Source organism: Escherichia sp. WS1118, from assembly GCF_046487695.1.
Taxonomy (GTDB): Bacteria; Pseudomonadota; Gammaproteobacteria; order Enterobacterales; family Enterobacteriaceae; genus Escherichia; species Escherichia coli.
In genome coordinates this window covers 1-41,564 of sequence record NZ_JBJQIZ010000023.1, presented here as the reverse complement: position 1 = coordinate 41,564, position 41,564 = coordinate 1, and the positions used below count along the sequence as shown (strand labels likewise).

General features: G+C 49.3%; 60 protein-coding genes and 1 pseudogene. 43 read left to right on the top strand and 18 right to left on the bottom strand.

What is annotated here, in order from left to right:
- The 4 genes and pseudogenes from tuf to bfr form a co-directional block, all read left to right on the top strand.
- Positions 1 to 256: pseudogene (gene tuf, locus ACJHYO_RS23385) on the top strand (elongation factor Tu); the annotation flags it as partial.
- Positions 257 to 547: 291 nt separating this feature from the next.
- Positions 548 to 3,250 carry a bifunctional chitinase/lysozyme gene (gene chiA / locus ACJHYO_RS23380; RefSeq protein ID WP_094258993.1) on the top strand — a complete coding sequence of 901 codons (2,703 nt, stop codon included), beginning with the start codon at positions 548 to 550 and terminating at the stop codon, positions 3,248 to 3,250.
- A gap of 168 nt (positions 3,251 to 3,418) precedes the next feature.
- A complete protein-coding gene (gene bfd, locus ACJHYO_RS23375; protein WP_000289085.1) occupies positions 3,419 to 3,613 on the top strand; it encodes a bacterioferritin-associated ferredoxin in 195 nt (64 codons plus the stop codon).
- Positions 3,614 to 3,684: 71 nt separating this feature from the next.
- A complete protein-coding gene (gene bfr / locus ACJHYO_RS23370) occupies positions 3,685 to 4,161 on the top strand; it encodes a bacterioferritin (RefSeq protein ID WP_000675504.1) in 477 nt (158 codons plus the stop codon).
- 28 nt (positions 4,162 to 4,189) lie between these two features.
- Here the strand turns inward: bfr and gspO are convergent, their stop codons facing one another.
- From gspO to gspC, 12 genes are read right to left on the bottom strand one after another with little or no spacing between them, the layout of a single operon-like run.
- Positions 4,190 to 4,867, bottom strand: a complete 678-nt coding sequence (gspO, locus tag ACJHYO_RS23365) for a prepilin peptidase GspO (RefSeq protein ID WP_085455576.1) — start codon at positions 4,865 to 4,867, stop codon at positions 4,190 to 4,192.
- Positions 4,867 to 5,328: a type II secretion system protein GspM gene (gene gspM, locus ACJHYO_RS23360; RefSeq protein ID WP_001298207.1), complete on the bottom strand. Its 462-nt coding sequence runs from the start codon at positions 5,326 to 5,328 to the stop codon at positions 4,867 to 4,869. The genes gspO and gspM overlap by 1 nt, the downstream gene beginning before the upstream one ends.
- Entirely contained in the window at positions 5,325 to 6,488 is a 1,164-nt protein-coding gene (gene gspL, locus ACJHYO_RS23355; RefSeq protein WP_001335091.1) for a type II secretion system protein GspL, read from the bottom strand. Before gspL ends, gspM begins: the two co-directional genes overlap by 4 nt.
- 14 nt (positions 6,489 to 6,502) lie before the next feature.
- Positions 6,503 to 7,486 (bottom strand): type II secretion system minor pseudopilin GspK, encoded by a 984-nt coding sequence (gspK, locus tag ACJHYO_RS23350; protein ID WP_021581100.1) that lies wholly within the window; start codon positions 7,484 to 7,486, stop codon positions 6,503 to 6,505.
- Complete coding sequence (gspJ, locus tag ACJHYO_RS23345) at positions 7,479 to 8,066, bottom strand: type II secretion system minor pseudopilin GspJ (RefSeq protein ID WP_000610632.1); 588 nt, start codon at positions 8,064 to 8,066, stop codon at positions 7,479 to 7,481. Before gspJ ends, gspK begins: the two co-directional genes overlap by 8 nt.
- Positions 8,059 to 8,436 (bottom strand): type II secretion system minor pseudopilin GspI, encoded by a 378-nt coding sequence (gene gspI, locus ACJHYO_RS23340; protein ID WP_001041748.1) that lies wholly within the window; start codon positions 8,434 to 8,436, stop codon positions 8,059 to 8,061. The genes gspJ and gspI overlap by 8 nt, the downstream gene beginning before the upstream one ends.
- Positions 8,433 to 8,942, bottom strand: a complete 510-nt coding sequence (gene gspH / locus ACJHYO_RS23335; protein WP_001076035.1) for a type II secretion system minor pseudopilin GspH — start codon at positions 8,940 to 8,942, stop codon at positions 8,433 to 8,435. Before gspH ends, gspI begins: the two co-directional genes overlap by 4 nt.
- 7 nt (positions 8,943 to 8,949) lie before the next feature.
- The gene (gene gspG / locus ACJHYO_RS23330; RefSeq protein ID WP_001202877.1) at positions 8,950 to 9,387 is read right to left on the bottom strand and encodes a type II secretion system major pseudopilin GspG; all 438 of its coding nucleotides are present in this window, start codon (positions 9,385 to 9,387) and stop codon (positions 8,950 to 8,952) included.
- A 9-nt stretch (positions 9,388 to 9,396) separates the two neighbouring features.
- Positions 9,397 to 10,593 carry a type II secretion system inner membrane protein GspF gene (gene gspF / locus ACJHYO_RS23325; RefSeq protein WP_410232580.1) on the bottom strand — a complete coding sequence of 399 codons (1,197 nt, stop codon included), beginning with the start codon at positions 10,591 to 10,593 and terminating at the stop codon, positions 9,397 to 9,399.
- The gene (gene gspE, locus ACJHYO_RS23320) at positions 10,590 to 12,071 is read right to left on the bottom strand and encodes a type II secretion system ATPase GspE (protein WP_001219895.1); all 1,482 of its coding nucleotides are present in this window, start codon (positions 12,069 to 12,071) and stop codon (positions 10,590 to 10,592) included. Before gspE ends, gspF begins: the two co-directional genes overlap by 4 nt.
- Before the next feature lie 9 nt (positions 12,072 to 12,080).
- Positions 12,081 to 14,033, bottom strand: coding sequence for a type II secretion system secretin GspD (gene gspD, locus ACJHYO_RS23315; RefSeq protein ID WP_001520228.1), 1,953 nt, complete (start codon positions 14,031 to 14,033; stop codon positions 12,081 to 12,083).
- Entirely contained in the window at positions 14,017 to 14,832 is an 816-nt protein-coding gene (gene gspC / locus ACJHYO_RS23310; RefSeq protein ID WP_001142674.1) for a type II secretion system protein GspC, read from the bottom strand. Before gspC ends, gspD begins: the two co-directional genes overlap by 17 nt.
- Before the next feature lie 179 nt (positions 14,833 to 15,011).
- Between gspC and gspA the strand changes: the two genes are divergently transcribed.
- From gspA to arfA, 33 genes are all read left to right on the top strand, one after another.
- Positions 15,012 to 16,481, top strand: coding sequence for a type II secretion system protein GspA (gene gspA, locus ACJHYO_RS23305; protein ID WP_085455574.1), 1,470 nt, complete (start codon positions 15,012 to 15,014; stop codon positions 16,479 to 16,481).
- Position 16,482: 1 nt separating this feature from the next.
- On the top strand, positions 16,483 to 16,902 hold the full coding sequence (gene gspB / locus ACJHYO_RS23300) for a putative general secretion pathway protein GspB (protein ID WP_000461443.1): 420 nt from the start codon (positions 16,483 to 16,485) through the stop codon (positions 16,900 to 16,902).
- Positions 16,903 to 17,139: 237 nt separating this feature from the next.
- On the top strand, positions 17,140 to 17,451 hold the full coding sequence (rpsJ, locus tag ACJHYO_RS23295; protein ID WP_001181004.1) for a 30S ribosomal protein S10: 312 nt from the start codon (positions 17,140 to 17,142) through the stop codon (positions 17,449 to 17,451).
- A gap of 32 nt (positions 17,452 to 17,483) precedes the next feature.
- A complete protein-coding gene (rplC, locus tag ACJHYO_RS23290; RefSeq protein ID WP_000579833.1) occupies positions 17,484 to 18,113 on the top strand; it encodes a 50S ribosomal protein L3 in 630 nt (209 codons plus the stop codon).
- A gap of 10 nt (positions 18,114 to 18,123) precedes the next feature.
- Complete coding sequence (gene rplD / locus ACJHYO_RS23285) at positions 18,124 to 18,729, top strand: 50S ribosomal protein L4 (RefSeq protein WP_000424395.1); 606 nt, start codon at positions 18,124 to 18,126, stop codon at positions 18,727 to 18,729.
- On the top strand, positions 18,726 to 19,028 hold the full coding sequence (gene rplW / locus ACJHYO_RS23280) for a 50S ribosomal protein L23 (protein WP_000617544.1): 303 nt from the start codon (positions 18,726 to 18,728) through the stop codon (positions 19,026 to 19,028). Before rplD ends, rplW begins: the two co-directional genes overlap by 4 nt.
- A gap of 17 nt (positions 19,029 to 19,045) precedes the next feature.
- Positions 19,046 to 19,867, top strand: a complete 822-nt coding sequence (gene rplB / locus ACJHYO_RS23275; protein WP_000301864.1) for a 50S ribosomal protein L2 — start codon at positions 19,046 to 19,048, stop codon at positions 19,865 to 19,867.
- A gap of 16 nt (positions 19,868 to 19,883) precedes the next feature.
- On the top strand, positions 19,884 to 20,162 hold the full coding sequence (gene rpsS, locus ACJHYO_RS23270) for a 30S ribosomal protein S19 (protein ID WP_001138117.1): 279 nt from the start codon (positions 19,884 to 19,886) through the stop codon (positions 20,160 to 20,162).
- A gap of 14 nt (positions 20,163 to 20,176) precedes the next feature.
- Positions 20,177 to 20,509, top strand: a complete 333-nt coding sequence (rplV, locus tag ACJHYO_RS23265) for a 50S ribosomal protein L22 (RefSeq protein ID WP_000447529.1) — start codon at positions 20,177 to 20,179, stop codon at positions 20,507 to 20,509.
- A gap of 17 nt (positions 20,510 to 20,526) precedes the next feature.
- Positions 20,527 to 21,228, top strand: coding sequence for a 30S ribosomal protein S3 (gene rpsC, locus ACJHYO_RS23260; protein ID WP_000529945.1), 702 nt, complete (start codon positions 20,527 to 20,529; stop codon positions 21,226 to 21,228).
- A 12-nt stretch (positions 21,229 to 21,240) separates the two neighbouring features.
- Positions 21,241 to 21,651 (top strand): 50S ribosomal protein L16, encoded by a 411-nt coding sequence (rplP, locus tag ACJHYO_RS23255; RefSeq protein WP_000941212.1) that lies wholly within the window; start codon positions 21,241 to 21,243, stop codon positions 21,649 to 21,651.
- The gene (gene rpmC / locus ACJHYO_RS23250) at positions 21,651 to 21,842 is read left to right on the top strand and encodes a 50S ribosomal protein L29 (protein ID WP_000644741.1); all 192 of its coding nucleotides are present in this window, start codon (positions 21,651 to 21,653) and stop codon (positions 21,840 to 21,842) included. Before rplP ends, rpmC begins: the two co-directional genes overlap by 1 nt.
- Positions 21,842 to 22,096 (top strand): 30S ribosomal protein S17, encoded by a 255-nt coding sequence (gene rpsQ, locus ACJHYO_RS23245; RefSeq protein ID WP_000130100.1) that lies wholly within the window; start codon positions 21,842 to 21,844, stop codon positions 22,094 to 22,096. The genes rpmC and rpsQ overlap by 1 nt, the downstream gene beginning before the upstream one ends.
- A gap of 164 nt (positions 22,097 to 22,260) precedes the next feature.
- Positions 22,261 to 22,632: a 50S ribosomal protein L14 gene (gene rplN / locus ACJHYO_RS23240; RefSeq protein ID WP_000613955.1), complete on the top strand. Its 372-nt coding sequence runs from the start codon at positions 22,261 to 22,263 to the stop codon at positions 22,630 to 22,632.
- A gap of 10 nt (positions 22,633 to 22,642) precedes the next feature.
- The gene (gene rplX, locus ACJHYO_RS23235) at positions 22,643 to 22,957 is read left to right on the top strand and encodes a 50S ribosomal protein L24 (protein WP_000729186.1); all 315 of its coding nucleotides are present in this window, start codon (positions 22,643 to 22,645) and stop codon (positions 22,955 to 22,957) included.
- A 14-nt stretch (positions 22,958 to 22,971) separates the two neighbouring features.
- A complete protein-coding gene (gene rplE / locus ACJHYO_RS23230) occupies positions 22,972 to 23,511 on the top strand; it encodes a 50S ribosomal protein L5 (RefSeq protein ID WP_001096200.1) in 540 nt (179 codons plus the stop codon).
- Positions 23,512 to 23,525: 14 nt separating this feature from the next.
- Positions 23,526 to 23,831: a 30S ribosomal protein S14 gene (rpsN, locus tag ACJHYO_RS23225; protein WP_001118930.1), complete on the top strand. Its 306-nt coding sequence runs from the start codon at positions 23,526 to 23,528 to the stop codon at positions 23,829 to 23,831.
- A gap of 33 nt (positions 23,832 to 23,864) precedes the next feature.
- Entirely contained in the window at positions 23,865 to 24,257 is a 393-nt protein-coding gene (gene rpsH / locus ACJHYO_RS23220) for a 30S ribosomal protein S8 (RefSeq protein ID WP_000062611.1), read from the top strand.
- Between the two features lie 12 nt (positions 24,258 to 24,269).
- Positions 24,270 to 24,803: a 50S ribosomal protein L6 gene (gene rplF, locus ACJHYO_RS23215; protein ID WP_000091945.1), complete on the top strand. Its 534-nt coding sequence runs from the start codon at positions 24,270 to 24,272 to the stop codon at positions 24,801 to 24,803.
- A 9-nt stretch (positions 24,804 to 24,812) separates the two neighbouring features.
- Positions 24,813 to 25,166 carry a 50S ribosomal protein L18 gene (rplR, locus tag ACJHYO_RS23210; protein WP_000358960.1) on the top strand — a complete coding sequence of 118 codons (354 nt, stop codon included), beginning with the start codon at positions 24,813 to 24,815 and terminating at the stop codon, positions 25,164 to 25,166.
- A gap of 14 nt (positions 25,167 to 25,180) precedes the next feature.
- A complete protein-coding gene (rpsE, locus tag ACJHYO_RS23205; RefSeq protein WP_000940121.1) occupies positions 25,181 to 25,684 on the top strand; it encodes a 30S ribosomal protein S5 in 504 nt (167 codons plus the stop codon).
- Between the two features lie 3 nt (positions 25,685 to 25,687).
- The gene (gene rpmD / locus ACJHYO_RS23200; protein ID WP_001140433.1) at positions 25,688 to 25,867 is read left to right on the top strand and encodes a 50S ribosomal protein L30; all 180 of its coding nucleotides are present in this window, start codon (positions 25,688 to 25,690) and stop codon (positions 25,865 to 25,867) included.
- A 3-nt stretch (positions 25,868 to 25,870) separates the two neighbouring features.
- Positions 25,871 to 26,305 (top strand): 50S ribosomal protein L15, encoded by a 435-nt coding sequence (gene rplO, locus ACJHYO_RS23195; RefSeq protein WP_001238917.1) that lies wholly within the window; start codon positions 25,871 to 25,873, stop codon positions 26,303 to 26,305.
- A gap of 7 nt (positions 26,306 to 26,312) precedes the next feature.
- Complete coding sequence (gene secY / locus ACJHYO_RS23190) at positions 26,313 to 27,644, top strand: preprotein translocase subunit SecY (RefSeq protein WP_001118861.1); 1,332 nt, start codon at positions 26,313 to 26,315, stop codon at positions 27,642 to 27,644.
- Between the two features lie 31 nt (positions 27,645 to 27,675).
- The gene (gene rpmJ / locus ACJHYO_RS23185; protein ID WP_000868187.1) at positions 27,676 to 27,792 is read left to right on the top strand and encodes a 50S ribosomal protein L36; all 117 of its coding nucleotides are present in this window, start codon (positions 27,676 to 27,678) and stop codon (positions 27,790 to 27,792) included.
- Between the two features lie 146 nt (positions 27,793 to 27,938).
- Positions 27,939 to 28,295 carry a 30S ribosomal protein S13 gene (gene rpsM / locus ACJHYO_RS23180; RefSeq protein ID WP_000090775.1) on the top strand — a complete coding sequence of 119 codons (357 nt, stop codon included), beginning with the start codon at positions 27,939 to 27,941 and terminating at the stop codon, positions 28,293 to 28,295.
- 16 nt (positions 28,296 to 28,311) lie between these two features.
- Positions 28,312 to 28,701 carry a 30S ribosomal protein S11 gene (gene rpsK, locus ACJHYO_RS23175; protein ID WP_001029684.1) on the top strand — a complete coding sequence of 130 codons (390 nt, stop codon included), beginning with the start codon at positions 28,312 to 28,314 and terminating at the stop codon, positions 28,699 to 28,701.
- A gap of 33 nt (positions 28,702 to 28,734) precedes the next feature.
- Positions 28,735 to 29,355 carry a 30S ribosomal protein S4 gene (gene rpsD, locus ACJHYO_RS23170; RefSeq protein ID WP_000135224.1) on the top strand — a complete coding sequence of 207 codons (621 nt, stop codon included), beginning with the start codon at positions 28,735 to 28,737 and terminating at the stop codon, positions 29,353 to 29,355.
- Between the two features lie 25 nt (positions 29,356 to 29,380).
- On the top strand, positions 29,381 to 30,370 hold the full coding sequence (locus ACJHYO_RS23165; protein ID WP_001162094.1) for a DNA-directed RNA polymerase subunit alpha: 990 nt from the start codon (positions 29,381 to 29,383) through the stop codon (positions 30,368 to 30,370).
- A 40-nt stretch (positions 30,371 to 30,410) separates the two neighbouring features.
- The gene (gene rplQ, locus ACJHYO_RS23160; protein ID WP_001216368.1) at positions 30,411 to 30,794 is read left to right on the top strand and encodes a 50S ribosomal protein L17; all 384 of its coding nucleotides are present in this window, start codon (positions 30,411 to 30,413) and stop codon (positions 30,792 to 30,794) included.
- A gap of 106 nt (positions 30,795 to 30,900) precedes the next feature.
- Positions 30,901 to 31,269: a DUF1992 domain-containing protein gene (locus ACJHYO_RS23155; RefSeq protein ID WP_000266504.1), complete on the top strand. Its 369-nt coding sequence runs from the start codon at positions 30,901 to 30,903 to the stop codon at positions 31,267 to 31,269.
- A 10-nt stretch (positions 31,270 to 31,279) separates the two neighbouring features.
- Complete coding sequence (gene zntR / locus ACJHYO_RS23150) at positions 31,280 to 31,705, top strand: Zn(2+)-responsive transcriptional regulator (RefSeq protein WP_000285610.1); 426 nt, start codon at positions 31,280 to 31,282, stop codon at positions 31,703 to 31,705.
- Between the two features lie 55 nt (positions 31,706 to 31,760).
- The gene (arfA, locus tag ACJHYO_RS23145; RefSeq protein WP_000092695.1) at positions 31,761 to 31,979 is read left to right on the top strand and encodes an alternative ribosome-rescue factor ArfA; all 219 of its coding nucleotides are present in this window, start codon (positions 31,761 to 31,763) and stop codon (positions 31,977 to 31,979) included.
- Here arfA and mscL read toward each other — a convergent pair.
- The 5 genes from mscL to def all read right to left on the bottom strand — a co-directional run bounded on the left by mscL (position 31,976) and on the right by def (position 36,729).
- On the bottom strand, positions 31,976 to 32,389 hold the full coding sequence (gene mscL / locus ACJHYO_RS23140; RefSeq protein WP_000022450.1) for a large-conductance mechanosensitive channel protein MscL: 414 nt from the start codon (positions 32,387 to 32,389) through the stop codon (positions 31,976 to 31,978). The two genes, arfA and mscL, sit on opposite strands and share 4 nt — an antisense overlap.
- Positions 32,390 to 32,518: 129 nt before the next feature.
- Entirely contained in the window at positions 32,519 to 33,895 is a 1,377-nt protein-coding gene (trkA, locus tag ACJHYO_RS23135) for a Trk system potassium transporter TrkA (RefSeq protein ID WP_000691382.1), read from the bottom strand.
- 21 nt (positions 33,896 to 33,916) lie between these two features.
- Complete coding sequence (gene rsmB / locus ACJHYO_RS23130) at positions 33,917 to 35,206, bottom strand: 16S rRNA (cytosine(967)-C(5))-methyltransferase RsmB (protein ID WP_000744767.1); 1,290 nt, start codon at positions 35,204 to 35,206, stop codon at positions 33,917 to 33,919.
- Between the two features lie 51 nt (positions 35,207 to 35,257).
- Positions 35,258 to 36,205 (bottom strand): methionyl-tRNA formyltransferase, encoded by a 948-nt coding sequence (fmt, locus tag ACJHYO_RS23125; RefSeq protein WP_000004421.1) that lies wholly within the window; start codon positions 36,203 to 36,205, stop codon positions 35,258 to 35,260.
- A gap of 14 nt (positions 36,206 to 36,219) precedes the next feature.
- Positions 36,220 to 36,729: a peptide deformylase gene (def, locus tag ACJHYO_RS23120; RefSeq protein ID WP_000114984.1), complete on the bottom strand. Its 510-nt coding sequence runs from the start codon at positions 36,727 to 36,729 to the stop codon at positions 36,220 to 36,222.
- A 129-nt stretch (positions 36,730 to 36,858) separates the two neighbouring features.
- Here def and dprA point away from each other — a divergent pair, with 129 nt between their 5' ends.
- The 6 genes from dprA to ACJHYO_RS23090 are packed head-to-tail and all read left to right on the top strand — an operon-like array spanning position 36,859 to position 40,653.
- Positions 36,859 to 37,983, top strand: a complete 1,125-nt coding sequence (gene dprA, locus ACJHYO_RS23115; protein ID WP_000228517.1) for a DNA-protecting protein DprA — start codon at positions 36,859 to 36,861, stop codon at positions 37,981 to 37,983.
- The gene (gene smg / locus ACJHYO_RS23110; protein WP_000460672.1) at positions 37,955 to 38,428 is read left to right on the top strand and encodes a DUF494 family protein Smg; all 474 of its coding nucleotides are present in this window, start codon (positions 37,955 to 37,957) and stop codon (positions 38,426 to 38,428) included. Before dprA ends, smg begins: the two co-directional genes overlap by 29 nt.
- Positions 38,429 to 38,456: 28 nt before the next feature.
- The gene (locus ACJHYO_RS23105; RefSeq protein ID WP_001312137.1) at positions 38,457 to 38,999 is read left to right on the top strand and encodes a type I DNA topoisomerase; all 543 of its coding nucleotides are present in this window, start codon (positions 38,457 to 38,459) and stop codon (positions 38,997 to 38,999) included.
- A 4-nt stretch (positions 39,000 to 39,003) separates the two neighbouring features.
- Entirely contained in the window at positions 39,004 to 39,576 is a 573-nt protein-coding gene (gene tsaC, locus ACJHYO_RS23100) for an L-threonylcarbamoyladenylate synthase type 1 TsaC (RefSeq protein ID WP_001296460.1), read from the top strand.
- Between the two features lie 4 nt (positions 39,577 to 39,580).
- Complete coding sequence (aroE, locus tag ACJHYO_RS23095; protein ID WP_001683342.1) at positions 39,581 to 40,399, top strand: shikimate dehydrogenase; 819 nt, start codon at positions 39,581 to 39,583, stop codon at positions 40,397 to 40,399.
- Entirely contained in the window at positions 40,396 to 40,653 is a 258-nt protein-coding gene (locus tag ACJHYO_RS23090; protein WP_001070563.1) for a DUF1488 domain-containing protein, read from the top strand. Before aroE ends, ACJHYO_RS23090 begins: the two co-directional genes overlap by 4 nt.
- Here the strand turns inward: ACJHYO_RS23090 and ACJHYO_RS23085 are convergent.
- Positions 40,629 to 41,183 (bottom strand): gamma carbonic anhydrase family protein, encoded by a 555-nt coding sequence (locus ACJHYO_RS23085; RefSeq protein WP_001286206.1) that lies wholly within the window; start codon positions 41,181 to 41,183, stop codon positions 40,629 to 40,631. The genes ACJHYO_RS23090 and ACJHYO_RS23085 overlap by 25 nt on opposite strands.
- Between the last annotated feature and the right edge of the window lie 381 nt (positions 41,184 to 41,564).

Genomic DNA, 41,564 nt, shown 5'->3' with positions numbered 1-41,564 from the left:
CATTCTGTCCAAAGATGAAGGCGGTCGTCATACTCCGTTCTTCAAAGGCTACCGTCCGCAGTTCTACTTCCGTACTACTGACGTGACTGGTACCATCGAACTGCCGGAAGGCGTAGAGATGGTAATGCCGGGCGACAATATCAAAATGGTTGTTACCCTGATCCACCCGATCGCGATGGACGACGGTCTGCGTTTCGCAATCCGTGAAGGCGGCCGTACCGTTGGCGCGGGCGTTGTTGCTAAAGTTCTGGGCTAATTACACGTTAATTAGTTTTGAATTGAAAAGGGCGCTTCGGCGCCCTTTTTGCATTTGTTGACTGCATATCTTATTCGTACTGTCAGAACGAATAAATTATTCATATTTAAAATATCAATTCAATTTAATATTTTAAATATGAATGTTTCTGTTTTTAAAATGCTTCATTTGTCAGGCTTTTTTCTTATTTTTCATGCCGCACTTTAATTCATATTGAAGGGTTCTCGTAAAACGTAAATAATTCCTGCGTAGGACTTTTGTTTTGCAGTTTTTACGTTACAAGGGATTATAATGAAATTAAATATATTTACTAAATCTATGATTGGTATGGGGCTGGTGTGTTCCGCTCTGCCAGCATTGGCAATGGAAGCATGGAATAACCAACAAGGTGGTAATAAATATCAGGTTATTTTCGATGGCAAAATTTATGAAAATGCCTGGTGGGTTTCTTCTACAAATTGCCCGGGAAAAGCGAAAGCAAATGATGCAACTAACCCGTGGCGTTTAAAGCGTACCGCAACAGCTGCTGAAATTAGTCAGTTTGGCAATACACTTTCCTGCGAAAAGAGCGGAAGCTCATCTTCTTCAACTTCAAATACGCCAGCATCTAATACGCCTGCTAATGGCGGTTCGGCTACACCAGCACAGGGCACTGTTCCGTCTAATTCATCTGTAGTTGCCTGGAATAAACAGCAGGGCGGTCAAACCTGGTATGTCGTCTTTAATGGTGCGATATATAAAAATGCCTGGTGGGTAGCCTCTTCTAACTGCCCGGGTGATGCGAAAGGCAATGATGCCAGCAACCCATGGCGTTATGTTCGTGCCGCTACGGCAACGGAAATCTCAGAAACCAGTAATCCACAGTCTTGTACTTCAGCACCACAGCCTGCACCGGATGTGAAACCGGCACCGGACGTTAAACCGGCTCCTGATGTTCAGCCAGCCCCAGCTGATAAGTCAAACGACAACTATGCTGTCGTAGCCTGGAAAGGTCAGGAAGGTTCTTCTACATGGTACGTTATCTACAACGGCAGCATTTATAAGAACGCCTGGTGGGTAGGCGCGGCAAATTGCCCAGGCGATGCGAAAGAAAACGATGCCAGCAACCCATGGCGTTATGTTCGCGCGGCAACGGCAACAGAAATCACTCAGTATGGTAACCCAGGCTCCTGTTCCGTTAAGCCGGATAATAATGGCGGTGCTGTGACTCCGGTTGATCCAACTCCGGAAACACCGGAAACTCCAGTTACTCCAACTCCGGATAACAACGAGCCATCAACACCAGCGGATAGCAGTAACGATTACTCACTGCAGGCGTGGAGTGGCCAGGAAGGCAGCGAAATTTACCATGTTATCTTCAATGGTAATGTTTATCAGAATGCCTGGTGGGTTGGTTCTGAAGATTGCCCGCGTGGCACCAGTGTAGAAAACTCCAATAACCCATGGCGCCTCGTGCGTACAGCTACCGCTGCGGAAATGAGTCAGTACGGTAACCCGACTACCTGTGAAATTGATAATGGCGGCGTCATTATTGCGGATGGTTTCCAGGCCAGCAAAGCGTACAGCGCGAACAGCATCGTAGATTATAACGATGCACATTATAAAACCTCTGTCGATCAAGACGCATGGGGCTTTGTCCCCGGCGGCGATAACCCGTGGAAGAAATACGAACCGGCGAAAGCATGGTCCGCTTCCACCGTGTACGTGAAAGGTGATCGCGTTGTTGTTGATGGGCAGGCTTATGAAGCGCTGTTCTGGACGCAAAGTGACAACCCTGCTCTGGTTGCGAACCAAAACGCCACCGGTAGCAATAGTCGCCCGTGGAAGCCGTTAGGTAAGACTCAGAGCTATAGCAACGAAGAGCTGAATAATGCGCCGCAGTTTAATCCAGAAACGCTTTATGCCAGTGATACGCTGATTCGCTTTAACGGTGAGAACTACATTTCTCAGAGTAAAGTGCAGAAAGTTTCTCCTTCTGACAGCAACCCGTGGCGTGTTTTTGTTGACTGGACCGGAACCAAAGAGCGCGTAGGTACGCCGAAGAAAGCGTGGCCGAAACACGTTTATGCACCGTATGTCGACTTTACGCTGAATACGATCCCGGATTTGGCTGCGCTGGCTAAGAATCATAACGTCAACCACTTCACGCTGGCGTTTGTGGTGAGTAAAGATGCGAACACCTGTCTACCGACATGGGGTACCGCTTACGGTATGCAGAATTACGCTCAGTACAGCAAAATCAAAGCGCTGCGTGAGGCTGGCGGTGATGTGATGCTGTCTATCGGTGGTGCTAATAATGCCCCGCTGGCAGCTTCCTGTAAGAACGTTGACGATCTAATGCAGCATTATTATGACATCGTTGATAACCTGAACCTCAGAGTCCTGGACTTCGATATCGAAGGCACCTGGGTTGCGGATCAGGCATCTATTGAACGTCGTAACCTTGCTGTGAAGAAAGTGCAGGATAAATGGAAGTCAGAGGGCAAAGATATTGCTATCTGGTACACCTTGCCAATTCTGCCGACTGGCCTGACGCCGGAAGGGATGAATGTCCTGAGCGATGCCAAAGCGAAAGGTGTTGAGCTGGCGGGTGTGAACGTGATGACAATGGACTACGGTAACGCGATTTGTCAGTCTGCAAATACCGAAGGCCAGAACATTCACGGTAAGTGTGCAACGTCTGCGATTGCCAACCTGCATTCACAATTGAAAGGCCTCCATCCCAACAAGAGCGATGCAGAAATTGACGCTATGATGGGTACCACGCCGATGGTTGGCGTGAACGACGTTCAGGGCGAGGTGTTCTATCTCTCTGATGCTCGTCTGGTCATGCAGGATGCGCAGAAGCGTAATCTCGGTATGGTTGGTATCTGGTCAATCGCGCGCGACCTGCCAGGCGGCACTAACCTGTCTCCGGAATTCCACGGCCTGACTAAAGAACAGGCACCGAAGTACGCATTTAGCGAAATCTTCGCGCCGTTTACTAAGCAATAAATGTGTTGGCGATACCTTCCGGTATCGCCGCATTTTTTGTCAATGGGCTACTTTTGGTAGCCCATTATTTTTATTCATATTTCTATTCTTTGCTTAAAAAAGAGTCTTTCCGTAATTGAAATAAGAACTATTTTCATTTATTTTTGAAGAAAGTATACGGGAGTCTCTATGTACGTTTGTCTTTGTAATGGTATCAGCGATAAAAAAATTCGTCAGGCTGTGCGCCAGTTTTCCCCCCACTCGTTCCAGCAATTAAAAAAATTCATTCCGGTCGGCAATCAGTGCGGTAAATGTGTCCGGGCCGCGCGTGAAGTGATGGAGGATGAATTAATGCAACTGCCGGAGTTTAAGGAGTCCGCATAAACGGAGTGTGTTTTTTGACTTACTCGTAAGCCGTTCTACGCTTCAAAGAGTGGAAGCGAAGGAGTCAAAAAATGAAAGGTGATACTAAAGTTATAAATTATCTCAACAAACTGTTGGGAAATGAGCTTGTCGCAATCAATCAGTACTTTCTTCATGCCCGGATGTTTAAAAACTGGGGTCTCAAACGTCTCAATGATGTGGAGTATCATGAATCCATTGATGAGATGAAACACGCCGATCGTTATATTGAGCGCATTCTTTTTCTGGAAGGTCTTCCAAACTTACAGGACCTGGGCAAACTGAACATTGGTGAAGATGTTGAGGAAATGCTGCGTTCTGATCTGGCACTTGAGCTGGATGGCGCGAAGAATTTGCGTGAGGCAATTGGTTATGCCGATAGCGTTCATGATTACGTCAGCCGCGATATGATGATAGAAATTTTGCGCGATGAAGAAGGCCATATCGACTGGCTGGAAACGGAACTTGATCTGATTCAGAAGATGGGACTGCAAAATTATCTGCAAGCACAGATTCGCGAAGAAGGTTGAGCCGTGTCGGGAGGGAGAACCCTCCCGGTTAATAAGAGATCCAGGCCAGATATCCCAGGTTTATCATGCTGCCGAGCGCAAGCCACGGGCCGAATGCGATAGTGGGTATAGTCCGGCGTTGCAGAAGTTGTGAAACGATGGCGTAACCAATGCCACCCAGCGAGGCAATCAGCAGTATCATTGGTAACGTTTGCCAGCCACACCACGCGCCTGCAGCGGCCAGTAGCTTGAAATCACCGTAGCCCAATCCCTCTTTGTGACAAACTAACCAGACGCCCCAGTAAACACACCACAGCACCCCATAGCCAGCGACCGCGCCGTAAACCGCATCATGTAAATCAATTAATCCAGACTGCGCATTAAATACCAAGCCAAGCCAGAGCAGCGGTAAGGTGAGTTTGTCGGGCAGGAGCTGAGTGCGAAAATCAATAACACTGAGCGTGAGTGCGAAACATAAATAGAGAAAGAGTGCGCCAGTCACGATGGGCGTGAAAGGTGCCAGGGCGCAGGCGATAGCAGCAGTAACGCAAAGTATCAGGGGCACTGTATCATGCCAGGCATATTTTTTTTGCCAGAAATGAACCAATACCTGGCGAAACGTTAACGCCGTTTTATCCTCCAAAGGCGAGAGGTGATAGGCCATGGCATTAACAAAATAACCTGCAATAAAACCAACCAGAATGAAGAGCGGCAGTAGCATTGTCATTATTGTTGCTCCCTGAAGGACAAATGCTTGAGGGTGATCTCTTCGTTTCCGGCAAGAGTAAACTGAAGGTCTTCAATAACAATACCGTATGTTATCTGTGCCGTAGTGAGCCAGCGGGAGACGTTTTCGAGGGGAGCTGTGACAGGATTAATTGTCAGAGTATTGTCCGGACCGTTTTCCAGCGTGATAGTCAAATTCTCGCGTTTTGCTTCTTCGAGAAGGATATTTTTGATGGGCTGCGTAAGCGCTGGATGACCGAGTAAACCATGGGTGCTCGCTTGATCCTGCATCCATTTGATGTCCTTCTTAATTTTTTGCGCGTGGGACTGATGCTCTTCAATGTAGGTATCTATCGGTTTTATCACCGCAAGCCAACAAAAAACGCCGAGCGAGAGAACCGCCAGTGCCGCAACGATCTGTTTTTCCGATGTGGATTTTTCTGCCCACCATGATTTAATCATTTCCCTGAGTTCCTTACTGTCCATACACCACTGACCGGATCTTTTTCTGTTTTTTCCATCGGAAGCCAGGACTGTGTTAACTCACAGAAACGATCGATATTGGCTTCACTCTTAGCACTCATTTTTAAGGTCAGCGACTTTTGCCTCTGGCTATAGTTCGCCTCCATTAACTGCAGTTCAGGGTGTTCAAGCAGAAGTGTTTGTAAATGATAGAGCAACGGTACAGCTTCAGGATATTGCTGAGCGAGTTGCTGCTTAAAGTAAAAACGAAAGTTGTGGGTGTGTTTGATCTGCGGGAAATAACGTTGCCAGGTTTCTTGCTGTTGTTGCTGAAGTTGATCTTCAATCTTAAGCGTTTGCCAGAACGCGATGCCCCGGCTGCCAACAAAAGAAAGAATGGCGAGAACGAGACAGCTTACTGCCAGGCGGGCGAGCCATTTTCCCGATTTGCTTACAGTTTTCTGTTTACGAAAAACACCATGCAGCATGTCATAGCGCTGGAATGCAATATCGGCAGAATACAAACTCAGTGATGGTATTTCAGGATGCTGGATAAGTGGATTGGCCGCTGCAACGCCGTGAGGCGCTACACCATAACAACGCATATTCTCTGGCGGAAACTGGTTAGCAAGATGCTGTAACCAGTGTTCATCCAGTTCGTTGAAGGCATGTGCGGCACTGCGAATAAGCCAGCTTGTTTGCTGGTTAACCAGAGTCCAGCTATCTACTTCCCAGGGAAGATAGCAGCCATCTGGCAAAACCCGCGTCACGTTGAGTCCGGCAGTATGTAAACGCTCAAGATAACGACTGAGTTTCTCCGACTGAATGCCTATCACCTCGACACTTTCGTTTTGTTTATCGACAACCGTCCAGTGCCAATTTTGGCTGGCGTCGGGTAATGTCTCCTCCGCCAACCACTGTAATGTTTGCGCGGTGAGTTTGTATTTGGCGTTGGGCAGCGTGAGGGAACGATATAAAAGACCCTCAGGTGGGATCAAAAGGTGAACATTTCCGGCACCGGGCTGATCGGCCAGCGACTCCAGCGGAAGATCGTCTGTGAGCGTATGTACCGAAGATACGCTATCTGCGGAGAACGTCATCCATTCCCAATGCTTACGCAGCGTCGAGAAAGAACGTATTACCATCAACGATTCAGGCATCACGATCCTTATGATTAGTAGAGTTGCAGCGTACGCCGATAGATTTGGACGCTCTGCTGTTTACGGTTGAAAAAAATATGGCTTTGCCATCCCTGGGATTGTTCGTCGCTGATACTTTCCGTATTCAGCGTAAAATAGCGGCTATAGGGAAAGAGATGCCCTTTCACCTGAGCAACCAGGGGCTTCACGCCGGAGAAATCCTGCTGCGCCCAGTAAAGAAATGCATCTGTGGTTAGCCAGCCTTCCCTGGGCCTTTTTTGTAATAAGACCCGAGCGTCAGCATCCGTGATGTTATTGAGGAATAATGCTCTGAAGAGCGGAATATCGTTCTCCGTTAGCATATTAAGATTGATGCTAAGTTCCGAGGTCGGGAGAACGCAGACATACGGGATAAGCCGCTGATAGATGTTTTCGGTTATGCCTTTTATCTGACGCAATTCACCGGTCAGAAAAAGCATTTGATTGGCGCTATGGCGAGGCGGCGTTTGGCTTTGGTAAAAGTTATCTTCTGCGCCGTGAAAGCGTGGCGAATCATCGGCATCAATATAGTCAGCGATTGATTGCACGATCTCATCGGTGTTTCCGCGATCGATACCGGCGTTAATCAGCAGGGCACTGAATACCTGGGCGGGGAAATCAGGGGAAGCCAGCGGGGCGTCAGAGATTTTTGCTAAGGCATTGAGATTAAAACAGTGCTGGGCATCGCGTAACTGCCACTTCACTGTATTGCCATTTTCCAGCTGCAACTGTTGCGGTTGTGCCCAGTACTGCTGCAACGTGGTTTGTCTGTCGTTATCTTTAACGTCCTGGGTGAGGCTGGCAAGCGCAAGTTTCTCCGCCAGCTCAATATCATATTGCCGTTGCAAATGATGGTTTACCTGGCGGGTTCGATGAAGCTGGCCGTGAAAACTGATCGTCATGTCTGCAGCCAGAGCAGCCATGAGCGCCAGTAACATGAGTACAATGAGCAGTGCTACGCCGCGTTGTTCATTATTCATGGTTATTATTCCCGGCCTGCGTCTGAGCTGGCGACTCTTCTCTCGCTAACTGCTCAGGTAATGCAAAACGGCGCTGTAACGCCCCATATTGCTGAGTCTTCAGATGTAACGTGACTGAGAGAGGAAGCTCCTGGCTTTCTCCGCTGTTACTTTCCAGAAGAAAGCTCTCGACATGTTCCAGCATCGCCTGGGCGGGTTGATCCTTCCTGCCATCCACAGAAGTACGAACAGCACGGTAGAGCGTATGATTTCGCAGATACCAGTGAACAGTGAGTAAGGTTTGTGCTTCACTGAGAGGGGCCAGCGGATCGCGACTTTGCGTGGTAAAAATCGCTTCTTCACCCAACACCATGATTTTGTCCGTACTCCGATTCCGCCGGGCGACCAGTTGCAGGAGATCGTTATCAAGAATGGTGATGGTGCGCTGTAGCTGATTGAACTGCTGGATTTCTTTCTGTGAACGTTGATGCAACTCGGAAGCTTGAGAAAAAATCATAAACGCCAGCACGCTAAGCATTGAGAAAATCGCCAGCGCCGCCATGACTTCCAGCAATGTGAAACCCTGCTGGCGATTAATCATCTTGTGCCTGCCCGGATTTATTATTGATGCTTTGATAGCGCGTAAGCGAGGTTGTCTGACCGCTGGGTAATGTCACCGTTATGGTGTGTTCCAGAAGCGTGCCGTCTTTGCTTGAGTGGATATCGCTGCGCCAGTTCCACTCTTCGCCATTTATTAACTCTTTGCCAGAACTGGACGTGTTTTCCTCGTCGAATGAATCTTGTGACTGAAGCTGGTTATCCGCTATCCACAATGCCAGCGTCTCATTACGCATCCGCTCGATGGCAGTTCGTTGCCCTTGCATACTGCTCATTAAAGTCAGCGCAACAGCGGTGAAAATACTCATCGCCAGTAAGACTTCAAGCAGTGTCATCCCTGATTGTTTGTTCATGGGCGGGTATCTCTGGCGAGCGTTTGATCCAGGGGCCATGAGCCTGAACTGACTAACGTCAGGAGCGGCTCACCGGTCCCGGCATTAGCCATCAACAAAGAGAAGGGCGTGATTTGTCCGTCGGCCAGAATCACCACCTGCGGTTGGTTGCTGTCATCAGGTTTAAATGGCTGAAGTTGAATTGAGAGTTCTTCACCCCAGTCATTTTTGCTCTCGTCTGCGGCATCTTCTTGTAATGGAACCCAGCGCCAGGCTGATGGTGTTTTGCCCGGTACCATAATGCGCCATGCTGAATCAGAGAAATGGATACCGACAGGCTGACCACTGAGCGTGGCGCGGTCGATGGCTAATTCAAGTGCAGCGGTAAACCGCGCCGCTGTTTCGCGCGCACGAGTGCTGGCGGCATCCTCCCGACCATATGTGAAGAGCACCACACTTGCCGTGATAGCGACCAGCGCCAGCACCAGCATCATCTCCAGCAGGGTAAACCCGCGTTGCTGATTCATCGCTGACTTACTTTTTCTTCTTGCTCAAACCCCAGTTGGTGATGTCGTCCTCGGTTCCCATTTCACCATCGGGTCCTGCTGAAAGCAGATCGTATGCACCATGTTCACCAGGATTAACGAGGACATAATCATTGCCCCAGGGATCGGCAGGCAGACGCTTGATATAACCTTCCTTGTTATAGTTTGCGGCCAGCGGTGGCAGTGTCGGCGCTTCTACTAAGGATTCAAGCCCCTGATTTGTGGTTGGATAGCGATGATTGTCGAGCTTGTACATATCCAGGGCGTTTTCCAGCGCCACAATATCGCTGACGGCTTTTTGTTTATCCGCCTTTTCTTTATTGCCCATCAGGTTGGGAACCACCAGGCTGGCGAGTACGCCAATGATGACAATTACCACCATAATTTCCAGTAATGTAAAACCGCGTTGCTTATCCGTTGCGCGCATATGATTTCCTTAATTAATCATTGAGTTAAGTTGAAGAAGAGGTTGGAGTACCGACACGACAATAAACAGGACGATCAGTGCCATCGTAATAATGAGTGCTGGCTCGAAGATGGAGAGCGTTAAGGCGATCCGATTTTGTTGGAGTGTCTCCTGGTTATCTGCGGCTCTGACCATTAACGTGCCGAGTTGCCCGCTTTTTTCGCCAGAGGCCACCATGTAGAGCATCATCGGCGGGAAAATTGCGGTTTGTTCCAGTGAAAGATGAATGCTGTTACCCTGGCGAACGTTTTCTGCCGCATTTGCCATGCGCTGGCGAATTTCGAGGTTGTTGAGGCTTTCGGTGGACAAATTCATCCCATCCAGCAGAGGGACGCCGCTGGATTGCAAAATACTTAAAGTGCGGAGATAGCGTGCGCTGTTAATGGCGCAAATCAGCGGGCCGATGAGCGCAACGCGCAGTAACATGGCATGAAAACGGTGGCGGTTATTGCCGCGTTTTAACCAGAGCCAGAAACCCACAGCGACAATAAATACTGTCGCTAATAATGTCGGGCCGGTACGTTGCAACGTGTCGCTCAGACCTAAAAGAATGCGTGTACTCAGTGGCAGTTGCTGCTTCATATGCACGAACTGTTCGGTAATTTTGGGCACGACAGCAGTGAGGAGAATAATCACGACCACAATCGCCACCGTAGTGAGCATGCAGGGGTAGATCAGTGACTGAATGAGCTTGCTGCGGATTTTCTGCCGGTTTTCATTGTAATCAGCCAGCTTTTCCAACACCGGGGCCAGCAGACCGCTCTTTTCGCCCGCTTTTACCAGGGTACGGTAGAGCGAATCGAAAAGCGTGGGAAAATGTTGTAACGCATCGGAAAGGGGATGCCCTTCAAGGATGGCGCTGCGTACCTGATTTAACACGTCAGCCAGTCGATTATTACTGCTTTGTTGACCAATTACGGCAAGGCTCTCTTCCAGGGGTAATGCCGCTGCGCTTAAGGTTGCCAACTGCCGGGTGAAAAGCGTCAGTTCACTATGGCTGATCCTCGGGCGACGTGTTTTTACTCCCGAACTTTTTTGGGGGCGAATATCCAACAGGAAAAGCCCTTCTTCACGCAGCCGCAGTCGTGCCTGACGTTCATCGTTAGCATCAATGATCCCCTGCAATTTTTGACCATCCAGGGTCATGGCGCGATAGCGATAATTCATGCTTCGTTCTCCAGCGTGGCACTGGCGACGCGCATAACCTCATCCCAGGAGGTGTCACCGCGTATCACTTTTTGCAGGCCATTTTTGATTAAGGCATTGTGTTGTTGCCGGACCAGTCGCTCCAGTGCTTGTTCATCCACATTTTCATGAATAGCGGCCCGCAATTCCGGCGTCACCACCATCATTTCGTGGATCGCCATGCGCCCCTGGTAGCCGGATTGATGGCAATGAGGGCAGCCTACGGGAGTGCCAATTGTCGTCACCGCGAGCTGATGATATTTAAACATCTGCGCTTGCTGGGGCGATACGGGCGTGAATTGTCGGCATTGCGGACACAGACGACGAACCAGACGTTGCGCGATAATCCCTGCCAGTGAAGACGAAAGCAGGAATGATTCGACGCCCATGTCGCGTAGCCGGGTGACTGCGCCTGATGCACTGTTAGTGTGGAGTGTTGAGAGTACCAGATGGCCTGTGAGCGAGGCCTGAACCGCAATTTGCGCGGTTTCTGTATCACGAATCTCCCCCACCATGACGACATCCGGGTCCTGGCGAAGTATGGCGCGCAGGCCGCGAGCGAAAGACATATCCACGCGGGTATTCACCTGCGTTTGTCCTATGCCTTCCAGTTCATATTCCACGGGATCTTCTACCGTCAGAATATTACGGCCAGGGGTATTAAGCGCCGAAAGAATGGCGTAGAGCGTGGTGCTTTTACCGGAGCCTGTCGGCCCTGTTACCAGGATAATACCGTGCGGAAGCTGAATGAGATTTTCTAAATCCTGTTTATCCGCTGCTGTCATCCCCAGGTTGTTCAATGAAAGCTGGAGGCTGTTTTTATCCAGCAGGCGGAGCACAGCGCGTTCACCATAGATGGATGGCAGTGTGGATACGCGGACATCTATGTTACGTCGCCCGATACGCAAACTGATTCTTCCATCCTGTGGAATACGTTTTTCGGCGATATCAAGACGAGCCATGACCTTAATTCGGGAGATAAGCAGTGCCGCCAGTTTTTTGTTGGGCTGTAAAATTGTCCGCAAAACGCCGTCGATGCGAAAACGGATCGACATTGTTTTTTCATAGGTTTCAATGTGGATATCGGAGGCGGTTTCTTTGATGGCCTCACTCAAAATAGCATTGATCAAGCGGATAACCGGTGCCGCTGAATCTTCATTCAGGAGATCTTCATTTGCGGGCATCTCTTCCGAAAGCGAGAGAAGATCGACGGATTGATCGATATCCTGCGCAATCTGTTGCGACTCACCGGTATTCTGATGGAACACCGCTTCCAGTCGGGCTTCAAAATCAGCCTGTGACAAGCTGGTCATGGTCTGGCACTGGCCAACTTGACGTTGAATATCGAGTAACCGTTCGAATGGCGTATCGGCGAGATAAATAATCTCGCCCTCTGAATAGAGATAACCAATTCGTTGTGCCAGCGCCCAACTGGCGGGGTACGGTGAGTGAATTCTCATAAGAATGCCTCACCGTGACGATGGCGCAGGGGCGTGACTGTTGAACGTGTTCTCATTCAGCACCGGCAAATCTTCCGAGCCAACCAGCGCTTTTGATTTCCCGTCGATTCGCAGCTGTTGCTCCTGACGGTAGCGGGTGTATTTCTCTTTTGACAGTGAGCGATAAACATCATCGTCACGGATAATCGTCGGGCGGATAAATACCATCAGGTTGCGTTTAGCGCGCTCGGTCGAGGTATAGCGGAAGAGTTGTCCCACTAAAGGAATATCGCCAAGCAGAGGAACCTTTGACACTTGCTCTTTAGAAAAATCATCCAGCAATCCGCCCAGGACCACCGTTTCACCGGTTTTAACCAGCACGGCGTTTTGAATAGTACGGGTGTTAAATGTCGGGCCGAGCGTCGAATTAGACGAAGAGTCAACGCTGGAAACCTCCTGCTCTATTTCGAGCAGTACCGCGTCGCCTTCATTGACCTGCGGAGTGACTTTGAGTTTTGTGCCCACCGTTTTGCGTTCGACAGTATTAAAGACGTTATCCCCAGAAGTGGTCTGAGAGCCGGATAGCACCGGCACATCCTGACCAACGTTGAAGGACGCGAGTTTATTATCCAGCGTTACGATGCTCGGGGTGGCGAGGATGTCATTTTTATTGTTACTGGCCAGCGCAGTCAACAATACGCCCCAGTCGCCATTGAAGAAGCCTGCAGCCATGCCATTGTAGGCGCTAAACATATCCCAGGCAGGATTCGCGCTGGTGATCCCGCCATTCTTTTTATAATCAGCTACACCTTGCGCAGCGTTAAAAACCGGTAATCCCGTATTGGTAAATTGCTGTGCGCCAACGTTTTTATTCGCCCATTGCACGCCGAGGTTGAGTCCATTTCCATCCTGAACTTCGACGATGATTGCCTCAACCAGCACCTGTGCACGGCGAATATCCAGACGCGCAATTACCGTGGCGAGTTTCTCCTGGACGGACTGGTCAGCGGTAATGACCAACGAGTTGGTCTGTTCATCGGCGGTAATGGCCACATTATCCATCGCAGAAGTAGAAGAAGGCTTACGCGAATTCCCTTTTTCATCTTTCAGCTTTTCGGAAACACCGGTTAGCACTTCCACCAGATTCGTGGCTTTAGCATATTTCAGGTAATAGACCCGGGTATTTCCTTCCTCGCTCTCTTCTACATCAAGGCTTTTCAGTAATGAAGTTATGCGCTGGCGTGCTTTTTCCGGCCCGCTGATGATAAGAGAGTTGGTTCGCTTATCCGCCACAATCTTCGCGGAAAGGAGGGCAGGCATCTGGCTTTTACCGTGGCTTTCGCTGATTAATTGATTAAGAATTTCGGCGAGATCTTCCGCTGATGCATATTCCAGATGAATAATTTGCTGCTTCTCTGTGCCGATGACATCAACGCGCTTTATGACTTCAATCAGTTTATTAATGGTGGAGGCACGACCGGTCAGAATAAGAACGTTGGAGGGTTCATAATGCACAACATTACCGACGCTACCCGCATCCATCATCTGGCGGAGCAGGGGAGCCAGGTCACGAGCAGGAACGTTCTCAAGCGGTACGATTCGGGTGACCAACTCATCACCTACGCCTGGACGAGAACTGTCAGCAATCATCCCTGGCGATGTTTTTACATTAGCTGAGCGCACCACTTTCAGAAAACCATTGTCCAGTGTGATCACGGAATAACCGTAAAGATCAAGAATACTTAAAAAGAAATGGTAGTACTCCTGTTGGCTAAACGTATCATTACTGCGTACGGAAATGGTTCCCTGTACCGAAGGGTCGATCAGGATCGTTTTGCCAAGATGCTGACCCACTATTTCCACGAACTGGCGGATATCGGCGTTATTGAAGTTAGCGCCGTATTGTTCGTTCTCAGCGTGTCCTGCACAAGGCATGAGTAGTGCTGCCAGCAAGCAGCAGGTGATTTTATTGAGTCCCTTCATTGCGCTGTCCATTCATTCCTGTAAGTTCCGCGACGGAAACATTTATCAAGCGGGGTACGCCGTTGCGACGAATTGTAAACTGAGCACTTTGTTGAGTTAGCAGTAAACTTAATGCCTGTGAAACCTCATCAGGGTGGGTCAGCGAAAGATTATTGATCCTGAGGGCGATATCCCCAGGTTGCAGCAAGCTGGTGGTAAATGCATTGAGACCCTTACGAGGATTCAATCGAAGACCGTATATCTGTTCTCCATCACGTATAGGTGTGGCGATAATATAATCGGCGAGTACATTTTGATTTTCCGAATCAGGCTGCTTGATGATGTCAGGTAGCCCTGGATGGAGAGTTACTTTTTCGTAATGCCCGTGAGTTTCAAACACAACGCTGGTTTTATTTATTTTTCTAATAAACGTTCCCGGCGCTGACTCAAGGGCTTCGTTGAGGGAGTATCGCTTTTGTTCGTTCCCCTCATTAATTAAGACAAAAGAAGTCTCATCATTCGATGTGAGTACAATGCCATTAAGCGCTATAGAGAGCTTAGGTGTTTCCTGATTAACTGCCACGGGATTTGCATCTTTTACCCCAGCATGATTTTCGTTGCGCCATAAAGCGGCAAGGCTGAATTCAGACTGAAATGCATTTGTTGGTTGATTAATGATCTGTTCATTTTTAACTATAGTTGTATGGAAATAATTCACATTAAAAATAATCAACCCTATGCTTATAAATATAATCAATATATTGATGGCAGCATCTTTATTATGATTCGCCAGATGGAAAGGGAAAGGTAGTGTGGGCACGATGTATGTTCTAATAAAATAGATTGGGTGGGTTGTATATTGACGTTAGTATAAATAGTATTAATGCCGCTTGCATGAATCAAGCAAAATTTATTTATATTAGTAATATGTATTTAATTAATAAATACATACATTATTTTTATGATTAAGGATAATCAATAATTAAAACAGGAAGTTCTATGTCTACGAGAAGAGAAGTCATTCTTTCCTGGTTGCGTGAGAAACGTCAGACCTGGCGTCTGTGCTATTTGTTGGGTGAGGCTGGAAGTGGAAAAACCTGGCTGGCGCAGCAACTACAAAAAGATAAACATCGCCGTGTGATTACTTTAAGCCTCGTTGTTTCCTGGCAAGGTAAGGCCGCATGGATCGTTACCGACGATAATGCGGCTGAACAGGGCTGCCGTGACAGCGCCTGGACGCGAGATGAGATGGCGGGTCAATTACTGCATGCACTTCATCGAACTGATAGTCGCTGCCCTCTTATTATTATTGAAAATGCTCACCTGAATCACCGCCGCATACTTGATGATCTCCAACGCGCGATATCTTTTATTCCTGACGGTCAATTTTTGCTGATCGGCAGACCCGATCGAAAAGTCGAACGTGATTTTAAAAAACAGGGCATTGAACTTGTCTCGACAGGTCGTCTGACGGAGCACGAGCTTAAGGCAAGCATCCTTGAAGGTCAGAATATTGACCAGCCCGATCTCCTTTTAACCGCCAGAGTTCTGAAACGGATAGCTTTATTATGTCGGGGAGATCGCAGAAAGCTGGCGCTTGCCGGCGAAACAATTAGCTTATTACAGCAAGCCGAGCAGACCCGCGTTTTCACTGCAAAACAATGGCGAATGATTTACCGCGTATTAGGTGATAACCGCCTCCGGAAAATGCAGCTTGCTGTGGTGATGAGTGGAACCATTATCGCACTTACCTGTGGTTGGCTACTGCTGTCCTCTTTCACAGCTCCGTTACCCGTTCCTGCGTGGCTGATACCCGTAACGCCAGTAGCTAAACAAGATATGACTAAGGATATTGCCCATGTGGTGATGCGCGATAGTGAGGCGCTAAGCGTGTTATACGGCGTATGGGGGTACGAGGTCCCAGCCGATTCGGCCTGGTGCGATCAGGCAGTAAGAGCGGGGCTGGTATGTAAAAGTGGGAATGCTTCTTTACAAACATTGGTGGATCAGAATTTGCCCTGGATCGCATCGCTTAAAGTCGGGGACAAAAAATTGCCTGTTGTGGTCGTTCGCGTCGGTGATGCTACCGTTGATGTACTCGTAGGGCAGCAAACCTGGACGCTGACACATAAATGGTTTGAGTTGGTATGGACGGGTGATTATCTTCTGTTGTGGAAAATGTCGCCGGAAGGGGAGAGTACCATTACGCGTGATAGCAGCGAGGAAGAGATTCTCTGGCTGGAAACGATGTTAAACCGCGCATTGCATATTTCGACAGAATCTTCGGCAGAGTGGCGTCCCTTGTTGGTAGAAAAAATAAAGCAATTTCAAAAAAGCCATCACTTGAAAACTGACGGTGTTGTTGGCTTTTCAACGTTAGTACATCTCTGGCAGGTGGCGGGGGAGAGTGCCTACTTATATCGGGATGAAGCAAATATTTCCCCAGAAACAACAGTGAAGGGGAAATGACATGTTTGAATTCTATATCGCCGCGCGTGAGCAGAAAGAAACAGGTCACCCTGGTATCTTCTCCCGACAAAAACACAGCACCATAATATATGTCATTTGTTTATTGCTGATTTGCCTGTGGTTTGCAGGAATGGTGTTGGTTGGTGGGTATGCCCGGCAGCTATGGGCACTTTGGATAGTAAAAGCAGAAGTCACTGTAGATGCTGAAACGCCCGCTTTTAAACAATCAACACAACACTATTTTTTCAAAAAACAGCCACTCCCCGTCGTCGAATCCGTCGAGGAGGAAGATGAACCAGGCGTCGCGGTTGAGAATGCCCCCTCTTCTTCTGAAGACGAAGAAAATACTGTAGAAGAAAGCGACGAGAAAGCCGGTTTAAGAGAGCGTGTCAAAAATGCGCTGAACGAACTTGAGAGATAACCCAAAGGCTGTTTACTTTACTAGCAATACGCTTGCGTTCGGTGGTTAAGTATGTATAATGCGCGGGCTTGTCGTAGTTGACAGCAGGTTCAATCTGAACCTCAGTTAGCCGAATTTGGCTACCTAACAATGCTCCCAATCGGGGAGCTACGTAAGAACGGTTACACTCTCCCATCAATCGTAATGGGTCTGAGGAGTAATCATTTTCGTTTATAAAATAATTGGAGCTCTGGTCTCATGCAGAACCAAAGAATCCGTATCCGCCTGAAAGCGTTTGATCATCGTCTGATCGATCAAGCAACCGCGGAAATCGTCGAGACTGCTAAGCGCACTGGTGCGCAGGTCCGTGGTCCGATCCCGCTGCCGACACGCAAAGAGCGCTTCACTGTTCTGATCTCCCCGCACGTCAACAAAGACGCGCGCGATCAGTACGAAATCCGTACTCACTTGCGTCTGGTTGACATCGTTGAGCCAACCGAGAAAACCGTTGATGCTCTGATGCGTCTGGATCTGGCTGCCGGTGTAGACGTGCAGATCAGCCTGGGTTAATCAGGTCATTGAGCGATTGAGAGGTTGAAACAATGATTGGTTTAGTCGGTAAAAAAGTGGGTATGACCCGTATCTTCACAGAAGACGGCGTTTCTATCCCAGTAACCGTAATCGAAGTTGAAGCAAACCGCGTTACTCAGGTTAAAGACCTGGCTAACGATGGCTACCGTGCTATTCAGGTGACCACCGGTGCTAAAAAAGCTAACCGTGTGACCAAGCCTGAAGCTGGCCACTTCGCTAAAGCTGGCGTAGAAGCTGGCCGTGGTCTGTGGGAATTCCGCCTGGCTGAAGGCGAAGAGTTCACTGTAGGTCAGAGCATTAGCGTTGAACTGTTTGCTGACGTTAAAAAAGTTGACGTAACTGGCACCTCTAAAGGTAAAGGTTTCGCAGGTACCGTTAAGCGCTGGAACTTCCGTACCCAGGACGCTACTCACGGTAACTCCTTGTCTCACCGCGTTCCGGGTTCTATCGGTCAGAACCAGACTCCGGGCAAAGTGTTCAAAGGCAAGAAAATGGCAGGTCAGATGGGTAACGAACGTGTAACCGTTCAGAGCCTTGACGTAGTACGCGTTGACGCTGAGCGCAACCTGCTGCTGGTTAAAGGCGCTGTCCCGGGTGCAACCGGTAGCGACCTGATCGTTAAACCAGCTGTGAAGGCGTAAGGAGATAGCAATGGAATTAGTATTGAAAGACGCGCAGAGCGCGCTGACTGTTTCCGAAACTACCTTCGGTCGTGATTTCAACGAAGCGCTGGTTCACCAGGTTGTTGTTGCTTATGCAGCTGGTGCTCGTCAGGGTACTCGTGCTCAGAAGACTCGTGCTGAAGTAACTGGTTCCGGTAAAAAACCGTGGCGCCAGAAAGGCACCGGCCGTGCGCGTTCTGGTTCTATTAAGAGCCCGATCTGGCGTTCTGGTGGCGTGACCTTTGCTGCTCGTCCGCAGGACCACAGTCAAAAAGTTAACAAGAAGATGTACCGCGGCGCGCTGAAAAGCATCCTGTCCGAACTGGTACGTCAGGATCGTCTGATCGTTGTCGAGAAGTTCTCTGTAGAAGCGCCGAAAACTAAGCTGCTGGCACAGAAACTGAAAGACATGGCTCTGGAAGATGTGCTGATCATCACCGGTGAGCTGGACGAGAACCTGTTCCTGGCTGCGCGCAACCTGCACAAGGTTGACGTACGCGATGCAACTGGTATCGACCCGGTTAGCCTGATCGCCTTCGACAAAGTCGTAATGACTGCTGATGCTGTTAAGCAAGTTGAGGAGATGCTGGCATGATTCGTGAAGAACGTCTGCTGAAGGTGCTGCGTGCACCGCACGTTTCTGAAAAAGCGTCTACTGCGATGGAAAAATCCAACACCATCGTACTCAAAGTTGCTAAAGACGCGACCAAAGCAGAAATCAAAGCTGCTGTGCAGAAACTGTTTGAAGTCGAAGTCGAAGTCGTTAACACCCTGGTAGTTAAAGGGAAAGTTAAACGTCACGGACAGCGTATCGGTCGTCGTAGCGACTGGAAAAAAGCTTACGTCACCCTGAAAGAAGGCCAGAATCTGGACTTCGTTGGCGGCGCTGAGTAAGTCGGAGGAGTAATACAATGGCAGTTGTTAAATGTAAACCGACATCTCCGGGTCGTCGCCACGTAGTTAAAGTGGTTAACCCTGAGCTGCACAAGGGCAAACCTTTTGCTCCGTTGCTGGAAAAAAACAGCAAATCCGGTGGTCGTAACAACAATGGCCGTATCACCACTCGTCATATCGGTGGTGGCCACAAGCAGGCTTACCGTATTGTTGACTTCAAACGCAACAAAGACGGTATCCCGGCAGTTGTTGAACGTCTTGAGTACGATCCGAACCGTTCCGCGAACATCGCGCTGGTTCTGTACAAAGACGGTGAACGCCGTTACATCCTGGCCCCTAAAGGCCTGAAAGCTGGCGACCAGATTCAGTCTGGCGTTGATGCTGCAATCAAACCAGGTAACACCCTGCCGATGCGCAACATCCCGGTTGGTTCTACTGTTCATAACGTAGAAATGAAACCAGGTAAAGGCGGTCAGCTGGCACGTTCCGCTGGTACTTACGTTCAGATCGTTGCTCGTGATGGTGCTTATGTCACCCTGCGTCTGCGTTCTGGTGAAATGCGTAAAGTAGAAGCAGACTGCCGTGCAACTCTGGGCGAAGTTGGCAATGCTGAGCATATGCTGCGCGTTCTGGGTAAAGCAGGTGCTGCACGCTGGCGTGGTGTTCGTCCGACCGTTCGCGGTACCGCGATGAACCCGGTAGACCACCCACATGGTGGTGGTGAAGGTCGTAACTTTGGTAAGCACCCGGTAACTCCGTGGGGCGTTCAGACCAAAGGTAAGAAGACCCGCAGCAACAAGCGTACTGATAAATTCATCGTACGTCGCCGTAGCAAATAATTTTAGAGGATAAGCCATGCCACGTTCTCTCAAGAAAGGTCCTTTTATTGACCTGCACTTGCTGAAGAAGGTAGAGAAAGCGGTGGAAAGCGGAGACAAGAAGCCCCTGCGCACTTGGTCCCGTCGTTCAACGATCTTTCCTAACATGATCGGTTTGACCATCGCTGTCCATAATGGTCGTCAGCACGTTCCGGTATTTGTAACCGACGAAATGGTCGGTCACAAACTGGGTGAATTCGCACCGACTCGTACTTATCGCGGCCACGCTGCTGATAAAAAAGCGAAGAAGAAATAAGGTAGGAGGAAGAGATGGAAACTATCGCTAAACATCGCCATGCTCGTTCTTCTGCTCAGAAGGTTCGCCTTGTTGCTGACCTGATTCGCGGTAAGAAAGTGTCGCAGGCTCTGGATATTTTGACCTACACCAACAAGAAAGCGGCTGTACTGGTCAAGAAAGTTCTGGAATCTGCCATTGCTAACGCTGAACACAACGATGGCGCTGACATTGACGATCTGAAAGTTACGAAAATTTTCGTAGACGAAGGCCCGAGCATGAAGCGCATTATGCCGCGTGCAAAAGGTCGTGCAGATCGCATCCTGAAGCGCACCAGCCACATCACTGTGGTTGTGTCCGATCGCTGAGACTCTGGAGACTAGCAATGGGTCAGAAAGTACATCCTAATGGTATTCGCCTGGGTATTGTAAAACCATGGAACTCTACCTGGTTTGCGAACACCAAAGAATTCGCTGACAACCTGGACAGCGATTTTAAAGTACGTCAGTACCTGACTAAGGAACTGGCTAAAGCGTCCGTATCTCGTATCGTTATCGAGCGTCCGGCTAAGAGCATCCGTGTAACCATTCACACTGCTCGCCCGGGTATCGTTATCGGTAAAAAAGGTGAAGACGTAGAAAAACTGCGTAAGGTCGTAGCGGACATCGCTGGCGTTCCTGCACAGATCAACATCGCCGAAGTTCGTAAGCCTGAACTGGACGCAAAACTGGTTGCTGACAGCATCACTTCTCAGCTGGAACGTCGCGTTATGTTCCGTCGTGCTATGAAGCGTGCTGTACAGAACGCAATGCGTCTGGGCGCTAAAGGTATTAAAGTTGAAGTTAGCGGCCGTCTGGGCGGCGCGGAAATCGCACGTACCGAATGGTACCGCGAAGGTCGCGTACCGCTGCACACTCTGCGTGCTGACATCGACTACAACACCTCTGAAGCGCACACCACTTACGGTGTAATCGGCGTTAAAGTGTGGATCTTCAAAGGCGAGATCCTGGGTGGTATGGCTGCTGTTGAACAACCGGAAAAACCGGCTGCTCAGCCTAAAAAGCAGCAGCGTAAAGGCCGTAAATAAGGAGCGTCGCTGATGTTACAACCAAAGCGTACAAAATTCCGTAAAATGCACAAAGGCCGTAACCGCGGTCTGGCGCAGGGTACGGATGTTAGCTTCGGCAGCTTCGGTCTGAAAGCTGTTGGCCGTGGTCGTCTGACTGCACGTCAGATCGAAGCAGCACGTCGTGCTATGACCCGTGCAGTTAAGCGTCAAGGTAAGATCTGGATCCGTGTGTTCCCGGACAAACCGATCACTGAAAAGCCGCTGGCAGTGCGTATGGGTAAAGGTAAAGGTAACGTGGAGTATTGGGTTGCCTTGATTCAGCCGGGTAAAGTCCTGTATGAAATGGACGGTGTTCCGGAAGAGCTGGCCCGTGAAGCATTCAAGCTGGCAGCAGCGAAACTGCCGATTAAAACCACCTTTGTAACTAAGACGGTGATGTAATGAAAGCAAAAGAGCTGCGTGAGAAGAGCGTTGAAGAGCTGAACACCGAGCTGCTGAACCTGCTGCGTGAGCAGTTCAACCTGCGTATGCAGGCTGCAAGTGGCCAGCTGCAACAGTCTCACCTGTTGAAGCAAGTGCGTCGCGATGTCGCACGCGTTAAGACTTTACTGAACGAGAAGGCGGGTGCGTAATGACCGATAAAATCCGTACTCTGCAAGGTCGCGTTGTTAGCGACAAAATGGAGAAATCCATTGTTGTTGCTATCGAACGTTTTGTGAAACACCCGATCTACGGTAAATTCATCAAGCGTACGACCAAACTGCACGTACATGACGAGAACAACGAATGCGGTATCGGTGACGTGGTTGAAATCCGCGAATGCCGTCCGCTGTCCAAGACTAAATCCTGGACGCTGGTTCGCGTTGTAGAGAAAGCGGTTCTGTAATACAGTACACTCTCTCGATACGAATAAACGGCTCAGAAATGAGCCGTTTATTTTTTCTACCCATATCCTTGAAGCGGTGTTATAATGCCGCGCCCTCGATATGGGGATTTTTAACGACCTGATTTTCGGGTCTCAGTAGTAGTTGACATTAGCGGAGCACTAAAATGATCCAAGAACAGACTATGCTGAACGTCGCCGACAACTCCGGTGCACGTCGCGTAATGTGTATCAAGGTTCTGGGTGGCTCGCACCGTCGCTACGCAGGCGTAGGCGACATCATCAAGATCACCATCAAAGAAGCAATTCCGCGTGGTAAGGTCAAAAAAGGTGATGTGCTGAAGGCGGTAGTGGTGCGCACCAAGAAGGGTGTTCGTCGCCCGGACGGTTCTGTCATTCGCTTCGATGGTAATGCTTGTGTTCTTCTGAACAACAACAGCGAGCAGCCTATCGGTACGCGTATTTTTGGGCCGGTAACTCGTGAGCTTCGTAGTGAGAAGTTCATGAAAATTATCTCTCTGGCACCAGAAGTACTCTAAGGAGCGAATCATGGCAGCGAAAATCCGTCGTGATGACGAAGTTATCGTGTTAACCGGTAAAGATAAAGGTAAACGCGGTAAAGTTAAGAATGTCCTGTCTTCCGGCAAGGTCATTGTTGAAGGTATCAACCTGGTTAAGAAACATCAGAAGCCGGTTCCGGCCCTGAACCAACCGGGTGGCATCGTTGAAAAAGAAGCCGCTATTCAGGTTTCCAACGTAGCAATCTTCAATGCGACAACCGGCAAGGCTGACCGTGTAGGCTTTAGATTCGAAGACGGTAAAAAAGTCCGTTTCTTCAAGTCTAACAGCGAAACTATCAAGTAATTTGGAGTAGTACGATGGCGAAACTGCATGATTACTACAAAGACGAAGTAGTTAAAAAACTCATGACTGAGTTTAACTACAATTCTGTCATGCAAGTCCCTCGGGTCGAGAAGATCACCCTGAACATGGGTGTTGGTGAAGCGATCGCTGACAAAAAACTGCTGGATAACGCAGCAGCAGACCTGGCAGCAATCTCCGGTCAAAAACCGCTGATCACCAAAGCACGCAAATCTGTTGCAGGCTTCAAAATCCGTCAGGGCTATCCGATCGGCTGTAAAGTAACTCTGCGTGGCGAACGCATGTGGGAGTTCTTTGAGCGCCTGATCACTATTGCTGTACCTCGTATCCGTGACTTCCGTGGCCTGTCCGCTAAGTCTTTCGACGGTCGTGGTAACTACAGCATGGGTGTCCGTGAGCAGATCATCTTCCCAGAAATCGACTACGATAAAGTCGACCGCGTTCGTGGTTTGGATATTACCATTACCACTACTGCGAAATCTGACGAAGAAGGCCGCGCTCTGCTGGCTGCCTTTGACTTCCCGTTCCGCAAGTAAGGTAGGGTTACTAAATGGCTAAGCAATCAATGAAAGCACGCGAAGTAAAACGCGTAGCTTTAGCTGATAAATACTTCGCGAAACGCGCTGAACTGAAAGCGATCATCTCTGATGTGAACGCTTCCGACGAAGATCGTTGGAACGCTGTTCTCAAGCTGCAGACTCTGCCGCGTGATTCCAGCCCGTCTCGTCAGCGTAACCGCTGCCGTCAAACAGGTCGTCCGCATGGTTTCCTGCGGAAGTTCGGGTTGAGCCGTATTAAGGTCCGTGAAGCCGCTATGCGCGGTGAAATCCCGGGTCTGAAAAAGGCTAGCTGGTAATTGTCACCAATTGAATCACGGGAGTAAAGACAGATGAGCATGCAAGATCCGATCGCGGATATGCTGACCCGTATCCGTAACGGTCAGGCCGCGAACAAAGCTGCGGTCACCATGCCTTCCTCCAAGCTGAAAGTGGCAATCGCCAACGTGCTGAAGGAAGAAGGTTTTATTGAAGATTTTAAAGTTGAAGGCGACACCAAGCCTGAACTGGAACTTACTCTGAAGTATTTCCAGGGCAAAGCTGTTGTAGAAAGCATTCAGCGTGTCAGCCGCCCAGGTCTGCGCATCTATAAACGTAAAGATGAGCTGCCGAAAGTTATGGCGGGTCTGGGTATCGCAGTTGTTTCTACCTCTAAAGGTGTTATGACTGATCGTGCAGCGCGCCAGGCTGGTCTTGGTGGCGAAATTATCTGCTACGTAGCCTAATCGGAGGAAAAAATGTCTCGTGTTGCTAAAGCACCGGTCGTTGTTCCTGCCGGCGTTGACGTAAAAATCAACGGTCAGGTTATTACGATCAAAGGTAAAAACGGCGAGCTGACTCGTACTCTCAACGATGCTGTTGAAGTTAAACATGCAGATAATACCCTGACCTTCGGTCCGCGTGATGGTTACGCAGACGGTTGGGCACAGGCTGGTACCGCGCGTGCCCTGCTGAACTCAATGGTTATCGGTGTTACCGAAGGCTTCACTAAGAAGCTGCAGCTGGTTGGTGTAGGTTACCGTGCAGCGGTTAAAGGCAATGTGATTAACCTGTCTCTGGGTTTCTCTCATCCTGTTGACCATCAGCTGCCTGCGGGTATCACTGCTGAATGTCCGACTCAGACTGAAATCGTGCTGAAAGGCGCTGATAAGCAGGTGATCGGCCAGGTTGCAGCGGATCTGCGCGCCTACCGTCGTCCTGAGCCTTACAAAGGCAAGGGTGTTCGTTACGCCGACGAAGTCGTGCGTACCAAAGAGGCTAAGAAGAAGTAAGGTAACACTATGGATAAGAAATCTGCTCGTATCCGTCGTGCGACCCGCGCACGCCGCAAGCTCCAGGAGCTGGGCGCAACTCGCCTGGTGGTACATCGTACCCCGCGTCACATTTACGCACAGGTAATTGCACCGAACGGTTCTGAAGTTCTGGTAGCTGCTTCTACTGTAGAAAAAGCTATCGCTGAACAACTGAAGTACACCGGTAACAAAGACGCGGCTGCAGCTGTGGGTAAAGCTGTCGCTGAACGCGCTCTGGAAAAAGGCATCAAAGATGTATCCTTTGACCGTTCCGGGTTCCAATATCATGGTCGTGTCCAGGCACTGGCAGATGCTGCCCGTGAAGCTGGCCTTCAGTTCTAAGGTAGAGGTGTAAGATGGCTCACATCGAAAAACAAGCTGGCGAACTGCAGGAAAAGCTGATCGCGGTAAACCGCGTATCTAAAACCGTTAAAGGTGGTCGTATTTTCTCCTTCACAGCTCTGACTGTAGTTGGCGATGGTAACGGTCGCGTTGGTTTTGGTTACGGTAAAGCGCGTGAAGTTCCAGCAGCGATCCAGAAAGCGATGGAAAAAGCCCGTCGCAATATGATTAACGTCGCGCTGAATAACGGCACTCTGCAACACCCTGTTAAAGGTGTTCACACGGGTTCTCGCGTATTCATGCAGCCGGCTTCCGAAGGTACCGGTATCATCGCCGGTGGTGCAATGCGCGCCGTTCTGGAAGTCGCTGGGGTTCATAACGTTCTGGCTAAAGCGTATGGTTCCACCAACCCGATTAACGTGGTTCGTGCAACTATCGATGGCCTGGAAAATATGAATTCTCCAGAAATGGTCGCTGCCAAGCGTGGTAAATCCGTTGAAGAAATTCTGGGGAAATAAACCATGGCAAAGACTATTAAAATTACTCAAACCCGCAGTGCAATCGGTCGTCTGCCGAAACACAAGGCAACGCTGCTTGGCCTGGGTCTGCGTCGTATTGGTCACACCGTAGAGCGCGAGGATACTCCTGCTATTCGCGGTATGATCAACGCGGTTTCCTTCATGGTTAAAGTTGAGGAGTAAGAGATGCGTTTAAATACTCTGTCTCCGGCCGAAGGCTCCAAAAAGGCGGGTAAACGCCTGGGTCGTGGTATCGGTTCTGGCCTCGGTAAAACCGGTGGTCGTGGTCACAAAGGTCAGAAATCTCGTTCTGGCGGTGGCGTACGTCGCGGTTTCGAGGGTGGTCAGATGCCTCTGTACCGTCGTCTGCCGAAATTCGGCTTCACTTCTCGTAAAGCAGCGATTACAGCCGAAGTTCGTCTGTCTGACCTGGCTAAAGTAGAAGGCGGTGTTGTAGACCTGAACACGCTGAAAGCGGCTAACATTATCGGTATCCAGATCGAGTTCGCGAAAGTGATCCTGGCTGGCGAAGTAACGACTCCGGTAACTGTTCGTGGCCTGCGTGTTACTAAAGGCGCTCGTGCTGCTATCGAAGCTGCTGGCGGTAAAATCGAGGAATAAGTAGCAGATGGCTAAACAACCGGGATTAGATTTTCAAAGTGCCAAAGGTGGCTTAGGCGAGCTGAAACGCAGACTGCTGTTTGTTATCGGTGCGCTGATTGTGTTCCGTATTGGCTCTTTTATTCCGATCCCTGGTATTGATGCCGCTGTACTTGCCAAACTGCTTGAGCAACAGCGAGGCACCATCATTGAGATGTTTAACATGTTCTCTGGTGGTGCTCTCAGCCGTGCTTCTATCTTTGCTCTGGGGATCATGCCGTATATTTCGGCGTCGATCATTATCCAGCTACTGACGGTGGTTCATCCAACGTTGGCAGAAATTAAGAAAGAAGGGGAGTCTGGTCGTCGTAAGATCAGCCAGTACACCCGCTACGGTACTCTGGTGCTGGCAATATTCCAGTCGATCGGTATTGCTACTGGTCTGCCGAATATGCCTGGTATGCAAGGCCTGGTGATTAACCCGGGCTTTGCATTCTACTTCACCGCTGTTGTAAGTCTGGTCACAGGAACCATGTTCCTGATGTGGTTGGGCGAACAGATCACTGAACGAGGTATCGGCAACGGTATTTCAATCATTATCTTCGCCGGTATTGTCGCGGGACTCCCGCCAGCCATTGCCCATACTATCGAGCAAGCGCGTCAAGGCGACCTGCACTTCCTCGTGTTGCTGTTGGTTGCAGTATTAGTATTTGCAGTGACGTTCTTTGTTGTATTTGTTGAGCGTGGTCAACGCCGCATTGTGGTAAACTACGCGAAACGTCAGCAAGGTCGTCGTGTCTATGCTGCACAGAGCACACATTTACCGCTGAAAGTGAATATGGCGGGGGTAATCCCGGCAATCTTCGCTTCCAGTATTATTCTGTTCCCGGCGACCATCGCGTCATGGTTCGGGGGCGGTACTGGTTGGAACTGGCTGACAACAATTTCGCTGTATTTGCAGCCTGGGCAACCGCTTTATGTGTTACTCTATGCGTCTGCAATCATCTTCTTCTGTTTCTTCTACACGGCGTTGGTTTTCAACCCGCGTGAAACAGCAGATAACCTGAAGAAGTCCGGTGCATTTGTACCAGGAATTCGTCCGGGAGAGCAAACGGCGAAGTATATCGATAAAGTAATGACCCGCCTGACCTTGGTTGGTGCGCTGTACATTACCTTTATCTGCCTGATCCCGGAGTTCATGCGTGATGCAATGAAAGTACCGTTCTACTTCGGTGGGACCTCACTGCTTATCGTTGTTGTCGTGATTATGGACTTTATGGCTCAAGTGCAAACTCTGATGATGTCCAGTCAGTATGAGTCTGCATTGAAGAAGGCGAACCTGAAAGGCTACGGCCGATAATTGGTCGCCAGAGAAGTTACGGAGAGTAAAAATGAAAGTTCGTGCTTCCGTCAAGAAATTATGCCGTAACTGCAAAATCGTTAAGCGTGATGGTGTCATCCGTGTGATTTGCAGTGCCGAGCCGAAGCATAAACAGCGCCAAGGCTGATTTTTTCGCATATTTTTCTTGCAAAGTTGGGTTGAGCTGGCTAGATTAGCCAGCCAATCTTTTGTATGTCTGTGCGTTTCCATTTGAGTATCCTGAAAACGGGCTTTTCAGCATGGAACGTACATATTAAATAGTAGGAGTGCATAGTGGCCCGTATAGCAGGCATTAACATTCCTGATCATAAGCATGCCGTAATCGCATTAACTTCGATTTATGGCGTCGGCAAGACCCGTTCTAAAGCCATCTTGGCTGCAGCGGGTATCGCTGAAGATGTTAAGATCAGTGAGCTGTCTGAAGGACAAATCGACACGCTGCGTGACGAAGTTGCCAAATTTGTCGTTGAAGGTGATCTGCGCCGTGAAATCAGCATGAGCATCAAGCGCCTGATGGATCTTGGTTGCTATCGCGGTTTGCGTCATCGTCGTGGTCTCCCGGTTCGCGGTCAGCGTACCAAGACCAACGCACGTACCCGTAAGGGTCCGCGCAAACCGATCAAGAAATAATCGGGGTGATTGAATAATGGCAAAGGCACCAATTCGTGCACGTAAACGTGTAAGAAAACAAGTCTCTGACGGCGTGGCTCATATCCATGCTTCTTTCAACAACACCATCGTGACTATCACTGATCGTCAGGGTAACGCGTTGGGTTGGGCAACAGCCGGTGGTTCCGGTTTCCGTGGTTCTCGCAAATCCACTCCGTTTGCAGCACAGGTTGCAGCAGAGCGTTGCGCTGACGCCGTGAAAGAATACGGCATCAAGAATCTGGAAGTTATGGTTAAAGGTCCGGGTCCAGGCCGCGAATCTACTATTCGTGCTCTGAACGCCGCAGGTTTCCGCATCACTAACATTACTGATGTGACTCCGATCCCTCATAACGGTTGTCGTCCGCCGAAAAAACGTCGCGTATAACGCCTCGTTTTCCAGGTTTGTTGGAGAAAGAAAATGGCAAGATATTTGGGTCCTAAGCTCAAGCTGAGCCGTCGTGAGGGCACCGACTTATTCCTTAAGTCTGGCGTTCGCGCGATCGATACCAAGTGTAAAATTGAACAAGCTCCTGGCCAGCACGGTGCGCGTAAACCGCGTCTGTCTGACTATGGTGTGCAGTTGCGTGAAAAGCAAAAAGTTCGCCGTATCTATGGTGTGCTGGAGCGTCAGTTCCGTAACTACTACAAAGAAGCAGCACGTCTGAAAGGCAACACCGGTGAAAACCTGTTGGCTCTGCTGGAAGGTCGTCTGGACAACGTTGTATACCGTATGGGCTTCGGTGCCACTCGTGCAGAAGCACGTCAGCTGGTTAGCCATAAAGCAATTATGGTAAACGGTCGTGTTGTTAACATCGCTTCTTATCAGGTTAGTCCGAATGACGTTGTAAGCATTCGTGAGAAAGCGAAGAAGCAGTCTCGCGTGAAAGCCGCTCTGGAGCTGGCTGAGCAGCGTGAAAAGCCAACCTGGCTGGAAGTTGATGCTGGCAAGATGGAAGGTACGTTTAAGCGTAAGCCGGAGCGTTCTGATCTGTCTGCGGACATTAACGAACACCTGATCGTCGAGCTTTACTCCAAGTAAAGCTTAGTACCAAAGAGAGGACACAATGCAGGGTTCTGTGACAGAGTTTCTAAAACCGCGCCTGGTTGATATCGAGCAAGTGAGTTCGACGCACGCCAAGGTGACCCTTGAGCCTTTAGAGCGTGGCTTTGGCCATACTCTGGGTAACGCACTGCGCCGTATTCTGCTCTCATCGATGCCGGGTTGCGCGGTGACCGAGGTTGAGATTGATGGTGTACTACATGAGTACAGCACCAAAGAAGGCGTTCAGGAAGATATCCTGGAAATCCTGCTCAACCTGAAAGGGCTGGCGGTGAGAGTTCAGGGCAAAGATGAAGTTATTCTTACCTTGAATAAATCTGGCATTGGCCCTGTGACTGCAGCCGATATCACCCACGACGGTGATGTCGAAATCGTCAAGCCGCAGCACGTGATCTGCCACCTGACCGATGAGAACGCGTCTATTAGCATGCGTATCAAAGTTCAGCGCGGTCGTGGTTATGTGCCGGCTTCTACCCGAATTCATTCGGAAGAAGATGAGCGCCCAATCGGCCGTCTGCTGGTCGACGCATGCTACAGCCCTGTGGAGCGTATTGCCTACAATGTTGAAGCAGCGCGTGTAGAACAGCGTACCGACCTGGACAAGCTGGTCATCGAAATGGAAACCAACGGCACAATCGATCCTGAAGAGGCGATTCGTCGTGCGGCAACCATTCTGGCTGAACAACTGGAAGCTTTCGTTGACTTACGTGATGTACGTCAGCCTGAAGTGAAAGAAGAGAAACCAGAGTTCGATCCGATCCTGCTGCGCCCTGTTGACGATCTGGAATTGACTGTCCGCTCTGCTAACTGCCTTAAAGCAGAAGCTATCCACTATATCGGTGATCTGGTACAGCGTACCGAGGTTGAGCTCCTTAAAACGCCTAACCTTGGTAAAAAATCTCTTACTGAGATTAAAGACGTGCTGGCTTCCCGTGGACTGTCTCTGGGCATGCGCCTGGAAAACTGGCCACCGGCAAGCATCGCTGACGAGTAACCGGATCACAGGTTAAGGTTTTACTGAGAAGGATAAGGTCATGCGCCATCGTAAGAGTGGTCGTCAACTGAACCGCAACAGCAGCCATCGCCAGGCTATGTTCCGCAATATGGCAGGTTCACTGGTTCGTCATGAAATCATCAAGACGACTCTGCCTAAAGCGAAAGAGCTGCGCCGCGTAGTTGAGCCGCTGATTACTCTTGCCAAGACTGATAGCGTTGCTAATCGTCGTCTGGCATTCGCCCGTACTCGTGATAACGAGATCGTGGCAAAACTGTTTAACGAACTGGGCCCGCGTTTCGCGAGCCGTGCCGGTGGTTACACTCGTATTCTGAAGTGTGGCTTCCGTGCAGGCGACAATGCGCCGATGGCTTACATCGAGCTGGTTGATCGTTCAGAGAAAGCAGAAGCTGCTGCAGAGTAATCTGAAGCAACGTAAAAAAACCCGCCCCGGCGGGTTTTTTTATACCCGTAGCATCCCCACTTATCTACAATAGCTGTACTCTTTTTGTTCATCCCCTGGAGTATTTATGTGGTTACTTGACCAGTGGGCAGAGCGTCATATAGCAGAAGCGCAAGCGAAAGGTGAGTTTGATAACCTGGTAGGTAGCGGCGAACCATTGATACTGGATGATGATTCTCATGTGCCACCGGAATTACGTGCGGGGTATCGCTTGCTGAAGAATGCTGGTTGCTTACCGCCAGAACTTGAGCATAGGAGGGAAGCAATACAGCTTCTGGATATTCTCAAAGGTATCCGTCATGATGATCCGCAATATCAAGAGGTTAGTCGTCGATTGTCATTACTGGAATTGAAGCTGCGACAAGCTGGATTGAGTACCGATTTTTTACGCGGCGATTATGCTGACAAGTTGTTGAACAAAATCAACGATAACTAGTGGAGTATGTATGTATCGCATTGGTGAGCTGGCAAAAATGGCGGAAGTAACACCCGACACGATTCGTTATTACGAAAAGCAGCAGATGATGGAGCATGAAGTACGCACCGAAGGTGGGTTTCGCCTGTATACCGAAAGCGATCTCCAGCGATTGAAATTTATCCGCCATGCCAGACAACTAGGTTTCAGTCTGGAGTCGATCCGCGAGTTGCTGTCGATCCGTATCGATCCTGAACACCATACCTGTCAGGAGTCAAAAGGCATTGTGCAGGAAAGATTGCAGGAAGTCGAAGCTCGTATAGCCGAGTTGCAGAGTATGCAGCGTTCCTTGCAACGCCTTAATGATACCTGTTGTGGGACCGCCCATAGCAGTGTTTATTGCTCGATTCTTGAAGCTCTTGAACAAGGGGCGAGTGGCGTTAAGAGTGGCTGTTGATTTTTTGCACTGGCAGGATTACACTCGCGCCGTTAAATAACCAATTGGAGTTTTTATGAGCCGATATCAGCATACTAAAGGGCAGATAAAGGATAATGCGATAGAAGCATTACTACATGATCCCTTATTCCGACAGCGAGTAGAGAAAAATAAGAAAGGGAAAGGCAGTTACATGCGAAAAGGAAAACATGGCAATCGGGGGAACTGGGAGGCCAGTGGCAAGAAAGTAAATCACTTTTTTACCACTGGCCTTCTGCTTTCAGACGCTTGTTAAGAGCGGTTATTCTGCTCTTTCAGCAAATCACGAATTTCTGTCAGTAATACTTCTTCTTTAGTTGGTGCAGGTGTTGCTGCTGCTGGTTCTTCTTTTTTCCGATTCAGTTTGTTGATTAGCTTAATCGCCATAAAGATGGCAAAGGCCACTATCAGAAAATCAAAGACGTTTTGAATGAAGACACCGTAATGCATCACAACAGCAGGGATATCCCCTTGGGCCTCGCGTAGCGTGACAGCAAACTGTTTAAAGTCGATCCCGCCAATTAATAAGCCCAGAGGTGGCATGATGATATCGGCAACCAGTGAAGATACAATCTTCCCGAATGCCGCTCCGATAATGACACCCACTGCCAAATCCACCACGTTCCCGCGCATCGCAAATTCGCGAAATTCTTTAATAATGCTCATGTTATTCTCCCTATGAAGCCGACAACCATAAGTCTAACAAATGTTAAGCCATTTTCCTGCCAGGAATGGATTTAATTAATCCTTAATAATCAAAGGGAAATAATAAGGCGTCATTAGACGCCTTATTAATTACAAGAAGAAAGGACTTGGCTGGAAGAGTCTTTCGACGTCGGTAATAAACTTTTTATCTGTGAGGAACATAATTACGTGATCGCCTTGCTCAATGCGCAGATTGTCATTGGCAATCATCACATCGTTTCCACGTACCACCGCTCCAATAATCGTTCCTGGCGGTAGCTTGATTTCGTCAATGACTCTGCCGACAACGCGTGAGGTGCTTTCATCACCGTGAGCAACGGCTTCAATAGCTTCTGCTACGCCGCGGCGTAATGAGGAAACACCAACAATATCTGCTTTTCGCACATGGCTAAGCAACGCAGAAATAGTTGCTTGTTGTGGTGAAATCGCAATATCGATCACGCTCCCCTGAACCAGATCCACATAAGCGCGACGTTGGATCAATACCATCACCTTTTTCGCACCCATACGTTTGGCAAGCATGGCGGACATGATATTGGCCTCGTCATCGTTGGTGACGGCAATAAACAGATCAACTTGATCGATATGTTCTTCGGCCAGCAGTTCTTGATCCGACGCATCACCAAAAAAGACGATCGTATTCTGCAACTTTTCCGCCAGTTCGGCAGCGCGCTGCTGATTACGTTCGATGAGTTTAACGCTGTAATCTTTTTCCAGACGACGCGCCAGCCCTGCACCGATATTACCGCCACCAACCAGCATGATCCGCTTATACGGTTTTTCCAGTCGCTGTAATTCACTCATCACCGCACGGATATGCTGTGAAGCGGCAATAAAGAACACTTCATCACCAGCTTCAACAATGGTCGAACCTTGCGGACGAATGGGGCGATCGTGGCGGAAAATTGCTGCCACACGAGTATCGATATGTGGCATATGTTCGCGCATGGTCGAAAGTGCATTACCAATCAGCGGGCCGCCATAATAGGCTTTAACCACAGCCAGGCTGACTTTACCCTCAGCGAAGTTCACCACCTGCAATGCGCCGGGATACTCAATCAGTCGGTAAATATTATCGATAACCAACTGCTCTGGTGCGATCAGATGATCAATCGGAACAGCATCTGAATGAAATAGCTTATCGGCATCGCGCACGTAGTCTGGTGAGCGGATACGAGCGATGCGATTAGGGGTGTTGAAAAGTGAGTAGGCTACCTGGCAGGCAACCATATTGGTTTCATCTGAACTGGTTACAGCAACCAGCATATCGGCGTCGTCGGCACCTGCCTCCCGCAATACGCGTGGATGAGAGCCATGCCCCTGCACGACTCGCAGGTCAAATTTATCCTGTAAGGTCCGCAGACGCTCACCGTTGGTATCGACAACAGTAATATCGTTGTTCTCGCCAACCAGGTTTTCCGCCAGTGTGCCGCCAACCTGGCCGGCACCCAGAATGATAATTTTCATCAGTCGCGACCCGTTATCTCATCACTTTTTGATTAGCTTAGCGTAAAAGAAGCCGTCGCCCTCTTCGGCACCGGGCAAATTTTGTTTACCCGGTTGCTCTGGTGTTCCTGTTTCGCAAAGTTCGGCATCAGCGGTACGTTGCAAAAAGGCTTTAATCTGCAGGCTATTCTCTTCCGGTAACACCGAACAGGTGGCATAGACCAGGGTTCCTCCGGATTTTAAATGCGACCAGATGGCGTCGAGAATTTCAGACTGCAATTGCGCGAGTTCCGGGATATCGCGATCACGACGTAACCATTTAATATCCGGATGGCGACGAATCACCCCCGTTGCTGAACAAGGCGCATCTAATAAAATGCGATCGAACTGTTGCTCGCCACACCATTGGGAAGGGTAGCGGCCATCGCCTTGTTTCACGGTCGCCTTCATACCAAGGCGTTTTAAATTGTCGTAAACGCGAGAGAGGCGCTGCTCATCAATATCGACCGCCAGAACTTGCGCCTCTGGAGCAACCTCAAGAATATGCGTTGTTTTACCGCCTGGGGCGGCGCAAAGATCCAGAATGTGTTCACCATTTTGTGGAGCAAGCCAGGTCATGCAACCTTGTGCTGAAGCATCCTGAACGGTAACCCATCCTTCTTCAAAACCGGGTAGCGCATGAACAGGTGCAGGTGTTTCCAGCTGTACAGCATCAGGGTAATCCGCATGCGGGAAACCTTTCATTCCTGCTTCATCCAGCAATGCAAGCCAGCTGTCGCGGGAATGATGCGTACGATTAACGCGCAGCCACATTGGCGGACGCTGGTTATTGGCTTCGACGATGGATTGCCACTGCTCGGGATACGCCTTTTGCAGACGCTTCAGCAACCAGGAAGGATGCAGATAACGTGCATCACTGGCATTAAACTCGGCTAATAACTCATCTTGCTGACGCTGGAACTGACGTAATACACCGTTAATCAATCCCTTAAGTTGCGGGCGCTTAATTGCAACTGCGCCTTCAACCGTTTCAGCCAGCGCGGCATGAGGTGGAATGCGGGTATAAAGCAGTTGATACAAACCAACCATAATCAGGTAATGAACAGTACGCTGTTTGCCTGTCATCGGACGGGCCATTAGCTTATTAATCAGCCAGTCTAACTGTGAGAGCGTACGCAGTACGCCAAAGCATAACTCCTGGAGAAGAGCTTTATCTTTATCGGAAACTTTTTGCTGGAGCGGTGGCAGAATGTTGCTCAGTGATTGCCCTTGCTCAACGACTTGTTCAATGGCCTGGGCCGCCATGCTACGTAAATTACGTTGTTTTTTCATAAGTATAAATATAAAGATGCCCGGTAAGACCGGGCTTAGAAGAGTGGACTATCAGGCCAGACGGTTGCCCGGTACAAACCATTCCCGACGAGAATTCAGGAGGTCTTGCACGCTCATCGCTTTCTTACCTGCAGGTTGCATTGAGAGCAGATTCAGGATGCCATCACCTGTCGCTACCTGAATGCCTTGTTTATTGGCTTCAAGGATTGTTCCTGGCGCAGCCTTTGTTGTCGTATCGATGACAGATGCTTTCCAGACTTTAACCGGCTGCCCTTCAATTTCCAGCCAGCTCATTGGCCATGGATTGAAAGCGCGAATGCAACGTTCAAGCTGTGCTGCCGAAAGTGACCAGTCAATACGCGCTTCTTCTTTACTCAACTTTTCGGCGTAAGTGACAAGAGTTTCGTCCTGAACTTCTGGTTTCGCCGTGCCGTCTGCCAGTTGTTTCAACGTAGTAATAAGCCCTTGTGGGCCAAGCTCTGCCAGTTTGTCGTACAGCGTACCACTGGTATCTTCTGCAGTAATCGGGCAGGAGAGCTTATAGAGCATGTCACCGGTGTCTAAACCAACATCCATTTGCATAATGGTCACACCAGTTTCTGCATCACCCGCCCATAGTGAGCGTTGGATTGGTGCAGCACCGCGCCAGCGTGGCAGCAGTGAACCATGAACGTTGATACAGCCAAGACGCGGCATCTCCAGCACAGCTTTAGGCAGAATTAAACCATAGGCGACGACGACCATAACATCAGCCTGCAGATCGGCGACCAGTTGCTGGTTTTCTTGTGGACGCAGGGAAACAGGTTGAAAAACGGGCAGACCTTTGTCCTCAGCCAGAACTTTAACCGGGCTGGGCATCAGTTTTTTACCGCGTCCTGCCGGTCGGTCTGGCTGGGTAAACACGCCAACGATGTTATGACCAGAAGACAACAGCGCGTCGAGATGACGCGCTGCAAAGTCAGGTGTACCCGCAAAAATAATACGTAGTGATTCTGACACGTTAATTCTTATCCTTAAGCCCGGGCTTTCAGACGATCCAGTTTTTCAACTTTCTGACGAATACGTTGTTGTTTCAGCGGTGACAGATAATCCATAAACAGTTTGCCGACCAGGTGATCCATCTCATGCTGAATACAGATGGCTAACAGACCGTCTGCTTCCAGTTCAAATGGTTTACCGTCGCGGTCCAGGGCGCGAATTTTAACTTTCTCTGCGCGTGGCACTAAAGCACGTTGTTCAGGGATCGACAGGCAACCTTCTTCAATGCCTGTTTCGCCGCTTTTTTCTAAAAGCTCCGGATTGATTAACACCAGCCGTTCGTCACGGTTTTCCGAAACATCAATTACAATGATACGTTGATGGATATCAACCTGGGTTGCCGCCAGGCCAATACCTTCTTCTGCGTACATCGTCTCGAACATATCATCGACGATACGCTGAATTTCTGCATTCACTTCTTCTACCGGCTTCGCAACTTTGCGAAGCCGCTCGTCCGGAATATGTAACACTTGCAAAACTGACATAAATCTCCAGAGATGTGTTCAGGAGTTAGAAAGATTATTTCTTCTATTCTAGACAAATCCCCCTCTGATTGACAGCATCACTGACCAATCGCAAAGATTGCTAAGGCTGCTTATGGCAGGGAGATAAGGATGGTCGATACAGAAATTTGGCTGCGTTTAATGAGCATCAGCAGCTTGTATGGCGATGATATGGTCCGTATAGCTCACTGGCTGGCAAAACAGTCGCATATTGATGCGGTTGTATTGCAGCAAACAGGGCTTACATTGCGGCAGGCACAACGCTTTCTTTCATTTCCGCGAAAGAGTATCGAAAGCTCACTTTGTTGGTTGGAGCAACCCAACCATCATTTAATCCCTGCGGACAGCGAATTTTATCCTCCTCAACTTCTGGCGACGACAGATTACCCCGGCGCACTGTTTGTTGAAGGAGAACTGCACGCGTTGCATTCATTTCAGCTTGCCGTAGTGGGGAGTCGGGCGCATTCATGGTATGGCGAGCGATGGGGACGATTATTTTGCGAAACTCTGGCGACGCGTGGAGTGACAATTACGAGTGGACTGGCGCGTGGAATCGATGGTGTGGCGCATAAAGCGGCCTTACAGGTAAATGGCGTTAGCATTGCTGTATTGGGGAATGGACTTAATACCATTCATCCCCGCCGCCATGCTCCACTGGCTGCCAGTCTACTTGAGCAAGGTGGTGCTCTCGTCTCGGAATTTCCCCTCGATGTTCCACCCCTTGCTTACAATTTCCCACGAAGAAATCGCATTATCAGTGGCCTAAGTAAAGGTGTACTGGTGGTGGAAGCGGCTTTGCGCAGTGGTTCGCTGGTGACAGCACGTTGTGCGCTTGAGCAGGGGCGTGAAGTTTTTGCTTTGCCAGGTCCAATAGGGAATCCGGGAAGCGAAGGGCCTCACTGGTTAATAAAACAAGGTGCGATTCTTGTGACGGAACCGGAAGAAATTCTGGAAAACTTGCAATTTGGATTGCACTGGTTGCCAGACGCCCCTGAAAATTCATTTTATTCACCAGATCAGGAAGACGTGGCATTGCCATTTCCTGAGCTCCTGGCTAACGTAGGTGATGAGGTAACACCTGTTGACGTCGTCGCTGAACGTGCCGGCCAACCTGTGCCAGAGGTAGTTACTCAACTACTCGAACTGGAGTTAGCAGGATGGATCGCAGCTGTACCCGGCGGCTATGTCCGATTGAGGAGGGCATGCCATGTTCGACGTACTAATGTATTTGTTTGAAACCTATATTCACACAGAAGCTGAGTTGCGTGTGGATCAAGACAAACTTGAACAGGATCTTACCGACGCAGGATTTGATCGAGAAGATATCTACAATGCCCTGCTTTGGCTGGAAAAGCTTGCGGATTATCAGGAAGGACTGGCAGAACCGATGCAACTGGCCTCTGATCCACTCTCCATGCGTATTTATACCCCTGAAGAGTGTGAAAGACTGGATGCCAGCTGTCGTGGTTTTCTGCTTTTCCTTGAGCAAATTCAGGTGCTTAACCTTGAAACCCGTGAAATGGTGATAGAGCGAGTGCTCGCGCTGGATACCGCTGAGTTCGACCTGGAAGACCTGAAATGGGTAATCCTGATGGTGTTGTTCAATATTCCGGGCTGCGAAAATGCGTACCAGCAAATGGAAGAATTACTCTTTGAAGTGAATGAAGGTATGCTGCATTAATCATTTCTTTAATTCAGCATAAGTAGTTATGGCGAAATCAGCACTGTTCACGGTGCGTAATAATGAGTCCTGCCCAAAGTGCGGGGCTGAACTAGTTATTCGATCCGGGAAACACGGTCCGTTTCTTGGATGCTCACAGTATCCGGCGTGTGACTACGTCCGTCCTCTGAAATCTTCAGCGGATGGACATATTGTCAAAGTTCTGGAGGGGCAGGTTTGCCCTGCATGTGGCGCAAATCTGGTATTACGCCAGGGACGCTTTGGTATGTTTATTGGTTGCAGTAACTACCCTGAATGCGAACATACCGAACTTATCGATAAACCGGACGAAACAGCAATTACATGCCCCCAATGCCGGACGGGCCATCTGGTTCAGCGCCGCTCCCGTTATGGCAAAACATTTCACTCCTGTGATCGCTACCCGGAGTGTCAATTTGCCATTAACTTCAAACCCATAGCTGGAGAATGCCCTGAGTGCCATTATCCGCTACTCATCGAAAAGAAAACCGCGCAGGGTGTAAAACACTTTTGTGCCAGTAAACAATGTGGAAAGCCGATTTCGGCGGAATAATAACGTGAATAATAACCTGCAAGGAGACGCTATCGCAGCTGCGATAGATGTCCTCAATGAAGAACGTGTCATCGCCTATCCAACGGAAGCCGTTTTCGGTGTCGGGTGCGATCCTGATAGCGAAACAGCAGTGATGAGACTGTTGGAGTTAAAACGGCGTCCGGTTGATAAGGGGCTGATTTTAATCGCGGCAAATTACGAGCAGCTTAAACCCTATATTGATGACACCATGCTGACTGACGCGCAGCGTGAAACCATTTTTTCCCGCTGGCCAGGTCCTGTCACCTTTGTCTTTCCCGCGCCTGCGACAACACCGCGCTGGTTGACGGGCCGCTTTGATTCGCTTGCTGTACGAGTCACCGACCATCCGTTGGTGGTTGCTTTGTGCCAGGCTTATGGTAAACCGCTGGTTTCTACCAGTGCCAACTTGAGTGGATTGCCACCTTGTCGAACAGTAGACGAAGTTCGCGCACAATTTGGCGCTGCGTTCCCGGTTGTGCCTGGTGAAACGGGGGGGCGTTTAAATCCTTCAGAAATCCGCGATGCCCTGACGGGTGAACTGTTTCGACAGGGGTAACATAATGGAAACCTATGCTGTTTTTGGTAATCCGATAGCCCACAGCAAATCGCCATTCATTCATCAGCAATTTGCTCAGCAACTGAATATTGAACATCCCTATGGGCGTGTGTTGGCACCCATCAATGATTTCATCAACACACTGAACACTTTCTTTAGTGCTGGTGGTAAAGGTGCGAATGTGACGGTGCCTTTTAAAGAAGAGGCTTTTGCCAGAGCGGATGAGCTTACTGAACGGGCAGCGTTGGCTGGTGCTGTTAATACCCTCAAGCGGTTAGAAGATGGACGCTTGCGGGGTGACAATACCGATGGTATAGGTTTGTTAAGCGATCTGGAACGTCTGTCTTTTATCCGTCCTGGTTTACGTCTTCTGCTCATCGGCGCTGGTGGCGCATCTCGCGGCGTACTACTGCCACTCCTTTCCCTGGACTGTGCGGTGACAATCACTAATCGGACGGTATCCCGCGCGGAAGAGTTGGCTAAATTGTTTGCGCACACTGGCAGTATTCACGCGTTGGGTATGGACGAACTGGAAGGTCATGAGTTTGATCTCATTATTAATGCAACATCCAGTGGCATCAGTGGTGATATTCCGGCGATCCCGCCATCGCTCATTCATCCAGGCATTTATTGCTATGACATGTTCTATCAGAAAGGAAAAACTCCTTTTCTGGCATGGTGTGAGCAGCGAGGCTCAAAGCGTACTGCTGATGGTTTAGGAATGCTGGTGGCACAAGCGGCTCATGCCTTCCTTCTTTGGCATGGCGTTCTGCCTGATGTAGAACCGGTCATCAAACTATTGCAACAGGAGTTGTCAGCGTGAATCAGGCCATCCAGTTTCCGGATAGGGAAGAGTGGGACGAGAATAAAAAATGTGTATGTTTTCCCGCTCTCGTGAATGGTATGCAACTGACATGTGCGATCTCTGGCGAGAGTCTGGCGTATCGCTTTACTGGAGATACGCCAGAACAGTGGTTAGCGAGTTTTCGTCAGCATCGCTGGGACCTGGAAGAAGAAGCGGAAAACTTAATTCAGGAACAAAGTGAAGATGATCAAGGTTGGGTGTGGTTACCCTGATCCATATATTCGTCCTTCCATTTCACGTAGTTATTTGCGGAATAGCGTAACCCAGCCTTCTCTTCATCACTTAACGGGCGGATCTGTTTGACGGGGCTACCGAGATACAGATATCCGCTCTCCAGCCGTTTATTTTGTGGGACTAGGCTACCTGCACCAATCATCACATCATCTTCTACTATTGCGCCATCAAGTAAAATTGAGCCCATCCCAACCAAAACTCGATTGCCAATGGTGCAGCCGTGGAGCATCACCTTGTGACCAACAGTGACATCTTCGCCAATGGTTAATGGGTTGCCAGCTGGGTTGTACGAGGATTTATGAGTGACATGCAACATACTGCCATCCTGGATATTGGTGCGTGCTCCGATCTGTACATAATGTACATCTCCACGAATCACAACGAGCGGCCAGATCCCCACATCATCAGCCAGACGAACGTCACCAATCACGACGCTGCTATCGTCGATCATTACGCGCTGACCGATTTGTGGAAAAAGATCGCGGTATGGGCGTAAAACATCAGACATACTCACCTCAACAATAAATGATTTACTAATGACTTTGGGTACATTATTGGCCTTGTGCAAGTCTTTTAGTATGCAAAAAAGCACCGTTTTGTGTGCGAATGCAGCAAAAAGGGTGAAAAAACAACAAACAGAAAAAAAGATCAAAAAAGTACTTGTGCAAAAAATTGGGATCCCTATAATGCGCCTCCGTTGAGACGACAACGTGAAACACTTCACAAGATAGTCGTAACAACAAAGAGAAAAATCCTGAAATTCAGGGTTGACTCTGAGAGAGGAAAGCGTAATATACGCCACCTCGCGACAGTGAGCTGAAAGCCGCGTCGCAACTGCTCTTTAACAATTTATCAGACAATCTGTGTGGGCACTCGAAGATACGGATTC

Coding starts and splice junctions, on each gene's coding strand:
- rpmC (WP_000644741.1), top strand. CDS start 21,651: ATGAAAGCAAAAGAGCTGCGTGAGAAGAGCGTTGAAGAGCTGAACACC.
- gspH (WP_001076035.1), bottom strand. CDS start 8,942: ATGAATCAGCAACGCGGGTTTACCCTGCTGGAGATGATGCTGGTGCTG.
- rpmD (WP_001140433.1), top strand. CDS start 25,688: ATGGCAAAGACTATTAAAATTACTCAAACCCGCAGTGCAATCGGTCGT.
- rplV (WP_000447529.1), top strand. CDS start 20,177: ATGGAAACTATCGCTAAACATCGCCATGCTCGTTCTTCTGCTCAGAAG.
- ACJHYO_RS23155 (WP_000266504.1), top strand. CDS start 30,901: ATGTGGTTACTTGACCAGTGGGCAGAGCGTCATATAGCAGAAGCGCAA.
- rpsS (WP_001138117.1), top strand. CDS start 19,884: ATGCCACGTTCTCTCAAGAAAGGTCCTTTTATTGACCTGCACTTGCTG.
- rpsN (WP_001118930.1), top strand. CDS start 23,526: ATGGCTAAGCAATCAATGAAAGCACGCGAAGTAAAACGCGTAGCTTTA.
- rplW (WP_000617544.1), top strand. CDS start 18,726: ATGATTCGTGAAGAACGTCTGCTGAAGGTGCTGCGTGCACCGCACGTT.
- gspE (WP_001219895.1), bottom strand. CDS start 12,071: ATGAGAATTCACTCACCGTACCCCGCCAGTTGGGCGCTGGCACAACGA.
- def (WP_000114984.1), bottom strand. CDS start 36,729: ATGTCAGTTTTGCAAGTGTTACATATTCCGGACGAGCGGCTTCGCAAA.
- ACJHYO_RS23105 (WP_001312137.1), top strand. CDS start 38,457: ATGGCGAAATCAGCACTGTTCACGGTGCGTAATAATGAGTCCTGCCCA.
- gspD (WP_001520228.1), bottom strand. CDS start 14,033: ATGAAGGGACTCAATAAAATCACCTGCTGCTTGCTGGCAGCACTACTC.
- rsmB (WP_000744767.1), bottom strand. CDS start 35,206: ATGAAAAAACAACGTAATTTACGTAGCATGGCGGCCCAGGCCATTGAA.
- gspO (WP_085455576.1), bottom strand. CDS start 4,867: ATGACAATGCTACTGCCGCTCTTCATTCTGGTTGGTTTTATTGCAGGT.
- rpsQ (WP_000130100.1), top strand. CDS start 21,842: ATGACCGATAAAATCCGTACTCTGCAAGGTCGCGTTGTTAGCGACAAA.
- arfA (WP_000092695.1), top strand. CDS start 31,761: ATGAGCCGATATCAGCATACTAAAGGGCAGATAAAGGATAATGCGATA.
- rplX (WP_000729186.1), top strand. CDS start 22,643: ATGGCAGCGAAAATCCGTCGTGATGACGAAGTTATCGTGTTAACCGGT.
- dprA (WP_000228517.1), top strand. CDS start 36,859: ATGGTCGATACAGAAATTTGGCTGCGTTTAATGAGCATCAGCAGCTTG.
- rplN (WP_000613955.1), top strand. CDS start 22,261: ATGATCCAAGAACAGACTATGCTGAACGTCGCCGACAACTCCGGTGCA.
- rplE (WP_001096200.1), top strand. CDS start 22,972: ATGGCGAAACTGCATGATTACTACAAAGACGAAGTAGTTAAAAAACTC.
- gspJ (WP_000610632.1), bottom strand. CDS start 8,066: ATGATTAATCGCCAGCAGGGTTTCACATTGCTGGAAGTCATGGCGGCG.
- rplC (WP_000579833.1), top strand. CDS start 17,484: ATGATTGGTTTAGTCGGTAAAAAAGTGGGTATGACCCGTATCTTCACA.
- trkA (WP_000691382.1), bottom strand. CDS start 33,895: ATGAAAATTATCATTCTGGGTGCCGGCCAGGTTGGCGGCACACTGGCG.
- gspK (WP_021581100.1), bottom strand. CDS start 7,486: ATGAATAATGAACAACGCGGCGTAGCACTGCTCATTGTACTCATGTTA.
- bfr (WP_000675504.1), top strand. CDS start 3,685: ATGAAAGGTGATACTAAAGTTATAAATTATCTCAACAAACTGTTGGGA.
- gspL (WP_001335091.1), bottom strand. CDS start 6,488: ATGCCTGAATCGTTGATGGTAATACGTTCTTTCTCGACGCTGCGTAAG.
- rplD (WP_000424395.1), top strand. CDS start 18,124: ATGGAATTAGTATTGAAAGACGCGCAGAGCGCGCTGACTGTTTCCGAA.
- chiA (WP_094258993.1), top strand. CDS start 548: ATGAAATTAAATATATTTACTAAATCTATGATTGGTATGGGGCTGGTG.
- rpmJ (WP_000868187.1), top strand. CDS start 27,676: ATGAAAGTTCGTGCTTCCGTCAAGAAATTATGCCGTAACTGCAAAATC.
- rpsC (WP_000529945.1), top strand. CDS start 20,527: ATGGGTCAGAAAGTACATCCTAATGGTATTCGCCTGGGTATTGTAAAA.
- rplQ (WP_001216368.1), top strand. CDS start 30,411: ATGCGCCATCGTAAGAGTGGTCGTCAACTGAACCGCAACAGCAGCCAT.
- gspA (WP_085455574.1), top strand. CDS start 15,012: ATGTCTACGAGAAGAGAAGTCATTCTTTCCTGGTTGCGTGAGAAACGT.
- gspG (WP_001202877.1), bottom strand. CDS start 9,387: ATGCGCGCAACGGATAAGCAACGCGGTTTTACATTACTGGAAATTATG.
- gspF (WP_410232580.1), bottom strand. CDS start 10,593: ATGAATTATCGCTATCGCGCCATGACCCTGGATGGTCAAAAATTGCAG.
- rpsD (WP_000135224.1), top strand. CDS start 28,735: ATGGCAAGATATTTGGGTCCTAAGCTCAAGCTGAGCCGTCGTGAGGGC.
- rpsE (WP_000940121.1), top strand. CDS start 25,181: ATGGCTCACATCGAAAAACAAGCTGGCGAACTGCAGGAAAAGCTGATC.
- rplB (WP_000301864.1), top strand. CDS start 19,046: ATGGCAGTTGTTAAATGTAAACCGACATCTCCGGGTCGTCGCCACGTA.
- rplR (WP_000358960.1), top strand. CDS start 24,813: ATGGATAAGAAATCTGCTCGTATCCGTCGTGCGACCCGCGCACGCCGC.
- ACJHYO_RS23165 (WP_001162094.1), top strand. CDS start 29,381: ATGCAGGGTTCTGTGACAGAGTTTCTAAAACCGCGCCTGGTTGATATC.
- aroE (WP_001683342.1), top strand. CDS start 39,581: ATGGAAACCTATGCTGTTTTTGGTAATCCGATAGCCCACAGCAAATCG.
- smg (WP_000460672.1), top strand. CDS start 37,955: ATGTTCGACGTACTAATGTATTTGTTTGAAACCTATATTCACACAGAA.
- rpsK (WP_001029684.1), top strand. CDS start 28,312: ATGGCAAAGGCACCAATTCGTGCACGTAAACGTGTAAGAAAACAAGTC.
- zntR (WP_000285610.1), top strand. CDS start 31,280: ATGTATCGCATTGGTGAGCTGGCAAAAATGGCGGAAGTAACACCCGAC.
- rplP (WP_000941212.1), top strand. CDS start 21,241: ATGTTACAACCAAAGCGTACAAAATTCCGTAAAATGCACAAAGGCCGT.
- gspI (WP_001041748.1), bottom strand. CDS start 8,436: ATGAACAAACAATCAGGGATGACACTGCTTGAAGTCTTACTGGCGATG.
- mscL (WP_000022450.1), bottom strand. CDS start 32,389: ATGAGCATTATTAAAGAATTTCGCGAATTTGCGATGCGCGGGAACGTG.
- secY (WP_001118861.1), top strand. CDS start 26,313: ATGGCTAAACAACCGGGATTAGATTTTCAAAGTGCCAAAGGTGGCTTA.
- ACJHYO_RS23085 (WP_001286206.1), bottom strand. CDS start 41,183: ATGTCTGATGTTTTACGCCCATACCGCGATCTTTTTCCACAAATCGGT.
- gspM (WP_001298207.1), bottom strand. CDS start 5,328: ATGATTAAATCATGGTGGGCAGAAAAATCCACATCGGAAAAACAGATC.
- rpsJ (WP_001181004.1), top strand. CDS start 17,140: ATGCAGAACCAAAGAATCCGTATCCGCCTGAAAGCGTTTGATCATCGT.
- rpsH (WP_000062611.1), top strand. CDS start 23,865: ATGAGCATGCAAGATCCGATCGCGGATATGCTGACCCGTATCCGTAAC.
- bfd (WP_000289085.1), top strand. CDS start 3,419: ATGTACGTTTGTCTTTGTAATGGTATCAGCGATAAAAAAATTCGTCAG.
- rplO (WP_001238917.1), top strand. CDS start 25,871: ATGCGTTTAAATACTCTGTCTCCGGCCGAAGGCTCCAAAAAGGCGGGT.
- gspB (WP_000461443.1), top strand. CDS start 16,483: ATGTTTGAATTCTATATCGCCGCGCGTGAGCAGAAAGAAACAGGTCAC.
- rplF (WP_000091945.1), top strand. CDS start 24,270: ATGTCTCGTGTTGCTAAAGCACCGGTCGTTGTTCCTGCCGGCGTTGAC.